Here is a 57,671-nt window from a genome sequence, read left to right as displayed (position 1 = left end):
CGACCCGGCGATGCGCGGACGCGTGATGAGCCTGTTCATGATGGTCTTCATGGGCGGTACGCCGGTGGGCGCACCCCTCGTCGGCTGGATCACCGACGTCTACGGCGCCAGGACCGGCTTCCTCACCGGTGGTCTGATCTCCGCGGTGGCCGCCGTCGCCGTCGGGCTGATACTGGCCCGCGTCGGCGGTCTGCGGCTGAAGGTGGACCTGCGGCGCGGCCACCGTCATGTGACGTTCGTGCCGCGCGGGGAGCACATGGAGCGCGCGGCCGAGCCGGGCCCGGGAAAGCGGATGGCGCCTGCCGCGTAGGAGCCGGACGGGAGCCGCGGCCGGGACGGCTCGGCCACGGCTCCCGGTGCGCGCCGGCGCTGTGGTCCGCGACCGGCCGGGCCGGTGGGCGTCAGAGGACGCGCCGTTCCAGGACCTGTCCCGGCCACTCCCCGACCGTGAAGGTCTCGGCGGGCGTGAAGCCGTTGCGCCGGTAGTACTCGACCAGGCGCCCACCCGCGCCCGCGTAGCAGTCGACGCGTACGAGACCGATGTCCTGCCGCCGCGCCTCCTCGACGGTGTGCGCGAGCAGCGTCCGCCCCACGCCGTGCCCCGCGTGGCGCCGGTCGGTGACCAGTAGGCGCACGAAGACCTCGGGCTCGGCGACGCGCGGTACGTGCTCGGACGGGTACGGGGCCAGGACAACGGCGCCCGCGGGCACTGCGTCCACCTCCGCCAGCCAGGCGACGCCCGAGCGGACGACCTCCGTGACCTTCTCCACGCCCTGGGGCCGGGCCGACCACGGTTCGGTGCCCCACTGACCCGTGCGGCCCTCCTGGACGAGCCAGGCGACGGCACCATCGAGCATCGCCACGATCGCCGGGACGTCGCCGGTCCCACCCTGCCGGATCCTCATCCGGGTGAGACTAGCCGAATGAGACTCTTCGCAGCCGTGGTCCCCCCGGATACGGTCACCGCAGAACTGGCCGACGAGGTACGGGCGTTGCGGCAGTTGCCGGGAGCCGACCGGCTGAGCTGGACGGGCGAGGCCGCCTGGCACTTCACGCTCGCGTTCTACGGCGAGGTCGAGGACGGTCTGGTGGCGGAGCTGGAGACCCGCCTCGGCCGCGCGGCCGCCCGCCGCGAACCCTTCGGACTGCGGCTCCGGCACGGCGGGCGGTTCGCGCACCGCGTGGTGTGGGTGGGCGCAGAGGGCGACCGCACGGCCATGAGCCGGCTGGCCGGTGCGTCCCTCGCGGCGGGCCGCCGCGCGGGGCTCCCTCTGGACGAGCACCGCTCGTACACCCCGCATCTGACAATCGCGCGGAACCGGACGGACGAGGATCTGAGGCCGTTCGTGGGCGCGCTGGCGGAGTTCGAGGGGACGGCATGGAGGGTGGGGGAGCTGTGCCTGATCCGTAGCAACCTGCCGGGCGGCGGCAGTCCGGGCGAGCGGCCGCGCTACGAGACGGTGGGGGCCTGGGCGCTCGGCGGCTGACGCGAAACCGTCCACGGACCGGTCCCGGACGGTTCGAGGACCTGGGCGCGGGAGCCGTTGCACGTCCCGTTAGTCTCGACGCGTGGATGCCAAGACCAGAAGCCGGATCGTGAGCGGTGCCCTCGTCGTGATACTCGTCGTGGTCATCCTGGCGGCCGCACTCGGCTGAGCGAACCGCGACCACGCGACCGCCCCTACCGACCACGGGATCCCCACCGCGTCCTCTCCTCACGGACAAGGGCCGGTGGGGAACGGGATGAGGACAGGGTCCTGCCGCTTCTCCGGAGACGGGCCGCGATCCCGGTACATGGCACCGGCTCCGGGCACAGGACCGGCCTCAGGCACGGGACCGGCCTCAGGCACGGGACCGGCCCCAGGCACGGGACCGGCCCCTGGCCACAGGGGCCGGCGGAGACAGGACGGCCCCGTGGCGCACGCTCCTACCAGGCGAACGCCTCCGGCGATGGCCCCGGGCCGGGGAAGACCTCGTCCAGCGACGCCAGCAGCTCGTCCGACAGCTCCAGTTCGACCGCCCGCAGCGCGGACTCGAGCTGTCCGGACGTGCGTGGGCCGACGATCGGGCCGGTCACACCGGGCCGGGTGAGCAGCCAGGCCAGCGCCACCTCGCCGGGCTCCAGTCCGTGCTTGTCGAGCAGATCCTCGTAAGCCTGGATCTGCTCGCGCTGCTGGGTGTTCTTCAGTGCGTCGGCCGACCGGCCCGTGCCCCTGCGGACCCCGCCGGCGCCCTCCTTGCGGATCGCCCCGCCCAGCAGCCCGCCGTGCAGGGGCGACCAGGGGATGACGCCGAGGCCGTACGCCCGCGCTGCCGGGACGACCTCCATCTCCGCGCGGCGCTCGGCGAGGTTGTACAGGCACTGCTCGCTGACCAGGCCGTACGTCGTGCCGCGGCGGCGGGCGGTCTCGTTGGCCTGGGCGATGTTCCACCCGGCGAAGTTGCTCGATCCGGCGTAGAGGATCTTGCCCTGCTGGATCAGGACGTCGATCGCCTGCCAGATCTCGTCCCAGGGCGTGTCCCGGTCGATGTGATGGAACTGGTAGAGGTCGATGTGGTCGGTGCCCAGCCGCTTGAGGCTGGCCTCGACGGCGCGGCGGATGTTGAGGGCGGAGAGCTTGTCCTCGTTGGGCCAGGGAGAGCCCGCGGTGCCCATGTTCCCGTACACCTTGGTGGCGAGCACGACCTTCTCGCGGCGCTCGCCGCCCTGTGCGAACCACGAGCCGAGGATCTCCTCGGTGCGGCCCTTGTTCTCGCCCCAGCCGTAGACGTTGGCGGTGTCGAAGAAGTTGACGCCCGCGGCGAGCGCGGCGTCCATGATCGCGTGGCTGTCGGCCTCGTCGGTGACGGGCCCGAAGTTCATCGTGCCGAGGACCAGGCGGCTGACCTTCAGTCCGGTGCGTCCGAGCTGCGTGTACTTCATGGGGGACAAGCCAACGCCTTCGAGCGCGCTCGAAGCAAGCGCCCGCGCAGGCATGATGACGGTGTGCCGGGTACTGCCACCGGCCGGGCTCAGCGGGTGCCGTGGGCGAGCAGCGCGGCGTGGGGGAGGGCGAGCGTGCCGTCGGGGTGGACGAATGCTGCGGCCAGACGCTCGTAGTGGGTCCTGACCACCGCGCGTACGTCCGGGGACAAGCGGCCGAGGACGAGTCCGATGGTCGCGATCCCCTCCGCGGCGCCCGACCACCACCTCTCCGGATCCTCCCGGTGGTCCCAGACGACGGAGACGCAGTCCACCGTGCGCAGCCCGGCTCCGGACAGCAGCGCCGCGAACCCCTCCTCGGTGCGCGGGAAGTCGGCCTCGACGCGCGGGAGTTCGGGCTTCTCGACGCCCGCCGCATCCACCGCCCGCCACAGCAGCGCCTGTCCGGCCTCGCCGGGGTGGCGCCAGATGGTGGCGGCCAGGCGCCCGCCCGGGCGCAGGACGCGCCGCATCTCCGCGAGGGCCGTCCCGGGATCGCCGACGTGGTTGACCACGAAGTTCCCGGTCACGGCGTCGAACGTCCCGTCCCCGAAGGGCAGTCGGGGCAGCGTTGCCCGCCGGACCTCGGCACCGGGGACATTGCGCCGCGCCGCCTCGACCATGTGCGCGTCAGCGTCGATCGCGGTCACCCGGGCGCCGCGGGCGGAAGCGGCGGCCGCGGCGCTGCCGGTGCCCGTACCGACGTCGAGTACGTCCAGGCCGGCCGCGACGCCCGCGGCGTCGAGCAGTGCGGGCACCAGGTGCGCACACAGCCGCGCGAACGTACGCCCGTAGGCGTCGGCCCGCCCGGCCCACATCCGGCGCTCGTACTTGTCGAATGCCGACTGCATCCGCGTCCTCCCCCGAATCCGCGTCATCCCCCGAAGTGGCCGGTGCCGCCGGAAGCGTAGCCCGGCCCGGGCGGGAGGGTCAGGCGGGCGCGGTCAGCGCCATGCTGTCCGTGCGGTAGGGCGCGCCGAGTCGCCATGCCCGGTGCATCGCGTCGGCGAAGGCGGCCGCGAGCCTGTGCTCCCCGGAGGGGCTGGGGTGCGTCCCGTCGTACGTGTCGCGCTCTATGACCCAGTCGGCGGGGCGCGAGGCGAGGAGGAGCGGTGATGCGGGGGTGGTGAGGGCGGCGAACGCCTCTGCCAGGGCTGCGTTGAAGCGTTCGCACGTCGCACCGAACGGGGGGTCGGTCCGGGCGCGGACGTTGGGGATGACGGGGAGCGCGACGATCCGGATCAGCGGGTCGGCCGCACGCGCCTCCGCCACGAAGCGGCGGACGTTGGCCACGGTTTCGTCCGCGTCGGTGTAGAAGCCGAGGTCGATCAGGCCCAGCGAGACGAGCAGCACATCGGCGCGGTGCACGGCCACCGCCTCGCGGATCAGTGGCGCCATGTGCAGCCACCCCTCGCCCCAGCCCGCGAGATGACGCCGCGCGTCCTCGGGGAAGGACGGGTCGGCGTAGGCGTTGGAGACGGGCGCGTCGGCGAGGTGGTCGTAGAGGCCCGTGCGCGGTCCGACGAAGTGGTACGGGCCGCCGGGCGCGCGCCCCAAGTGCTGCCACATCCGGTGGCGCCAGGTGTGCTCACCCGCGCTGCCGATCGTCATCGAGTCGCCGACGAGCATCATCCGCACCGCCACATCATCGCGGACCTGGCCCCGACCTGCGACGTGACACTGGCCACCCCGCCAGGTCCTTAGCCGTACGGACCACCGCTCGTGCCCCCGACCGGGGCCCGGTGGCCGCGACGGCACGGGGGCGCAAGCCGGGGCAGGGACGCGGCCCGGGTCCGCCCGTGCCGACCGGCCACCGGCACCGGATGGCAGTCTTGGGGCATGCCTTCGCTTGCTCGCGGCCTCGGCGCCGCCGTCCCGGCCGCCGTCGCCCTGGTCCTGTCCGCCGCCGTTCCGGCCGCGGCTGACGCCGGGTCACCGCAGTCCTTCACCATCGAGGACGCGCGGATAACGGAATCGAGCGGGCTGGCCGCGAGCCGGGCGCACCCCGGGGTGTTCTGGACGCACAACGACAGTGACGACGGCCCGTACGTCTACGCCGTGGACAGCGCCACCGGCCGTACGGTCGCGACCGTCACCCTGAAAGGCATCGATCCGCGCGACGTCGAGGCCGTTTCCGTCGGCTCCGACGGACAGGTCTACGTCGGCGACATCGGCGACAACCTCGGTGGCACGTGGCCCGAGGTCTGGATCTACCGCTTCCCCGAGCCGAAGAAGCTGAAGGACACCACGGTCACGCCGATCCGGTACACCGTCCGCTACGACGGAGGGCCGCGCGACGCAGAGTCCCTGATGGTCCATCCGAAGACCGGCCGGGTCTACATCGTCAGCAAGAACGAGGAGGGCGGCGGGCTGTACGAGGGCCCGGCCGAGCTGTCCCCGACCGGCGTGAACACCTTCAAGCGCATCGCCGGTATCGACCTCTGGGCGACGGACGGGACGTTCTCGCCCGACGGCACCCGGCTGGTGGTGCGCAGCTACTTCGAGGCGCGCGCCTACAGCTGGTCGCAGGACGGCAAGGTCGAGCCGGTGGGCCGGCCCAGCCTGCCCATGCAGCGCCAGGGCGAGTCGGTGGCCTTCACCCCGGACGGCACAGCGCTGATGTACGGGACCGAGGGCGCGCGGAGCCGGGTCACGCGGGTGGCCCTGCACGGGAAGATGCTGCCCGCGTCGGCGGCCGAGCGGGCAGAGCGCGATAAGGACGGCACGGACCGGAAGAACGGCGACGGGGGCGGAGCGGGCAGCGACCAGGACCGGAACCTGGTGGTCGGAGCCCTGACGTTCGCTGCGGCCGCTGTGCTCGTCCTCGGCCTGCGGCGGCTGTTCCGGCGTCGCTGACCCGCGGGGGCGGAGCGGGCCGCGGACGGGGGTGGACCGGGGAGCGGACCGCGGACGGGATGGACCGCGGACGGGGTGGACCGCCCGACCGGACGGTTCGGCTACGGAGAGGTGTCCTCGTCCGTCGCCCTCACCTCGTAGTGCAGGGTCGTGTCACGCTGCAGACGGTGCACAGCGGGGACCAGATAGCGCTGCACCACCGGGTACTTGCGCTCGATCAGTTCTGCGGCGTGCGCGTTCTCCTCGCTGCCCTGCTCCAGCAGGCGCACGCGGGCCTTGAGGGCGGGTCCGGTCGGCCTGCCGCGGCGGGTCGAGGGCGCGATCTCCACATCGGGGAAGTTCCGCATCCGCTTCGCCTTGCCCGACTTCCCGAAGGTCCGGATGTAGGCGTGATCGCCCTCGACGGCGATGTGGACGGGCGTGCCGACGGTAGTGCCGTCTCGCTTGCGCGTGGTGAGCAGGATGCAGCCCTGCCGCACCAAGGGGGTGAGTCCTGGAGTGGCCATGAGTCCATGGACGCACAGGGCGGGCGGACCGTCATCCGGAGGCCGTCCGTTGCGCCGAGGGGCGGGGGTGGTCGGGGTGGTCGCGGAGGGGTCGGACCCGGCGGACGCAGCGGAGAGGGGCCCGGGCGCGGTGTGCGCCGGGTCCCTCTCGCGCGTATGGAGCGTCGCGTACGGAGTGTCGGGTTGCGAAGTGTCAGGTGCGGCCGTCGCGTACGGCCTGGTGCGCAGGGCCGTCGCCCACCGGCTCGTGGCCGCTAGAGCTTGTCGACCACGTAGTCGATGCAGGCGGTCAGCGCCTCCACGTCGGCCGGTTCGACCGCCGGGAACATCGCGACCCGGAGTTGGTTGCGGCCCAGCTTGCGGTACGGATCGGTGTCCACGATCCCGTTGGCGCGCAGCGTCTTGGCGATGGCGGCCGCGTCGATGTCGTCGTTGAAGTCGATCGTGCCGACGACCTGCGAGCGCTGGGCCGGGTCGGCGACGAACGGGGTGGCGTACGAGACCTTCTCCGCCCATCCGTACAGCCGCGAGGAGGAGTCCGCGGTCCGCTCGGTCGCCCAGGCCAGACCACCGTGGCCGTTCAGCCAGTCGAGCTGGTCGGCGAGCAGGAAGAGCGTCGCGAGGGCGGGGGTGTTGTACGTCTGGTTCTTCCTGGAGTTGTCGATCGCGGTCGGCAGCGAGAAGAACTCCGGCACGTGGCGGCCCGAGGCGTGGACCCGCGCGGCGCGCTCAAGGGCGGCGGGCGAGAAGACGGCCAGCCACAGACCGCCGTCGGCGGCGAAGGACTTCTGCGGGGCGAAGTAGTAGACGTCCGTCTCGCGGATGTCGACGGGCAGACCGCCGGCGCCGGAGGTGGCGTCCACCAGGACGAGTGAACCCGCGTCGGCGCCGGCCACGCGCTCGACGGGCGCGGCGACGCCGGTCGAGGTCTCGTTGTGCGTGAGGGCGTAGACGTCGACGCCCGCCTCGGCCTGCGGCCGCGGGTGGGTGCCGGGGTCGGAGGAGATGACCGTCGGTTCCTCCAGCCAGGGCGCGAGCCGCGCGGCCTTGGCGAACTTGGAGGAGAACTCGCCGAAGGAGAGGTGCTGCGACTTGCGCTCGATCAGGCCGTGGGTGGCGATGTCCCAGAAGGCGGTGGATCCGCCGTTGCCGAGCACCACCTCGTAGTCGTCGGGCAGCGAGAACAGCGCGCGCACGCCGTCTCGCACCCGGCCGACCAGGTTCTTCACCGGAGCCTGGCGGTGGGAGGTGCCCAGCAGGGAGTCACCGGTGGCGGCCAGGGCGCTGAGCGCCTCCGTCCGCACCTTGGACGGGCCCGAGCCGAAGCGACCGTCGGCGGGCTTGATGTCAGTGGGAATCCGGATCTCAGCCACGGTCCGAAGCCTAATCCGTTCCGGTCGCTGCCCGGGGCCGCGGTCCATGGACCGAGACGTGGGACGAGAAGCGGACGGGACGAGGGGCGCCAACACACGCTCCCCTGGCCGTCGTTGGCGGCGAGGACGGATCACTTGCTGTTTTGATTGACCAGAGTGTTGTATAAATGCAACACTCTGCTGCATGAGGAAAGCGCGAAGGTCCGAGGATGGGGAGATCCGGATCCACAACCGGCTCGCGATGCTGCGGGCCGAGCGGGGCTGGTCGCGGCGCGACCTCGCCGAGGCCACCGGCGTGAACTACCAGACGATCGGCTATTTGGAGCGGGGCGACTACAACCCCAGCCTCGAGCTGGTCTTCCGCATCTGCGGCTGCTTCGGCCTGCCCGTCGAGGCCGTGTTCTCCCCGCGTCCCTTCCCCCGGCTCACCGGGGACGCCCTCACCTCCGGCGACTCCCCGGCCGCCGCGAGCACCCCCGACATATCCACCGCTCCGGAGGAGGAGACCCCATGAGGTTCAACACCCTGCTGCGCAACGACCGTCTGTTCCTGCTCGGGCAGACGGCTCCGGAGCCCCAGCTGCGCCGCCGCACCCGGCGCATCATGCTCGTCGTCCTGGCGCTTGCGGTGCTCGCCCTGATGTACGCCTCGCTGAGGTCCGAGGTGAATGTGGGATACCCGGTGCTCATCGGCCTGATCATCCTGCAGGGGATGTTCCGCTGGCTCGCCTGGCGCGGCACCAGGGCGCTGACTCTCGCCCCCTCCCACATGCTCGACGAGCTGCAGCTCCAGCAGGTGCACAGCGCGTACCGGCGTGCCTACGGCGTCACGACGGCTGCCATGGCGGTCCTCGTCTTCGCCGTCTTCCCCTACGTCGTCTACTCGTTCCAGGCCCACCCGCTCCGGATCGTGCTCCTGGGCGCGTTCCTGATCCTGGAAATGATGATCTGGATGCCCACGGCCGTCCTCGCCTGGCGTCTGGAGGACGAGGACGAGGAGCCGGACGATGTGGCGGCCGCCCCGGCTTGATCCGGTCCTCGGCCTGCTCCGGCCCTCCGCCTGATCCGGTCCCGGCCTGCTCCGGCCCTCGGCCTGCTCCGGCCCTCCGCCTGATCCGGCCCTCGGCCTGCTCCGGCCCTCGGCCTGCTCCGGCCCTCCGTCCGACCCGGCACCCCCGCATGACGCGGCCCCCGCCTGCCCGATCCGGCCCCCCCGTGACCCTGTCGGCCATGCCTTGCCGCCGCGTTCCCGTCTGCCACCGGCGCGGCCCCGTCCCGCCCGCGCGTGGAGTGCTGCTCCTCCCCTGCCGCGCGACGGCACGAACGCCCCCATGGCAGGTGCGCACGGCCGGGTTTCGGGCAGGCTTGATCGCATGAGCGATCCTCGGACTCTGGCAGGAGCGCTGCGGAAGGCGGTGCGCGGCGAGGTCTCCTCCGCCGTCGCGAGCCGGGCGCTGATGACCATGGACGCGTCGAACTACCGGCGGGTGCCCGACGCCGTCGTCGCCCCCCGCGACGCCGATGACGTCGCCGCGACTCTCGCCGTCTGCCGCGAGCACGGTGTGCCGGTCGTGGCGCGCGGCAGCGGCACCTCGATCGCCGGGCAGGCGACGGGCGTCGGCGTGGTGCTCGACTTCACCCGCCATATGAACCGGATCCTCTCCGTCGACCCGGACGCCCGCACCGCCGTCGTCCAGCCCGGCGTCATCTGCGACGACGTACGCCGGGCCGCCGGACCGCACGGGCTGACGTTCGGCCCCGACCCCTCCACGCACAACCGCTGCACGATCGGCGGCATGGTCGGCAACAACTCCTGCGGCTCGCACTCGGTCGCCTGGGGCACGACGGCCGACAACGTGCACGAGTTGGACGTCCTCACCTACGCCGGGGAGCGCGCCCGCCTCCGCCGCGAGGGACGGTCCGGCGCAGCGGCCGCCTCGTCCCTGTCGGTCCCCACCCGCCTCCGCGAGGGAACGGTCCGGATCGTGGACCGCCATCTCGCCCGGCTGCGCACCGGTTTCCCCGACCTGCCCCGCCGAATCTCCGGCTACGCCCTCGACGCACTGCTGCCCGAGAACGGGACGGACTGGGCACGCGCCTTCACCGGCAGCGAGGGCACGCTCGGTGTGCTGACCGAGGCGGTGGTGAAGCTCGTGCCCGCACCCCGCGCGCGCGTGCTGGCCGTGCTCGCGTACGAGGACGAGGGCGCTGCCGCCGACGCGGCGCACACCCTCCTCCCGTACGGACCGCTGACGGTCGAGGGCATGGCCTCCGACCTCGTGCCCGGCGTGGCCGGAACCGGACTGCCGAAGGGCGGTGCCTGGCTCTTCACCGAGGTCGGCGGCGATACGCCGGATGAGGCGCGGACGCGTGCCGAGGAGTTGTGCCGGATGGCGGCCGGCGCCACCACGGACCATTCCCTCGTCACCGATCCGGCCGGGCAGCGCGCGCTGTGGCGCATCCGCGAGGACGCCTCCGGCACGGCGACGCGGATGCCGGACGGCAGTGAGGCGTGGCCCGGCTGGGAGGACTGCGCCGTCCCGCCCGCGCGGCTCGGCGCGTATCTGCGGGACTTCCGGGAGCTGATGGGCCAGCACGGGCTGCGCGGCACGCCGTACGGGCACTTCGGCGACGGCTGCATCCACATCCGGATCGACTTCGACCTGCTCAGCGAGGAGGGCAAGCGGCGCTTCCGTGCCTTCTCCGTGGACCTCGCCGACCTCGTCGTCACGCACGGCGGCTCCCTGTCGGGCGAGCACGGCGACGGGCAGGCGAGAGCGGAGCTGCTGCCGCGGATGTACGGGGCCGAACTGGTCGGCGCCTTCGAGGAGTTCAAGGACCTGTGGGACCCGGCGAACGGGCTGAACCCCGGCATCCTCGCCCGCCCGCACCGGCTCGACGACAACCTGCGCTTCGAAGTGCTGCCGCGCAAGCCGGTCGACGTCGCCTTCGGATACCCGCACGACGGAGGGGACTTCTCGGCGGCGGTGCGCCGCTGCGTCGGCGTCGCCAAGTGCCGTACGACATCGGTGAGCGGGGCGGCGGTGATGTGTCCGTCCTTCAGGGCGACAGGGGAGGAGCAGCACTCCACGCGCGGGCGGGCGCGGCTGCTGCACGAGATGCTGGGGGGCGAGGTCGTCACCGACGGCTGGCGCTCGGAGGAGGTCCGCGACGCACTGGACCTGTGCCTGTCGTGCAAGGGTTGCCGGTCGGACTGCCCGGTGGGCGTCGACATGGCCACGTACAAGGCGGAGTTCCTTTACCACCACTACGCGGGAAGGCTGCGGCCCGCGGCGCACTACGCGATGGGGTGGCTGCCGGTGTGGCTGCGCGCGGTGGCAGCACTGCGGCTGAACCGGGCGGCGGCCGCGGCAGCGCGGAACGGGCCGTTGGCGAATGCCGTGAAGCGGCTCGGCGGTATCGCCCCCGAGCGGACGATCCCGGAGCCGGCCCCCGAGCCGTTCACGCGGTGGTGGCGGCCCCGCAATCCCGCGCAATTTCTCGGCCGTACGGTGGCGGGCGAGGGCGAGGGCGAGGGCGAGGGCGAGGGCGAGGGCGAGGGCGAGGAGCGGGTGCCGGGCGCCGCGTACGATGAGCCGCCCACCGTTCTGCTGTGGCCCGACACCTTCACCAACTACCTCTCGCCGTCGGTCGGCCGCGCCGCCGTAGCCGTGCTCGAAGCCGCAGGGGTACGGGTCGTCCTGCCGTCGAAGGGTGTGTGCTGCGGCCTGACCTGGGTCTCGACCGGACAGCTCGACCGTGCCCGCACGGTCATGCGCCGTACGCTCGACGCCCTCGCGCCCGCCCTCGACGCGGGGATCCCCGTCGTGGGGCTCGAACCGAGCTGCACGGCCGCGCTGCGGACCGACCTGCCGGAATTGGTCGGCGGTGACGATCCACGCGCCGCGCGGCTCGCCTCGTCGGTGGTCACCTTCGCGCAGGCGCTGGACCGGTATGCGCCCGAGTGGGACCCGCCCCGCATCGACCGCCCTGTGGCCGGCCAGACCCACTGCCACCAGCACGCCGTCCTCGGCGACGAAGCCGAGCGCACGCTTCGCCGACGCGCCGGTCTCACGGGCGAGTTGAGCGGTGGCTGCTGCGGACTCGCGGGCAACTTCGGCTTCGAGCGCGGCCACTACGACGTATCGCGCGCCTGCGCGGAGGAACAGCTCCTCCCGGCCGTGCGATCCGCCTCACCGGAGACCGAGATCCTCGCCGACGGCTTCTCCTGCCGGACGCAGCTGGCCGGGCTCGGCGCCCGTCGCGGCCGCCATCTCGCCGAGGTGCTGGCGGACGGTCTGAGAAATTCGCGGAACGAGTGAACCCGGCGGCCCGTTGCGGCGTCTGAGGAATTGGCGGGAGGAACACCCCCGCCTTTTCTTCAATCCTGCACGACCCCAACGACCGTATTTCTTTGGGGAATTCTTTGACGCGAGGACGGATAGAGTTCTAGCGTTTCCCAACGTCGCTTCTTCGCAAGCTGGTTGGGCACCTGTGCCGAGGCATGGACGCATGCGCTCGCAAGCCCCTTTCCGGCCTGCTCGAATTCATTTTCCGCAGAAGTGGAGTCAACCCCCCATGAGAATTTCCCTGTCGCGCCGCCGTGCCAAGCGCATAGCCGCCGCGGGCCTGGCATCGGCCGCCGCGGCGGCTCTGGTCGCCGCTGCCGCACCGGCGGCGCAGGCCGGCGCGTCGTCGCCGGACGGCGAGCGTTCCAAGCCCAGCGCCCGCATCATCGGCGGCGGCGACGTGTCCAACGACGCCTACCCCTTCATGACGGCCCTCCTCGAGAAGGGCCCCGGCAGCGCGCTCAAGCGTCAGTTCTGCGGCGGCAGCCTCATCAGCCAGGACATCGTGATGACCGCCGCCCACTGCGTCGAGGGCATGGAGGCCAAGGACCTGCAGGTCGCCGTCGGCCGCACCCAGCTCTCCAACTCCCAGCAGGGCCAGATCCGCAACGCCCGCCCGTCCGAGGGTCAGGGCGACCCCGGCGGCATCGTCGTCCACCCCCGATACACCAAGGGCGACGCTGCCTACGACATGGCCTTCGTCGAACTGGCCAAGCCGGTCACGGGTATCGCCCCCGTCAAGCTCCCGACGCCGGGCACCGACGCCCTGATCCGCCCCGGCGCCAAGGCCACGGTCACCGGCTGGGGCAACACCGACACCGACATGCCGCACTTCCCCGACCGGCTGCGCCAGGTGAAGGTGCCGCTGCTCTCGCACGACGAGTGCAAGGTCAGCTACGACAGCTACAACAGCAAGGTCAACATCTGCGCCGGCGTCGAGGGCAAGGACTCCTGCCAGGGTGACAGCGGCGGCCCGATGTTCCGCACCGTTCCCGGCCGCGAGCAGCAGATCCAGATCGGCATCGTCTCCTACGGTGACGGCTGCGCCGCCCAGGGCGCCCCGGGCGTCTACACCTCCGTCAGCTCGGCCAAGCTCTGGGACACGCTGGCCGAGTCCCCCGAGGGCAAGAAGCTGAAGGCGAAGCTCGGCCGCGGCCGCTGACCCCGTCACCACCCACCCCACACGTCGGCGGCATCGTGCGTGCGGCCGCATGCACGATGCCGTTCGGCGATTTCTGTCGCGCACCGCCGCACGCGGGGCCTCCCGGTGGAACCACCAACGGGCCGCGCGCTGGGGCCGCACACCCGCCGCCGGGCCTGGTCACCGCCACCTGTGACCCGCTGCCCAGGGGGTGTCACGCGGGACGCCGATGCGCGAGATCATGGCGCCTCGGTCGGACTTCTCGGGGCGCAACGCGACGACCGACTGCTCGACGGCTGAGCGCGGAGGACTGACGGAAACCGGCACTCTGTTCCGCTTAGCCGGATACGTCGGATATTGCCTGCCCGGGGTCAACCGGCCCAAATCTTCTGGCGCTTGACCTTTCAGGCCCGTCTCCGCGCCCGGGAAAAAATCATGCAAGCATGCTTGCTTGTTTCTCCTGGTGCTGCCACCCTGCTGCTCACCGAGGCCGCACCGGGGGTGCCCCCTGACGTGGCGTCACTGTGCCGGTCCCGCAGAACACCGCATACGACGAGTCTCCGAGCCCATGAGGGGAGCGCACCGTGGCCGATCCGGGAGCCGTGGTCGACGATCTGCACGCCGAAGGGGAGGATCTCGACCGGCTCGTCGCGGGGCTGGGCCCCGCGCGGTGGGCGACACCCACTCCCGCACCCGGCTGGACCGTCGCGCATCAGATCGCGCATCTCGCCTGGACCGACGAGCAGGCGGTGAAGTCCGCCACCGAGCCCGAGGCGTTCGCCCGGGAGGCGGAGGAGGCGATGGCCTCACCGGACACCTTCGTCGACGAAGCAGCCGCGCGCGGAGCCCAGGAGCCGCCCGAGCAACTGCTCGCGCGCTGGCGCGAGAGCCGCCTGGCCGTGCAGTGGGCGCTCTCCGAGCACCCGTGGGACGTTCGGATGCCCTGGTTCCTGACGACGATGAGCGCAGCCTCGATGGCGACCGGTCGGCTGATGGAGACCTGGGCCCACGGCCAGGACATCGCAGAGGCGCTGGGCGTCCGGCGTACGCCGACGGCCCGGCTGCGCCATGTCGCGCGCATCGGCGTACGGGCGCGCGACTACGGCTACTTCATGCGCGGCGAGACGCCGCCCGCCGAGGAGTTCCGGGTCGAACTCACCGCCCCCGACGGATCGTTGTGGGCCTACGGTCCGGAGGAGGCCGCGCAGCGCGTCACCGGCCCCGCCCTCGACTTCTGTCTGCTCGCCACGCAGCGGGCGCACCGTGCCGACCTCGCCCTGCGCGCCGAGGGGGCGGACGCCGACCACTGGCTCGACATCGCCCAGGCCTTCGCGGGACCGCCCGGCCAGGGGCGCGAACCCGGACAGTCCGGTACGGGTCGGCAGACCGGTGAGGGCGGAGGCGAGGCGTGATCCCCGACGGCCCCACGGCCACCGGCCCGACCGCTCCGGACCCCGACGGCCCCACTGCCACCGGCCCGACCGGTCCGGATCCCACCGGCCCCACGACCGCCGGTCCGGATCCCACCGGCCCCACGACCGCCGGCCCGGATCCCACCGGCCCCACGGCCACCGGCCCGACCGACCCGGCTCCCGCATCCACCGCCTCCGTACCCGGCCCCGGCACCGCCCCCCTCCGGATCGGCAACGCCTCCGGCTTCTATGGCGACCGCCTCGACGCCGTCCGCGAGATGCTCACCGGCGGCCCGCTCGACATCCTCACCGGCGACTACCTCGCCGAGCTGACCATGCTCATCCTCGGTCGCGACCGGATGAAGGACCCGAAGCGGGGCTACGCCAAGACCTTCCTGCGGCAGATGGAGGAGGGGCTCGGCCTTGCCGTCGACCGGGGCGTGCGCATCGTCACCAACGCGGGCGGCCTCAATCCGGCCGGACTGGCCGATGCCATACGCGAGTTGGCCGACCGCGTCGGCGTCCCCGTGCGCGTCGCCCACGTCGAGGGCGACGACCTGCGCGAGTCCCGCGACTGGGGCCCCGGTGTGCTCACGGCCAACGCCTACCTCGGCGGTGCGGGCATCGCCGCGTGCCTGCGCGCGGGAGCGGACGTCGTCGTCACCGGCCGCGTCACCGACGCCGCGCTCGTCACCGGCCCCGCCGCCGCCCACTTCGGCTGGTCGGACGGCGACTTCGACGCACTCGCCGGTGCCGTCGTCGCGGGCCATGTCCTGGAGTGCGGCACCCAGGCCACCGGCGGCAACTACGCCTTCTTCGACGAACACGACGTACGCAGTCCCGGCTTCCCGGTCGCCGAGATCCACGCGGACGGCTCGTCCGTCATCACCAAACACCCGGACACCGGGGGCGCCGTCACCGTCGGCACCGTCACCGCGCAGCTCCTCTACGAGACCGCCGGCCCCCGCTACGCCGGACCCGACGTGACCGCCCGCCTCGATTCCGTACGCCTCACCCAGGAGGGCCGCGACCGGGTCCGCATCGACGGGGTGCGCGGCGAGGCGCCGCCGCCGACGCTCAAGACCGGCCTCACCCGTATCGGCGGCTGGCGCAACGAGGTCGTCTTCGTCCTCACCGGCCTCGGTGTCGAGGCCAAGGCCGCGCTCGTGCAGGACCAGATGGAGGCCGCCCTCGCGGGTCGGCGCCCGGCCGAGGTGCGATGGACCCTCGCCCGCACGGACCGTGCGGACGCCGATGTGGAGGAGGAGGCGAGCGCGCTGCTGCGGCTGGTGGTCCGCGACCCGGACGCCGAGGCCGTCGGCAGGGTGGTGAGCGGTGCCGCCATCGAGCTGGGCCTGGGCAGCTACCCCGGCTTCCACGTCACGGCCCCGCCCGGCAAGGGTTCACCGTACGGCGTCTTCGAGGCGGTTTTCGTGGACGCGGCGGAGGTGTCCCACACGGCGGTGCTCCCGGAGGGGCAGCGCATGACCGTACTCCCGGCCCGGGAGACCCGGGAGCTCGCCGAGCCCGAACAGCCGCCGCTGCCCGAGCCGTTGCCGCCCGGACCGGTGCGCCGCGCGCCCCTCGGCCTGGTCGCGGGCGCCCGCAGCGGCGACAAGGGCGGCAGCGCCAATACGGGCGTCTGGGCGCGCTCGGAGGAGGCGTGGCGCTGGCTGGCGCACACCCTCACCGAGGAGCGGTTCCGCGAACTGCTGCCCGAAGCACGCGATCTGCCCGTCACCCGTCATGTCCTGCCCAACCTCCGTGCACTCAACTTCACCGTCGACGGGCTGCTCGGCGAAGGGGTCGCCTCCCATGCCCGCTTCGACCCGCAGGCCAAGGCCCTGGGGGAGTGGCTGCGCTCCCGCCACCTGGACATCCCGGAGGTACTGCTGTGACCGTCCTCGCGTCCGCCCTCGACCCGACGGGCGCCGACCACACCGCGAACCGCGAGGCGATGCTCGCCAAACTCGCCGAGCTGGAGGCCGAGCACGCCAAGGCGGTGGATGGCGGCGGTGAGAAGTACGTCGCCCGCCACCGGAAGCGCGGCAAGCTACTGGCTCGCGAGCGCATCGAGCTGCTGCTCGACCCGGACACGCCGTTCCTGGAGCTGTCGCCGCTCGCCGCCTGGGGCAGCGACTACAAGGTCGGCGCCTCCATGGTCACCGGCATCGGCGTCGTCGAGGGCGTGGAGTGCGTCGTGACGGCGAGCGATCCGACCGTACGCGGCGGGGCCAGCAATCCGTGGACGCTGAAGAAGGCGCTGCGCGCCCACGAGATCGCGTTCGCCAACCGGCTGCCGCTGGTCAGCCTGGTGGAGTCCGGCGGCGCCGATCTGCCGAGCCAGAAGGAGATCTTCATCCCGGGCGGGGCGATGTTCCGGGACCTGACCCGGCTCTCCGCTGCAGGGATCCCCACGATCGCGGTGGTGTTCGGCAACTCGACGGCGGGCGGCGCGTACGTCCCCGGCATGTCCGACCACGTGATCATGGTCAAGGAGCGGTCCAAGGTCTTTCTCGGCGGGCCACCGCTGGTCAAGATGGCGACCGGCGAGGAGAGTGACGACGAGTCGCTCGGGGGCGCCGAGATGCACGCCCGTACCTCCGGCCTCGCCGACTACTTCGCTGTGGACGAGCCCGACGCGCTCCGGCAGGCCCGACGCGTCGTCGCCCGTCTCAACTGGCGCAGGGCGTACGGCAGTCCGCCGGTCGCCGAGCCGCCGAAGTACGACGAGGACGAACTCCTCGGCATCGTCCCGGGCGACCTGAAGGTGCCCTTCGACCCGCGCGAGGTCATCGCCCGTATCGTCGACGGCTCCGACTTCGACGAGTTCAAGCCGCTGTACGGGCCGAGCCTGGTGACGGGCTGGGCCGCGCTCCACGGCTATCCCGTCGGCATCCTCTCCAACGCGCAGGGCGTGCTGTTCAGCGAGGAGTCCCAGAAGGCCGCCCAGTTCATCCAGCTCGCCAACCAGCGCGACATCCCGCTGGTCTTCCTGCACAACACCACCGGCTACATGGTCGGCCGGGAGTACGAGCAGGGCGGCATCATCAAGCACGGCTCGATGATGATCAACGCGGTGTCCAACTCGAAGGTCCCGCATCTGTCCGTGCTCATGGGCGCGAGCTACGGCGCAGGCCACTACGGCATGTGCGGCCGCGCCTACGACCCCCGCTTCCTCTTCGCCTGGCCCAGCGCCAAGTCGGCCGTCATGGGCCCGCAGCAGCTTGCGGGCGTGCTGTCGATCGTGGCGCGCGAGTCGGCGGCGGCGAAGGGGCAGCCGTACGACGACGAGGCGGACGCCGCGCTGCGTGCCATGGTGGAGCAGCAGATCGAGTCGGAGTCGCTGCCCATGTTCCTGTCCGGCCGGCTGTACGACGACGGGGTCATCGATCCGCGCGACACACGCACCGTCCTCGGCCTCTGCCTGTCGGCCATCCACACCGCCCCTGTCGAAGGCGCCCGCGGCTTCGGCGTCTTCCGGATGTGAGACAGCTGATGACGAGCCATGCGACGACCGCATCCAACCGAGGGGCCCAGGTGATCCAGTCCGTCCTCGTCGCCAACCGCGGCGAGATCGCCCGCCGTGTCTTCCGCACCTGCCGCGAACTGGGCATCGCCACCGTGGCCGTGTACGCCGACCCGGACGCGGACGCGCCGCATGTGCAGGAGGCGGACGCGGCGGTACGGCTGCCCGGCAGCGCGCCCACCGAGACGTATCTGCGTGGTGACCTGATCGTGAAGGCCGCCCTGGCCGCCGGCGCCGACGCCGTCCACCCGGGCTACGGATTCCTGTCGGAGAACGCCGGGTTCGCGCGCGCCGTCCTCGACGCGGGCCTGTCATGGATCGGCCCCTCACCGGACGCGATCGAGGCCATGGCCTCCAAGACCCGCGCCAAGGAGCTGATGCGCGAGGCGGGCGTGCCGCTGCTCGCGCCCGTCGACCCCGACGCCGCCACCGAGGCCGATCTGCCACTGCTGGTGAAGGCGGCGGCGGGCGGCGGCGGGCGCGGTATGCGCGCGGTTCGTGAACTGCACGCTCTGCCTGGTGAGTTGGAGGCCGCATCGGCCGAGGCCGCCTCGGCCTTTGGCGACGGCTCGGTCTTCGCGGAGCCGTACGTCGAACGCGGCCGCCACGTGGAGGTGCAGATCCTCGCCGACCGCCACGGCACGGTGTGGGTGCTCGGCACCCGCGACTGCTCCCTCCAGCGCCGCCACCAGAAGGTGATCGAGGAGGCCCCCGCCCCGGGTCTGGACGATGCACTGCGGCGCACCCTGCACGAGTCGGCCGCCGAGGCCGCGCGCGCGATCGGCTACACCGGCGCGGGCACGGTCGAGTTCCTTGTCTCCGCGGCCGGACGCCCGTACTTCCTGGAGATGAACACCCGCCTTCAGGTCGAACACCCCGTGACGGAGGAGGTGTTCGGGCTCGACCTGGTCGCCCTGCAGATCCGGGTCGCCGAGGGCGGGCGGCTGGCCGACGCGCCGCCGGAGCCCTCCGGCCATGCCATCGAGGCCCGGCTGTACGCGGAGGACCCGGCGCGCGGATGGCAGCCGCAGACCGGCGTCCTGCATCTCTTCGCGGTCGGGCAGCCCGCGGGCGGGGACGGCGGCCTGCGCGTCGACTCCGGCTACGCCGACGGTGGCGAGATCGGCGTCCACTACGACCCGATGATCGCCAAGGTCGTCGCCCGGGCCCCGAAACGGGCTGAGGCCGTGCGCACGCTCGCCCGCGCCCTTGAGCGGGCCCGCGTCCACGGGCCCGTCACCAACCGCGACCTGCTCGTACGCGCCCTGCGCCACCCGCAGTTCGGGGAGGTCCGGTTCGACACGGGCTGGCTGGAGCGGAACCTGTCCGAACTCACCGGGTACGGCTCGGACCCGTCCGCGCCGGGCCCGTCGGCAGTACGGCTCTCGGCCCTGGCCGCCGCACTCGCGGACGCCGCCACCCGGTCCCGCGGCGAGGCCCGGGACGGCGGCCCTGCGGGGACCGTCGCCTCCCGCCTCGGCGGCTGGCGCAACGTTCCCTCCCGGCCCCAGACCAAGCGCTACCGCGGCGAGCCCGACGGCAGCGAACACGAGGTCCGCTACCGCCTCACCCGCGAGGGGCTGACGGCGGACGATTGCCCCGGCGTACGGCTGCTCGCCACCGCCCCGGATCGAGTCGTCCTGGAAGTCGACGGCGTACGGCGGGAGTTCGGTGTCGCCTGCTACGGCACGCGTGTGCACGTCGACTCCGCGCTCGGCGCCTTCGCCTTCACCGCCCTGTCCCGCTTCCCCGAACCCACCGCCCGTACCGAGCCCGGCTCGCTGCTCGCGCCGATGCCCGGAACGGTGATCCGGGTGGCGGAGGTCGCGGTCGGGGGCACCGTCGCCGCCGGTCAGCCGCTGCTCTGGCTGGAGGCGATGAAGATGGAGCACAAGGTCTCCGCGCCCACCGCGGGCACGCTCACCGAACTGCACGCCGTAGCGGGCCGTCAGGTCGAGGTCGGCGCGCTCCTGGCCGTGGTCACCGAAACGGCGGACGACGCCCCAGAGGCCGACGGGACATGATCCACCACCGCCCCTGCCTGCCGTCCGCCCCTCTCACGGACCGGTCCCGTAACTCCCGCACCCCGAACTCCCTTGCACCGCACCCCCTTTGCTCCGCGCACCTCACCCCGTCAGCCCGACCGAGGAGGAGTCCCGCATGACCGCCGTCATCGAGTCCGCCGAGAACAAAGACCTCCGCGTCGCCGTCGCCGCGCTCGGCGCCCGCTACGGACACGACTACTTCGACACCGTCACCCGGGAGGGCCGGCACACCGACGAACTGTGGGCCGAGGCCGCGAAGCTGGGCTATCTCGGCGTGAACCTCCCCGAGGAGTACGGCGGCGGGGGCGGCGGCATCGTCGAGCTGTCCATCGTCCTGGAGGAGCTGGGCGCCGCGGGCTGCCCGCTGCTGATGATGGTCGTCTCACCCGCCATCTGCGGCACCGTCATCGCCCGCTTCGGCACCGAGGAACAGAAGCGGTCCTGGCTCCCGGGCCTCGCCGACGGCAGCAAGTTGATGGCGTTCGGCATCACCGAGCCCGACGCAGGCTCCAACTCCCACCGCATCGTCACCACCGCCCGCCGCGACGGGAGCGACTGGCTGCTCACCGGCCGCAAGGTCTTCATCTCCGGAGTGGACTTCGCCGACGCGACGCTGATCGTGGGCCGCACCGAGGACGCCCGCACCGGCAAGCTCAAGCCCTGCCTGTTCATCGTGGACCGCGAAACCCCGGGCTTCCAGTACAACCCCATCGACATGGAACTCTCCGCGCCGGAGAAGCAGTTCGAGCTGGTGCTGGACGACGTACGGCTGCCCGGCGATGCCCTGGTCGGCGAAGATGACGCCGGCCTCCTCCAGCTCTTCGCCGGGCTCAACCCCGAGCGCATCATGACCGCCGCGTTCGCGCTCGGCATGGGCCGCTACGCGCTCGGCCGGGCGCTCGACTATGCCCGCACCCGTACCGTGTGGAAGGACCCGATCGGCTCCCACCAGGCCATCGCCCACCCCCTCGCCCAGGCGCACATCGAGATCGAGCTGGCCCGGCTGATGACGCAGAAGGCGGCCCATCTCTACGACGCGGGCGACGACATGGGCGCGGGCGAGGCCGCCAACATGGCCAAGTACGCCGCCGCCGAAGCCGCCGCCCGCGCCGTCGACCAGGCGGTCCACACCCTCGGCGGCAACGGCCTCACCCGCGAGTACGGCCTCGCCAGGCTGATCACCGCCTCGCGCGTGGCCCGTATCGCCCCCGTCAGCCGCGAGATGATCCTCAACTTCGTCTCCCACCAGTCCCTTGGTCTCCCCAAGTCCTACTGACACGGGGGACGGTGGTGTCCTCACGCCTCCACCGCTGCTCCACCCCGGCACCACGCGCCCGGCACCCGGCCCGGTCCTCACCCGTCACGAGGCCCGGGTCCCGCCGGGTCCCGCCCGGGTCCCGCCCTGGCTCTCGTCCCGGCTCTCGTCCCGGGTAGACCTGCCCGGATGGCGTGGCGGCGATGGTTTGCCCCGTTCCCGCCCCGGCTCTCGTCCCGCACCGACGTCGAAAGGGATCGCCATGGTGTTCCGCAGTGAGTACGCCGATGTCCCGGCCCTCGACCAGCCCATCCACGACGCCGTCCTCGGCCGGGCCGCCGAGTTCGGCGACCTGCCCGCGCTGATCGACGGCGTCGACGGCACCACCCTCGGCCACGCCCGGCTCGACCGCTTCACCCGCCGCATCGCGGCCGCCCTCGCCGAGACGGGCGTGCGCAAGGGCGACGTCCTCGCCCTGCACAGTCCCAACACCATCGCCTTCCCCGCGGTCTTCTACGGCGCCACGCGAGCCGGCGCCGCCGTCACCACCGTCCACCCCCTGGCCACCGTCGAGGAGTTCGCCCGCCAGCTGCACGACAGCCGGGCGCGGTGGATCGTCACCGTCTCGCCCCTGCTCGACACCGCACGCCGGGCGGCCGAAAAGGCGGGCGGCATACGGGAGATCTTCGTCTGCGACACCGCCGACGGACACCGCTCCGTCCTCGACATGCTCGCCTCGACGGCACCCGAGCCGGACGTCACCATCGACCCGGCCGAGGACCTCGCGGCCCTGCCGTACTCGTCCGGGACGACCGGTATCCCCAAGGGCGTGATGCTCACCCACCGCAGCATCGCCACCAACCTCACGCAGCTCAGCGCCCTCGTGCCCAGCGGACCCGGCGACCGGGCCCTGGCCGTCCTGCCGTTCTTCCACATCTACGGCCTCACGGCCCTGCTGAACGCACCGCTGCGCACCGGCGCCACGGTCGTCGTGCTGCCCCGCTTCGACCTCGGCCAGTTCCTGGCCGCCATCGAGAAGCACCGCGTCAACGCCCTCTACGTGGCCCCGCCCATCGTGCTGGCGCTCGCCAAGCACCCGGCCGTCGACGACCACGACCTGTCGTCGCTCGAGTACATCGTCTGCTCGGCCGCGCCGCTCGACGCCGGACTCGCCACGGCCTGTTCGCGCCGCCTCGGGCTCCCCCCGGTCATGCAGGCGTACGGGATGACCGAACTGTCCCCGGGCACGCACGTCGTGCCACGCCACGCGCGCAACGCACCGCCCGGAACCGTCGGCAAGCTGATCCCGAGCACGCAGATGCGGCTGCTCTCCCTCGACGACCCGCAGAAGGAAGCGGAGCCCGGCGAGGAGGGCGAGATCGTCATCCGGGGCCCCCAGGTGATGAAGGGCTACCTCGGGCAGCCGGAGGCCACCGCCGCGATGATCGACGAGGACGGCTGGCTGCGCACCGGCGACGTGGGACGCGTGGACGACGACGGCTGGCTCTTCGTCGTCGACCGCGTCAAGGAACTCATCAAATACAAGGGCTACCAGGTCGCGCCCGCCGACCTGGAGGCCGTCCTGCTCACCCACGACCGGATCGCGGACGCGGCCGTGGCCGGGGTGACGGACGGCGACGGCAACGAGGTCCCCAAGGCGTACGTCGTCCCACAGCAGGGGGCGGCGATCACGGAGGAGGAGGTCATGGCGTACGTTGCCGAGCGGGTCGCGCCGTACAAGAAGGTGCGCCGGGTCGAGTTCCTCGACGCGGTGCCCCGCGCCATGAGCGGCAAGGTGCTCCGGCGCGAACTGCGGGACCGGGAAAGGAGTGCATCGCCCTCATGACACGGAACACGGAGGATGCGGCGAACGGGCCGGAGGCCGCGGACAGGCACAGCGGTGGCGCGCAGGCCGCGGATGGTGGTGGCGCGCAGGCCGCGGATGGTGCGGACCGGCCGCTCGTGCACCGCGTCCGCGAGCGCGGCATCACCACCCTGACGCTCGACTCGCCGCGCAACCGCAACGCGCTCTCCTCGCGCCTGGTGACCGAGCTGTACGCGGGACTGGAGGCGGCCGCCGCGGACGACGAGACGCGGGCCGTCGTCCTGACCCACACCGGCCGCACCTTCTGCGCGGGTGCGGACCTGAGCGAGGCGCGGGCGGGCGAGGCCGGTACGGCCGCACCGCTCGGGCTCGCCCGGCTCATGCGCACGATCGTGGAGTTGCCCAAGCCCGTCGTCGCCCGGCTGACCGGCCATGCGATGGCGGGCGGCATCGGCCTGATGGGCGCCTGCGACATCACCGTTGCGGCCGGCGGCGCCCGCTTTGCGTTCACCGAGGCACGGCTGGGGCTCGCCCCGGCCGTGATCTCGCTGCCGCTGCTGCCCCGGCTCGACGCGCGGGCAGTGAGCCGCTACTACCTCACCGGCGAGAAGTTCGACGCGGCGGAGGCAGCCCGTATCGGCCTGCTGACGCTCGCCGCCGACGACGTGGACGCGGCGCTGGAACCCGTCCTCGACGGGCTGCGCAAGGGCTCCCCGCAGGGCCTGGCCGAGTCCAAGAAGCTCGCGACCGCCGAGGTGCTGCGCGCCTTCGACCGGGACACAGGGCACCTCGCCGAGACCTCCGCCCGGCTGTTCACCTCGGACGAGGCGCGCGAGGGCATGACGGCCTTCCTGGAGCGAAGGAGCCCGGCATGGGCGCGGTGACCGGCCGGGCATCCGTACGCGACCCCAAGCAGGACCGCAGCCGGGCCACCCGGCAGCGCCTGCTGGAGGCAGCGGTGGCCTGCCTGGCCGAGCACGGCTGGAGCGGCAGCACCGTCATGGTGGTCGCCGAGCGGGCCGGGGTCTCCCGGGGCGCGGCCCAGCACCACTTCCCGACCCGTGAGGACCTGTTCACGGCTGCGGTCGGGCACGTGGCGGAGATGCGGTCCGGCGCGCTGCGGGAGTTCACCCGGGACCTGCCGGCGCCCGGGACGCCGACCCGTACCTGGATGATCGTCGAGCAGCTCGTCGACCTCTACACCGGTCCGCTGTTCCGGGCTGCGCTCCAGCTCTGGGTGGCGGCCTCGACGCTGCCGGACGACTCCCCGGCGGAGGCGGGCGGGGAACCCCTGAAGAAGCGGGTGACCGCGCTGGAGGCCCGGGTCGGCCGCGAGACGCACCGGATGGCCGTGGAACTGCTGGGCGCGGACGAGAGCAGGCCCGGCGTACGGGAGACCGTCCAGGGGCTGCTGGACATGGCGCGCGGGCTGGGGCTGGCGAACCTTCTGACGGACGACGCGGCGCGCAGGGCCCGCGTCGTCGAGCAGTGGGCGCGGATCCTCGACGAGGCGCTGGACCGCACGGCCTGAGGGGCGTGACGCGCCATCGATCGGGTGTCCGGAGTCCCGGCAATGCACACACTCGGAGTCGCGGCAATGCACACACCCGTCCCCGGTGGCGGAGGCGGGTGTGCGCAAGAGCGGTGGGCCCGGCGCGACCGGGGCCGTCATGATCCTCAGCGGGCGAGGTCCTCGTAGCCCTCGATGGCGCGCGGGTCGCGCGCCGCGGGCCCCACGTAGCGGGCCGACGGCCGCACGAGCCGCCCCGTCCGCTTCTGCTCCAGGATGTGCGCGCTCCACCCGGCCGTACGGGCGCAGGTGAACATCGAGGTGAACATGTGCGCCGGGACCTCGGCGAAGTCCAGCACGATCGCCGCCCAGAACTCGACGTTCGTGGCCAGGACGCGATCCGGCCGCCGGTTGTGCAGTTCCTCCAGTGCGGCGCGCTCCAGCGCCTCCGCGACCTCGAAGCGCGGCGCGGCCAGCTCCTTGGCCGTACGGCGCAGGACGCGCGCCCGCGGGTCCTCCGCGCGGTACACGCGGTGGCCGAAGCCCATGAGCCGCTCGCCCTTGTCCAGCGCCTGCTTCACGTACGCCTCGGCGTCGCCCGTCCGCTCGATCTCCTCGATCATGCCGAGGACCCGGGACGGTGCCCCTCCGTGCAGCGGCCCGGACATGGCACCGACGGCGCCCGACAGCGCCGCGGCGACGTCCGCGCCGGTGGAGGCGATGACGCGGGCGGTGAAGGTGGAAGCGTTCATGCCGTGCTCGGCCGCGGAGGTCCAGTACGCGTCGACCGCCTTGACGTGCCGCGGGTCGGGCTCCCCGCGCCAGCGCTTCATAAACCGCTCGACGACCGTGTCTGCCTTGTCGATCTCCCGCTGCGGCACCATCGGCAGGCCCTGGCCGCGCGCGGACTGCGCGACGTAGGACAGGGCCATCACCGCGGCCCTGGCGAGGTCGTCGCGCGCCTGGGCCTCGTCGATGTCGAGCAGCGGTTTCAGCCCCCATACGGGGGCGAGCATCGCGAGCGCCGACTGCACGTCCACGCGGATGTCGCCGGAGTGCACGGGGATCGGAAACGGCTCCGCGGGAGGCAGGCCCGGGTTGAAGCTGCCGTCGACCAGCAGACCCCAGACATTACCGAAGGAGACGTGACCCACCAGATCCTCGATGTTCACGCCTCGGTAGCGGAGCGCGCCGCCTTCCTTGTCGGGTTCGGCGATCTCCGTTTCGAACGCGACGACTCCCTCGAGTCCGGGTACGAAGTCGGACATCTGGCGGCTCCTCGTGATGTGGTCTACACGCGGCTCGTGCTGCCTGTGGCGTGCGGCTTGTGTGACCAGGCGGTCTGGGTGTTCTGGGTGTTCTGGGTGGTCTCGGTGGTCCGGGGGTGTGGGACCGGAGTGGTCCGGGCCAGGTGCGATGCGGGCTCGGAGGGGTCCGGGGTCGGATCGGGCCGGGATTCGGGGGTTTGGGCTCTGAGGGGCTGGGCTCGGGGGCTGGGTGCCGGGCGGGTACGCGGCCTCGGCGGGTGGCTCGCGGTCCGTACGGTCACCCCGGTGATGCCCCGCGAAGACGCTGCTCATCCCGGCCCGGGCGGGCGGGGTCGTTCACCGGTCGATGCAGTGTCCCTACGGGTCTCTATTAATCAGTACACGTCAGTACAGGCCGGACCCGCCATTGCTCGGGCTTCCGGTCGGCGATAGTGGTCCAGCGGAGAGTTTGACGCTTTCGGCGGGCGCGGGGAAGCGTGAGAAGCGGCACACCGTGCCGCGACGGCGCAAGAGGGTTCACGGCGCCCCGGGCGGGGCAGACTCTGCCGCTGCACGGGCGGCTGCACGGCTGGGCGCACATGCAGACGCTGGTCACGCGGCCTGTGCGGCGGCCTGTGCCTGCGGTTCGTACGGCGGTGCCTGCGGTGCGTAAGGCGGTGCCTGCGGTGCGTGAGGCGGTGCTTGCGGTCGTACGGCGTGGTTGCGGTGCGTACGGCCGTTGCTTGCGGTGCGTGAGGCAGTGCTTGCGGTCGTACGGCGTGGTTGCGGTGCGTACGGCGAAGCTTGCGTACGGCCGTGCTTGCGGAAGGTGTGGGTGCACGGAGTGCCGCGCGTGTGCCGACTCGGGAAGCCGCCAAGATCACCGGAAGCGGAGGCGCCCGGTGGCCGTCCCGGACGATGTTGCAAGATAAGTGCGTGGCACACGTCGACCCGGAACACCCGATCAAGCTGGACCCGGAACCCCCGACCAGGCGCTCGCTCGACCCGGCCGCCATGCGGGAGCACTACCGGGCCGAGGGGCTGGCGGAACCGGACGTGGCCGCGGAGCCGATGGAACAGTTCTGCCGCTGGTTCGAGGAGGCGGCGGCGAGCGGGATCTTCGAGCCGAACGCCGTGATCGTCTCGACGGCGGACCCGGCCACGCTGCGGCCCAGTTCGCGCACGGTGCTGCTGAAGCAGTACGACGAGCGCGGTTTCGTCTTCTACACCAACTACGGCTCCCGCAAGGGCCGCGAACTCACCGCAAACGCTCAGATCTCCCTGCTCTTCCCCTGGCACCCGATCGCCCGCCAGGTCATCGTCGGCGGTGTCGCGGAGCGGACCGGCCGCGACGAGACGGCCGCGTACTTCCGCACCAGGCCGCACGGATCGCAGCTCGGCGCCTGGGCCAGCACGCAGTCGTCGGTCGTCGCCTCACGCGAGCAACTCGACCGCCTCTACGGCGAACTCGCCGACCGCTACCCGGAGGGCGAGCAGGTCCCGGTCCCACCGGGGTGGGGCGGCTATCGCGTCCGGCCCGAGACCGTCGAGTTCTGGCAGGGCCGGGCCAACCGCCTCCACGACCGCCTGCGTTACTCCCGCACGGAGGACGACACCTGGCGGGTGGAGCGTCTGTGCCCGTAGGGGCGGGCCTCTCGGCCGGTAGCCGTCGTACTGGAGGACCGGTAGGACCGCGACCGCGGCCCGGGCCGACGGGGTTGTTTCGGGTGTGGTGGTCACCGCGGGAGGCCTCCGGGCCGGGGACTTTCGGGACCGCAGAGGAGTCCGGGAGCGGATGCAGATGTGTCCGCCCGGTGCGGTGCACGCACTCCGTACGTCAGGCACTCCGTACATCAGGCACTCCGTACGAGCCGAGGAAGCGGTGCGTGCGGCGTCGGGGCGTACAGCCCGTAGTGCCGGGCGTACGGTCCGTAGGATGGGGCGTACGGTCCGTACATCCGGGTGTACCGCTGAGGCCGTAGGGCGTACCGCTGTCCGCCCGAGGGCGTACCACTGCGGCCGGGGGGCGTACAGCCCGGGAGGACCCAGGACGCAGACGACCCGCGGGCTCTTTCCCCCGGCGCGAGAGGCGCCAGGAGGCCGGTCGGACGTACCGGCAGCCCGCGGGTCGGGTGACTGCGTTGGGATAAGGCCGGCATCACGCGGATCGCCCGCGTTGTCCGGCGGTGCGCTGAGCGCGACGACGGACTGCTAGCCCGCAGCCACCTCACGCGTCCGGATTTCATACATCTGCCGAACCACCTCCCTTCTCGTGTGCTCCACACGCTAGGCAGGCTCCCTGTCCCGCGACAACCCATTTCCGGCGCGCAACAATTTCCAGGAACACTGTGTGTGGTGCATCACGTTCCACTTGAATGATCCGACGTGCGGCACACGCAGCCACGTCGAGCAGGAGGTGCCAGGTGAACGCTTCCCGGCCTCCCGGCCCCACCCACCCGGGCGGCGGAGGCTCCGGCTCACCGGGCCAGGGCTCGTCCGGGTCGTCCGGCCCGGGCCCACAGGACCCTGGTTCATCGGGCCCGGGCTCATCGGGCCCTGATTCACCGGGCCCGGGCGAACCTGCAGGCACCGCCGGAGCGGAGAAGCCCGGGCCTCCTCCCGGCCCCGGCGAGGCCGCCGCGACCACGGACGCGCCCGCCGTGGACAGCTCCGCGGCCGCGCACGGCGAGGAGCCGCCCCCGGGCCCCGCAGGACCAGCGCCGGCGCCCGAGCCGCGCCCCAAGGATTCCGAGGACACCGATCTGCTCGCGGCGCTGCTGGACGGCATGGACGCGGCCCTGTGCGCGTTCGACGCGGACGGTGTCGTCACCCACTGGAACCGGGAGGCGCAGCGCATTCTCGGCTGGAGCGCCGAGGAGGCCATAGGCCGCCGCGGCCTCTCCGGCTGGGCGGTGCGGACCGCCGATGCCGACGAGGTCGAGGGCCGTCTGCTGGCCGCCATGAACGCCCCCGGCCGGCAGGTCCACGACTTCGCGCTGCTCACCAAGGACGGCGGCCGCGTCCTCGTACGCACTCAGTCCGCGGGGGTGCGCGGCGCGGACGGACGCGCTGCCGGTGTCTACTGCGCCTTCAGCGAGGTGCACGCCCAGATCGATCTCGAGCGTTCCATCGCGCTCAGTGAGGCACTGTTCGACGACGCCCCCTGGGGCGCGGTCCTCATCGACGCCGACCTGCGCCCCGCCGTCGCCAACGCCTACGCGGCGCGTGCCCTGCGCGTGGGGCGTACGGCGGTGCTCGGGCGCCCCCTGGGGGAGCTGCTGTCACAGGGCCTGGAAGAGCTCGAGAGCGCCTTCCAGCACGTGCTGGCCGAGGGGGCACCGGCAGCGCCCGCCGACGTATGGGTCACGCTCCGCGGCCCCGATGGGCAGGGGGAGGGGGAGCGCCGGTGCTGGCGCAGCGGGTTCCTGCGGCTGGCGTCCCCGCTCGCGGAGGAACCTGTTCCGTTGGGTGTGAGCTGGTTCTTCCAGGACGTCACCGAGGCCAAGCACCTCGAACAGGAGAACTCGATGGTCCGTTTCCGGACCAACCAGATGCAGCGCGCCGCCCGTACCGCCGCCGACTGCGAGGACTCCGGCGAAGCGGCAACCGTCTACATCGACTTCGCGCTCGCGGGCTTCGCCGACCACGCGCTGCTCGATCTGGCCACGCGGGAGGAGCCGGTCCGGCTCGTCCGCGCCGCGGCCACGCCCGCGGGCTCCGGCGGTCCTTGCTCCCCGATCACGTACGGCGGCATCCCCGTCCGCTACGACGAGGGCCACCCCGCCCTCCAGGCAGCGGAGCGCACCGGGGCGGTGCGGGCGAGTGCGGACCCGCTGTACGCGGGTGGCCCGGGCCGGCGACAGGGCCGTACGGGCACGGGGCGCGGCGACACGGGCGATGACGCTTCGGCTGCTGAGGAGGCCCGCCAGTGGGCGCGGGAGCGCCAGTGGCCGGACGACTCGCTGCACGCCCTGTGCGTGGTGCTGCGCAGCCGCGGCCGGACGCTGGGCGTGCTGACCTTCCTGCGCTCGGCGGGCCGGCGCTCCTTCGACCGGCCGGACGCGGCGTATGCGGAGGATGTCGCGTCACGGGTGGCCGGAGCGCTCGATCTGTCGGACCACGTGCGCAGGCGGTCCCAGCAGGGCTGACCGCGGTACCCGGCCGGCGCCCGCACCCCTCCGTACGTGCGGAGTTGGCGTGCCCGTACGGACGTGTGGCGGTAGGGACGTCTGTCCGTATGGACGCGCGCCGGTGCGGACGTGTGCCCGTACGGACGATTGCCGGTACGGAGTCGCCGGTGCGGACATGCGCCCGGGGCGAGCGTCTTCCGGTTTGGGGGTCTACCGGTTGGAGGGTCTTCCGGTTTGGGGGTCTACCAGTTCGGGGGTCTATGCGTGCCGGAAGTAGATCCGGTCCGCGTACTCGGCGAACACCCGCCGGTTCCACTCGTGCCCGCCGTCCACATTGCCCGAGCGCAGCAGTGGTGGCGTGATGCCCCTGCCGACCAGTTCGCCCGCCGCCGTGGCCATGACGGCCTGCATCACGGCGCTGGTGACAACGGTTGACGCAGGCCCGAAGGGCACGTCGATGCCCTCGGCGCTCAGCTCCGCGTCGCCGATCGCGATCTTGCTGTCGACGACGAGGTCGCAGTGGTCCTTGAGGTAGGTGCCGGACGGATGCCGGGAACCGGTGCCGTCCGCGTACGCCACCGAGGTCAGGCCGATCACCTTGATCCCCGTCTCCCGGGCCTTGAGGGCCATTTCCACGGGGAGCTGATTGCGCCCGGACAGCGAGATGATGACCAGCAGGTCCCCGGACCGGGCAGGGCCGCTCTCCAGGACGGCCGAGGCAAGGCCCTCGACACGCTCCAGCGCACTGCCCAGCGTGGCGGGCACGACGTCCACGCCGACGGTGCCCGGCACCGCGAGCAGGTTCATCAGGCCGAGGCCGCCCGCGCGGTACACGACGTCCTGGGCGGGAAGCGAGGAGTGCCCGGCGCCGAAGGCGAACAGCCGCCCGCCGCCTTCCACGGTGTCGGCGACCATCTCGCCCGCCGCGCCGATGTTCGCGGCCTCCTCGTCGCGGACCAGCCGCAACAGCTCGATGGCGGCGTCGAAGAACTGCCCGGCCAGCTTGCTCTCGCTCATCGCCGCGGTGGCCTTTCTGTCGGGTCTGTCGAGTCGGTGGGGGCCTGTGGGAGTCGGCCGAAACGTGCGCGTGGGAGTACGGACGGCACGGGACGGTCCGGATGGACCGGCCCGCGGGCATAGGTACGTACCAGCTTGGCGATCACGGTGCGGCCGTCACCGGTGCGCTGTCAATACCGCCTCCCGGCGCGCCACCGCCCCGGACGGGCCGCCGCGTCCACGTACACCACACGGGCGCCGGGCTCCGGCGCAGCGCACGCCGGGCTCGGTTGTCGGTGGCATGCGTCAGAATTGGGTTGAGGGGCCACGGCACGACATACCGAGGGGCACGCATGTCCGGACTCATCGACACCACGGAGATGTATCTCCGCACCATTCTGGAGCTCGAGGAAGAAGGTGTGGTCCCGATGCGCGCCCGGATCGCCGAACGGCTCGATCAGAGCGGTCCGACGGTCAGCCAGACCGTGGCGCGCATGGAGCGTGACGGCCTCCTCCATGTCGCAGGCGACCGGCACCTGGAGCTCACCGAGGAGGGGCGCAGGCTGGCGACCCGGGTGATGCGCAAGCACCGGCTCGCGGAGTGCCTTCTCGTCGACGTGATCGGCCTGGAGTGGGAGCAGGTGCACGCCGAGGCCTGCCGCTGGGAGCACGTGATGAGCGAGGCGGTGGAGCGCCGCGTGCTGGAGCTGCTGCGCCACCCGACCGAATCGCCGTACGGGAACCCGATTCCGGGCCTGGACGAGCTGGGGGAGAAGGCCGAGGCGGACCCGTTCCTCGACGAGGGCATGGTGAGCCTGGTGGACCTCGCCCCGGGTACGGAGGGCAAGACGGCCGTCGTGCGCCGGATCGGCGAGCCGATCCAGACGGACGCGCAGCTGATGTACACACTGCGGCGTGCCGGGGTGCAGCCGGGCGCGGTGGTGAGCGTGACGGAGTCGGCGGGCGGTGTGCTGGTAGGAAGCAGCGGCGAGGCGGCGGAGCTGGCGGCGGACATCGCGTCGCATGTGTTCGTGGCGAAGCGCTGAACGCTTCGCACCGTCCGAGGGCGTCACACCGACCACCGCCGTCTTCGTGCAGCGACTTGGACCGACCGTCCCGTCTGAGACCGCCGTCCCGCTGTAACGCCTGACCGCCAGGATCGCCTGAGACCGTCACAGGTCGCCTGACACCGCAGAGATCGCCTGCGGTCGCTTGGGGACTCGGCCGGTGTGCTGACGCGGAGGCCCCCTGTCTCCCGATGGTCCCCGCGTGCCGTGCCGGACCTCGCTCCTCCTTCGCCCACCCGTTGCTCCTGCTCCCCTCGTTGCTCTCTCCTTCGCCGAACTCCCTTGTGAGAGCGCTGAGTTGACGCACAGGCTTGCGCCCGGGGCGTGCCGGCGGGCCTGAATCCTCCGGTTTACCGGGCAAACGTGCCGGAACGGCAGCGCTCGCGCGCGGGGCGTGCGACGCTGGTGCTGCGGCATATGGCGCGCGGGCTTTCAGTGGGGGGTGCTTGTGCGGTCGGGCGGTCGGGGAGGGGGAGTCGGATGACGCGAAGCGGGTTCTTCGGTCATGTCCGTCAGGCCGATCGTTCAGCCGGGGTCGGCAGCGCCGTGGGCACTGGTGACGCACATGGCAAGGGCCCCGGCGCGATCGATGTGATCGGCATCCGGGGCCCTGCCTCCCCTGGTCCCCCCGAGGCGACCCGGAGCCCCGAGCTCTCCGGGTCGTTCCCCGCGAGCCCCCTTCCCCACACGGCCCGCCTCCCGGTCTCTGTCTCCCCTCGGCGTGGATCGTCAATCCTTGAGCGTGGTCACTCGAACGAGGGGTGTTACGCGCCAGAAGCACTCGTTCGAATAGGGGTTCGATAATGTGGCGGTGTACGACCCCGTACGCGGGCAACGGGTACGGAAGCACGTGCACGAGGACCCTGCGGCCGACGACGCGGAGCGGCCGGAAGGAATGGGGGTGCGAGGACACATGGTGCGGCGCATCGACGTGACCGGAGCCGACGGTGTGCGGCTCGCCGCCTGGGAATTCGCCGATCCGCCCAAGGGCGGAGGGGAGGAGGAGAAGGCGCCGGGAGTGCTGTTACTGCACGGGCTGATGGGCCGGGCCTCCCACTGGGCCGGCACAGCCCGCTGGCTCTCCGCCCGCCACCGCGCCGTCGCCCTCGACCAACGCGGTCACGGGCGCAGCGAGAAGCCCTCCGACGGGCCGTACTCCCGTGAGGCCTATGTCGCCGATGCCGTGGCCGCGATCGACCAACTCGACCTCGCCCCGGTCATCCTCATCGGCCACTCGATGGGCGCCCTCACCGCCTGGCAACTCGCCGCCCACCGCCCCGACCTCGTACGGGCGCTGGTCATCTGCGACATGCGGGCCTCCGCGCTGGGCGCGCAGTCGCAGCGCGAGTGGACCGAGTGGTTCAAGACCTGGCCGCTGCCCTTCGCCACGCTCGCGGACGTCCGCAAGTGGTTCGGCGAGGACGACCCCTGGCTGGAACGCCCGCGGCCCTCCCGCGGCGAGTTCTACGCAGAGATCATGGCCGAACGGGCGGACGGCTGGCGCCCGGTGTTCTCCCCGCGCCAGATGCTGATGGCCCGCGCGACCTGGGTGCACGACGCCCACTGGGAGGAACTGGCCCTGGTCCGGTGCCCGTCGCTGGTGGTTCGCGGCATCGACGGCGAACTGGGCCGCGCGGAGGCGCAGGAGATGGTCCGCGTCCTCCCACGTGGCGAGTACGCCGAAATCCCCGACGCCGGGCACCTGGTCCACTACGACCAGCCGCACACCTGGCGCGCGGCCCTGGAACCGTTTCTGCGAGCAGCACTGCGCAATTGACGCCGCTCGTCCGCTCGTCCGCTCGTCCGCTCGTCCCCGCGGCCCGCCGCCCGCGTCCTTTCGTCCTGACGCCCTGCGGCCCGGCGTCCTGTTGTCCGTGGTCCTGGAGGCCCGGCGGCCGCCCGTCCGGGCCTGGCGTCCAAGCGGTTGGTCGGCACGGCCTGGCGTCCATGCGGGCCGTTGTCCCGGGCCGTGTCCAGGCGGTCGTCGTCTCGGGGCCTGGCGTCCTGTGGCTCTCGCGCCCCGGCACTTCGGTGTCCCTGTGTCCCCGTGTCCGGTGTCCCGGTATCCCGGTATCCCGGTATCCCGGTGTCCCGGTGTCCAGGCCGGGCTCGGGGGCGACGCCGTGGCCGCCGGCCACCGCGGACTGAAGTCTTGGTGTCCAGCGTCCTGGTGGCCTGGCGTTCTCGGCATCCTGGCGCTCCGGCGCTCCGGCGCTCCGGCGCTCCGGCGCTCCGGCGCCCCGGCGTTCCGGTGCACCGGCGGACTGGGGGACTGGGGGCTTGGCGGCCTTGCGGTTTGAAGGCCGTCGGCACGGAGGCCCGGAGTCCTGGTGTGCGGCGCCTTGGAGGCCTGGCGTCGCCCGCAGCCTGGCGACCAGGTGGCCTGCGTGGTAGCCGATGGGCTGGTGCTTCCAGTTCGGGGTGAGCGGCTCGCCGGCTCGGGGGTTGTCGGCCCGAGCCGGCGCCCAGGCGGGTCATCGGTCCGGGCCCCCGCCGCCCCACAGCCCCCACAGCCGCCGAAGCCCCCGCGACCTGGTGGTCCGGCAGCCCGGGGGGCCCGGCCGACCCGACGCCGGAGCGGCACCTCCGTGGACGCGCGCAGTGGGGCGCCTGACCGTGGCATTCGTGCCGTAGCGCGCGCAATCGGTCTGCCCAGCGGGGCGCTTGCCGCGTGGCCCGCGCAGTGGGCTCGCGCAGCGGGGCACGTGGTCCGTGAACTGCCGCTGCGGGGGCCCGCCCTGCGCGCTCGCAGCCGGACGCTCCGCGCGATCCTCGGGCGCGACGTGCGCACCCGACGGTCAGCGCGCGCAGCGCTTGGCGTGCGCGGGGTGCACGAGAGGCGCGGAGCATGCCCTAGGCTCCGGTGGCATTCCGACGTCCCGGAGGCCCCGGTCGCGGGCCCGACACCGCCGCCGTTGTCTCCCCCGGAGGGGGACCTCAACCATGCCGCCGCTGCTGCTGCCCCTGTCGCTGCTGCCGCAGGCGCTCCTGTTCCCGCGGGCGCTCTTGTGCCCTCGGGGCCTCCCGTTCCCGCGGGCGCTCTTGTGCCCTCGGGGCCTCCCGTTCCCGCGGGCGCTCCTGTTCTCTCGGGACCTCCCGCTTCCGCGGGCGGTCCTGTTCCCTCGGGACCTCCCGCTTCCGCGAGGGCTGCGGCAAACCCACTCCCACCTGCACGAGTTCCCCCTCACGTACGGGTCCCCGGACGCTGCCGCGGGCCATACGGCGACCGCCTTCGCCACCACCGCGTTCGACCAGGCCGCGCACTGGTTCCTCACCGCCGTCATCGTCCTCGCCACGGTCGGCATCTTCTTCACCGGGATCTCGGTCGGCGCGCGACGCCTCCTCGGGATCCGTATCGGCGTGTTGCGCACGCTCGTTGCATGCGCGGCCGGGATGACCGCGTTCCAGATGTTCAACCAGTCCCTGCACGACACGGACAGCCGTACCGCGCTCTCCACCGTCTCGATCACCGTCTCGCTCCTCGCCGCGATGGCGCTCCTGGTGGTCGTCGAGTTCCTCGTCCCGTCCGGCAGTTGGCCGCGCCCGGTGCAGTGGACACGCGCCGTACGCCGCCGGCTCACCCACGCCCGCCGCTACTCCCAGATCAGCCGTATCTTCATGCGCCACGGCCTCGGACGGTACGTCCGTGGCCGCGCCAGCCTCGACCGGGCCGTCGGCGCCGACGCGGCCGGGCGCGAGGCGGCGCTCTCGCTGCGCTTGGCGCTCGAGGAGTGCGGTGGCACGTTCATCAAGCTGGGCCAGGTCCTCTCCACGCGCCGTGATCTCCTGCCCCCGCACTTCGTCGACGAGTTGAGCCGGCTGCAGAGCGACGTACCGCCAGCGCCCTGGGACGAGGTCGAGGCCGTGCTGCGCGAGGAGCTGTGCGCGCCCCTCGACGCGGTCTTCGCCGAGTTCGACCGCGAGCCGCTCGCCGCGGCATCCATCGCCCAGGTTCACCGAGCGACCCTGCGCGACGGATCGACGGTCGTGGTCAAGGTCCAACGCCCCGGCATCCGGGAGACGGCCGAGCGCGACCTCGACATCGTGCTGGCCATGGCGCAGGGGCTGCACGTACGGGCGCGCTCCGTCCAGGGGCTGGGGCTACGGGAGTTGGCGGACGGTTTCGCGGTCGCCGTACGGGAGGAATTGGACTTCCGTATCGAGGCCCGCAACGCGGACGCGGTCGCCGCGGCAGGCGACGGGCGTGCGTCGGATGCGCCCGTACGCGTACCGGCAGTGCACCATGAGCTGTCATCGGCGCGCGTGCTGGTCCAGGAGTGGCTGGACGGGGTGACGCTGGATCACGCCGGGGCCGATGCCGACGCGCGTGGCCTGGACCGGGAGGCGCTGGCCCGCACGGTTCTGGGCGCCATGCTCCGCCAGATCATGCGCGACGGCGTCTTCCACGCGGACCCGCATCCCGGCAACATCCTGCTGCTCGCCGCCGATGATCAACGGCACGGGCCGCGGATCGGCCTGCTGGACTTCGGTTCGGTGGGCCGGATCGACGCGACCGTGCGGGACGCGATCCAGCACCTCCTCCTGGCCGTTGACCGCGGCGACCCGGCGGGCATGTGCGACGCCTTGCTCGAACTCCTCGGCCCCCGCCCGGATGCGGCCGACCACGACGGGCCGGCGCTGGACGCGCTGCTGCTGGAACGGGAGTTGGGCCGCTTCATGGCCCGCCACCTGGGGCCGACGAGCCGGCCGGACGCGGAGACGTTCACCGCGCTGTTCCGGCTGCTGACCCGCTTCGGACTGGCCGTGCCACCCGAGGTCGCGGCGGTCTTCCGGGCGTTGGCGACCCTGGAGGGGACGCTGACCCGCATCTCGCCGCGCTTCGAACTGGTCGCGGAGGCACGGCGGGTGGCGACGGCGCTGGTGACCGAACGCCTCGCGACGGCCCCCGCGAGCCGTCTGGCCTCGCACGCGACGCGCACGTACGCGACGCTGACCGGCGCTCCGTACGCCCACGATGCCCAGGAGGAGACGCCCTGGGATGCTCAGCCGCTGGATGCCGCGGCGTTGACCCGTACGGTGGCTCAGGAGCTTCTGCCGATACTGCCGATGTTGCGCCGCCTGCCGCGGCGGGCGGAACGTATCACCGCGTCCGTCGAACAGGGCCGCCTCACCGCCCGCGTTCGGCTGCTGGCCGACGACCGCGACCGCCGCTTCATCGCGGGCCTGGTCCACCAGCTCCTGGTGACGCTTCTGGCGTCGGGCACGGGCCTGATGGCGGTCCTGCTCCTCGCCCTCGGCACGGGCCGCGGCCCGCGCGTCACGGACCACTTGGAGCTCTTCCCGCTGCTGGGCTACAACCTGCTGGCGGTGAGCGCGATCCTCACGCTGCGGGTGCTGTACGCGGCGATGCGGCGGGGGCCGTAGGGGATACGGGTATGGCTGCGACTCGCGCCCAGCTCCCGGTCACGACCCGCGTTCCCGGTCACGACCCGCGTTCCCGGTCACGACCCGCGTCGCCGGGATTGACTTCACGCGGCCGCGCCGACTCCATGACCACCAGCGGTCGGGAGTCAGGGTCGCCGCGTCATCCGTCTTCCGCCTTGAGCGTCCAGGCGGGGAATCATTCGGCGGAGCTGGCCGACTGGTCAGGGAAGAGACGTCGAAGTCTTCGTCCTCCTTGCCCGACGGGTGCCGACTCACGTATTCGGGGTAGTGGGGGGACGACTTGATGGCGATGAGACCCGATAACAGGGAGCGTTTGCTACAGTTCGTCAAAATTGATCGGCTCATACCTGTGCAGGTAGTCCTTGAGGAACTCGACGGCTTCCCGGGGAAGGGGCAGGCTGGTCTCCAGCGAATATTCGAGAATCCGCTTTGGTGCATAGTAGTCCCAGAACTCGTATTCAGCTTCCGCTTCGTCCTCCAGTCCTTTGTGCACAGCGTCCAGACGTAGATACTCGAGGAGTTCGGACAAGGACGCACTTGCGAGTTCAGGACCGGGGTCCTTGGGCAGTGCGATACGCTCGACGTCACCACCGGATCGTGCAGGGCGCCCCTCGCCGATCTCTTTGAGCTGATTCGCGTCCAGTAGAAACCACGGGCCGGCCTGCTCCAATACCAGCCAACTGTCAGTGACTTCACTGCGGTAGATCTCGCACTGGGTTCCCGTGAACAGCGACTTGGTGTATCCGAGACCGGGTTGCTCCAGCGTGTGTTCCTGCCCTGCGGATTCGAAGGTGATCTCGCGGCCATGTCCGGTCGCGATGGAATGAAATTCGCTGCGGAACTCATGGCGAACATCGGATCGTCGCAGACAGGAAAAGTGTAGCGAACCTTCGACGAAGCGGTGCTGCGGTTCCCATGCTGCACGCATGAGGCGGTAGGAAGGAATGCTACTGGTCCAGCCCGGAATTTGAAGAACGAACTGCCCGCAAAATAGGCACGAGGTCAGCTCTCTACTCATATCCATCCTTCCACTCCGCGAACGCCTTGCGAGACGACGTTCTGAGTAGTGCCGAACGTGCCGTCGGGCAGGTCGCCGTCGACGCTTCCCGACCCCTCCAAGTCACTCATTTCGTCACCGCCGTTACTCCGAATCCGTCAAGCACATGTTGGCGTGATGCACATGCATCCTTCACAAGGCCGTGCCTGGTTGCCCGGCGCACGCCGCGCGTCACGGACCACTTGGAGCTATTCCCGCTGCTGGGCTACAACCTGCTGGCGGTGAGCGCGATCCTCACGCTGCGGGTGCTGTACGCGGCGATGCGGCGGGGGCCGTAGGGCGGCCAACGAGTCGTGCAGGTTGCCCCTAGGCGTACGGGTTTGCTGAGAACTCCGAGTGGGTGCTTGGGAAGTCGCGCGGAAAGAATGGGATACGAAGCGCCTCGGTGAGCAGATCGAGCACGACCCCCGTCGAGCTTCTGGGCGCGAGAACAAAATCAAGCAGACCGGCTTGGATGACAACAGTGTGCCATCCGTCAGGATTTCCGACGGCAACCCACGTCAGCAGGTCGCCGTTGTCGGTCACACCCCACTGCACAAGGTCGTCCGGGCCGGCATTGTATTCGTTCAGTATCTCGCGCAGCCTGGGGGCGTCCTTGCCTCGAAGGATTGAACGTGTCTCGTCGGTGCAAGCGGTGATGTCGAGATGCTTGTTCTCGGCGCCATCCGCGAAAATCCACATGAATTCGTCGAAGCACCCAGTGCCGTATGCGTGGATCAGCCTGCTGTGACTGGTGGGAATTCTCAGCCCGCCCGCAACCGCTCGATCGGGTGGTGAAGATTCGAGATCCAGTGGGGGCTGGCACAGGGTGATGAGCCGATGCAGGTCGTCCCGGTCGCCCTTGTCGGTGGTGCCGCTCATGACTGTTGCGTCCTTCTCTACAAGTTGGGAATTCTGTCTCTGAACGACCAGCCGAAGTCATCCACTGCTTCAATGAGAACATGGCTGGGGATGTTGCCTCCATGTGCGTATTCGGGAGTCACACTCATGATGACCGTGTTGCCGGTGGATCTGACGTGGTCGGCGATCAGGTCTTCTGCATCGGAAATCGGTCCGTTGTTCTGTCTGGTTCCCTGCGTGACAATATTCCGCATGTCCCGTCCGTCGCCACCGAACTGTTGCCCGATCAGGTGGCCTCGTGAATGGCCGGCCGGGCCGCCCTGGAAGCCTGCGGGAGCGTAGCGGGAGCCTCGGCCTGGCGGGCTCCCGATGAGCCCGTTGGCTGCATCGTCCAGGGTCTGAGGCGTGACCTCGGCATAGGCGGGGCCTCGCTGTCCGTTCGGGGCGATTTCGCTGTAGTAGGGACTCAACCCGAGAGGATCGACTCCGGTGTGTGGATTGTGAACATAGGCGGCGGGGTTGGGAGCCGGAGCAAGACCGAGAGGATCGGGAGTGAGATAGCGCGCCGTCTCGGGGTCGTAGTGACGAAAGTAGTTGTAGTGAAGGCCTGTTTCCGGGTCGTAGTACTGACCGGGGAAGCGGAGGGGAGTGTAGGTGGTGGCATCGGTGTTCCACGCGGTGGTACCCCAGAGGGTGGCGCGTGTGCGCCATGCTATGTGCCCGTCTTCAGCCACGAGTTCGGTCGGGGTTCCGACAAGGTCGGTGACGATCGAAAAGAAGCGGGAGTTCACTTCGTCCTGAGACGCTCCCGGGACTGTGATGCGTTCCGTCTGAGCGATCGGATGGAGGTCGTCGTGGTCCCACGTCAGTGTCACGAGGTGAGGCTGGGCCTGAGTTCGTGTCGTCTGCTCACAGAGGGTGCTGCCGTCCCAGCTGAAGTCGACCTGTTCAACAACCGTCGAATTGTCCTCAGCGATGCGTTGCTTGGCAATGCGACGGCCGAGTGGGTCGTAGACATAACGCCAGAGGGTGCCGTCCGGTGTGGTGGCGGAGACCAGGCGGTCTTCGAGGTCCCATGCGTAGCGCCAAGTCTCCGGTCGGCGGGAGTGACGAACTCTTTGGCGCAGGACGGTACGGCCCAGGGCATCGTATTCGTAGCGGGTGTTGCCCGCACGGGTGATGCGCGTGCCGGTGTATGCGCGAGGTCCGGTTGCTTCCTCGCCCGGATGTCTGGTGGGCCAGGACGCGTCGGTCACATTGCCGGCATCGTCATAGGCGTAGCGCTCGGTCCAGTCGCTCGCGTGAACACCGGTGACGCGGTTCGCTGCGTCCAGGTCGAACCGTCGGCTTCCGGACAGGTGGTCGTTGATGCCGGTGAGACTTCCGTCCTCGCCATAGGCGTAGGCACGGTATTGCATGCGACTGCCGTCTGCACCCGACAGCGACTGGGTGGCGAGGCGTCCCATGCTGTCGTAGGAAGTGGCCAGTGCCGCGGCGGCGTCACCAATACGGCGGGAGGTTTCCCGACCGGCCCAGTTGCGCTCGAAATGGACGGTACGACCCGATGTGTTCAGTTGGGTGCGGTTGCCCGCAGAATCGTACGTCCATGAAGTGACGGCGCCGGATGGGGTCGTGCGACGGGTGATGCGGCCCAACTCGTCATGCTCATACGTCATGTGGCGACCGTTCACCGTCTCCCGCGTGAGGAGACCGTTGGGGTCCCGCAGCAGGGTGAGGGTCGTGTCCGGTCCGGCCGCTCGGATCAGCTGGTGGTTGAGGTCATAGACGAATTCCGTGATGAGACCGCCGCTGTCCTTCTCGACCAGGTTCCCGACGACATCATGTTTGTAGCGAGTCGTATGGCCGGCTGCGTTGGTGCGCGAGGTCAGGCGGCCGGCGTCGTCATAGGTGTAAGTGAGGGTCCGCCCGTCGAAGTCGGTCTCCGAGACCAAGCGCCCCGCCGCGTCGTGCTCATAAGTCCACTCCAGGCCCTGTGGGTTGGTGACTCGGGCCAAGCGAAGGCTGGTGTCGTGGGTGAACTCGTACCGCACCCCGTCGGGGCCCGTGCGGGCTGAAGGAAGGTCGAAATGAGTGTATTCGAAACGAGTCAGGGCGCCGGTGGGCGCGATGTGCTCAAGGCAGTTGCCTTCACCGTCGTATGTCCAGGTTTCGACTGCGCCGTCGGGAGTGGTGCGACGGGCAAGATGACCTTCGACAGTCCAGACCAGGTGGGTGCTCTGACCCACCGGGTCGGTGTAGGTGACAATCCTGCCGAAGGCGTCACGTTCCCATGCGACGGTGGCGCCCAGCGGGTCGGTGGTCGCGACGGGGAGACCTGCTGGATTGCAGCGCACAGTTCTGGCGTTGCCCAGAGTGTCGACGACTTCGGTTACATGCCCTGCCGCGTCATAGGCGAACCGCGTGGCGGACCCCGCCGGATCAATCATGACCGTGCAGTTGCCCCGCTCGTCGTACTCCCGGAGCCAACTGTTGCCGTCCGCCTTGCCGATGACGGTCGGTGAGCCCCAAGAGTCGTATGCGAAGTGGATGACCGCACCATCGGTGCGGGTCACCTTCGTGGGCCGTCCCTTCTCGTCGTGGACAAGTCTCGTGGTGTGGCCGAGCTCGTCAGTCCGAGACACGACGTGGTGATGCTCGTCGTAGGTGGTACGGACCGTTCCGCCGAGTGGGTCGATTTCAGCGATGACCTGGCTGTTGTCGTTGATGACGAAACGGGAAACGGCGCCGTCCGCAGTGGTGAGGGTAGTGATGCGGCTGTGGGGCCAGGACGCGTCGGTTCCGTCGTAGTCGAGCGTGATAGCGATGTGCCCCGCCTCACCGCTCTCGGCGATGCAACGGTCCCGGTGGTCGTAGGCGTAGTCGTAGCGGCTGTCGTTGGTGTCCGTCCAGGACGTGACGCGTAGTCGATGGTCGTAGGTGAACTTCAGCGGCAGGCCGGACGAGTTGATGACATCGGTGAGGTTGCCGTCGATGTAGCCGTACTGCTTTATCCTGAGGTCCGAGCCGTCCTCGTCCGCGCCCACGAGCGCCAGTGCAGTGACGCGCCCCTCGTCCACAGTGAGGGTGAGGTGATAGCCGCATGAGTGGCGGACAGCGAACGGGGCGCCGTCCTCGTCGTAGTCGAAGGTGATGCTGTTGCCGTTGCGGTCGACGACGCGTGTCAGCCGGGCCAGCCCGTTGACGGGTAGCGCGAAGTGGTGTGCGCGGTTCGTCAGGGGGTCGTCAATGCGGTATTCGCAGTTGTCGAGGCGGACCAGCGGTCGTCGGGGACCTGCCTCGGGCAGAACGGGGGTATCCGGCCCCTGGGGGTGGGCGTACGCGAGGAGCAATCCGTCCTCGGTGACGAAGACGACTCCGTCCTCATCGATTTCGAGACGCTGATCGATAGTGGAGGACCATGAGGGTCCGAACCACCGGCCGGCGCGGTAGTCGGAGGCGACACGGCGGGTGAAGGCCAGCGGCAGGCTGCCGGGCAGCGTGATGTCGGTCTGCGGCAGGAACATCGCGCCGGTGGCCATGTCGACGGGGTCGCTGCCCTTGGAGCGGACAACGTTCTTGAGTCGGTTGTAGGCGCCCTTGGCTCCGTCGGCGAGCATGCCGCGTCCGCTCTTGGCTAGTCCCTTGACGCCGAGGGCCATGCCCTTGAGGCCCACCTTACTCAGCGACTTCACACCCTTGGCGAGGCCGCGGAGGCTGGTGAGGCCCTTCATGCCAGGGATGCAGTCCAGGGCGGCGAAGGCGACATCCCAGAGTGTGGCTTGGCCGTTGAGATACTTGTTGAGAGTGTCGGCAAGGACGACCAGGGCGGCGATGAGGACGATCGCGCCGAGGATGGGCCCGCCGATGATCATCGCGATGATGCCGACGATGGCGACGACGACCTTGCAGACGGCGACGATGGTGTCCCAGTTGTCCGAGACCCAGTCGACCGCGTCCTCCCACCAACTCCGGTTCTCGATACCGGCGTCGGAGGCCTCCTCGAGCTTCTTCTTCGCCTTGGTCGCCGCGTCCTCACGGAGCTTCTTGGCATCCGCGGCCATCTTCTTCGCCGCATCGAGCGCGTTCTGGGCGGTCTCGACAGCCGTCTGGGCGTCGCGCTGCTCGTCCTTGGCATGGGTGGCGTTACGTGTCGCGGCGCGGACGTCCTTCTCATCCGGCGGCGGGACGTCCTTCTTCTTGCCGGAGTCCTCGTACTCCCTGGCCTTCTTCGATGCCCGGTCCACCCACCCGTTGGCTGTGTCCAGCCGCGTGTTGGCCGAGGAAAGATTCCGGCGAGCCTCGCGGCCCTTCTCCAGGGCGCGGCGGGAGTCGTCCTGCGCCTTGTCCAAGTCCGGCCAGTACGCGGCCAGCGCGTCGCCGGCCAGGTCGTAGGACTTCTTCAGCTTCCGCAGATTCTTCGGAACATCCTCGAACTCCGCGGTGAACGCATCAGCGGACTTCCCCGCCCACTTCAGGAGTGCGTCGTCCCCGGCCATGCCCTTGATCTGCCGCAGCGCATCCCCGACATCGTCGGCGAAATCGTGCAATCGCCGCGCCAGAGACTTCACCCGCTCCGGATCACCCGGAACCGGATCCTCCTCCAGATCCAGGACATGCCAATCCGTCGGCCGATTCCCCACCCCGAACAACCCCCGTGATGCCAACTGTTGTCAGTGCCCGAGCAAAGCTCGCACGCACGAACCTATCCGCCACGCGATGGGGAGGGGAAGCAGAAGCTGAGCCAAGTCGATCACAACGCCGTAGCCCTGTTGGGCACTTGAACTGCGCCCGCAGGCAAGCATGTCTCGGTCCTCATGCCGCCATCATGGCTGGCAGTGCTGAGCCCCCCGCTGCGAATAGACATCGGTCGTCTGCCAGACGCCCAGCTTGCTGCGTTGCAGGCTGGTGTCGTAGAAGACGTATGACTGCTTGTCCACCGGTGTCTTCGCGATCTTCTCTGTCTTGCGGTTCTTGCCGAACCACTTGCTTTCGTCACCGCAGTAGGCAAGCCGGGCAGTTCCGTTCTTTCGAAAGGTGACATCGTGTTTGTAGAAGCGAACAGTGCCTGTCACTGACCATCCGTCATCGACAACGGACTTGATCCACTTCGCGGCACTGATCGCGGCGTCCCCCTTCGAGTAGAAGTACACCGGTTCGTAGCCGGCGTCTCCCTTGATGATGGCGGCGTCGATCGCGCGCACGCGCTGTTCGTTGTCCGCGAGAACCGCGTCCTTCCTCGGGTCTCCCGTCTTCCGCCCTTCGAAGATCTGGATGTCATCCTTGGGGAGGGTAATCTTCGGTCGCTTCGCATCGTCCGATGCCGAAGCGGTGGGAGCCGCTGTGTCCTCTTTCCGAGCTTCTTTGACGTTGCGGTCCTTGGCCTTGGTGTCGCTGCTGCCGCAGCCGCTGAGAAGGACCGCCGCGCAGGCGGCGAGTGCCGCGGCGGCGGGGAGGTGGCGGGGTGTCACGTGGTCTCTCCTGAGCTGTAAGGACATGCGTCCGGTGTCCACCGGGGGGGTGCGTGACGTGACGGGGGTCGGCGCTGCCCCGTTCTCGGCGATCGAGTCCGCGGCGCGGGCAGCTCCTCGACGCCGGGCATGGGCCGGAGTCCGTACCTGTAGTCGAGGAGCTGCCTCAGCAGCGCGTCAGCGGTTGATGGCCTGGACCTCTTGCACGACGACGTTCTGAGTCGTGCCGAAAGTGCCGTCGGGCAGGTCGCCGCCGGCGCCGGCCGTGCCCGTCCATGCGATCTTCCAGGTCACCGTTGCCCGGAACGCGTACGGCTCACCGTGCGAGGCTCGTAGGTACGTGAGCCCGCAAGGGGGAGTCTTGTCCCCGGAGCCCTTCTGGTACGGGGCGCCGATGCTGCCGTTCTTGCCGATCTCGCACGTCCCGGAGGACGGGTGAAGGTTGGCGTCCTGCGTGCCCGGTTCGATCTTCAGCGATATGGGGGTCGCGGTCGTCGTCGCGGAGATGTCGAGTTCGGGCAGGGAGGCCGTCACGGATACGGGCTTGAAGTTCGCCTTGTCCAGCCACGTCCAGGTCGGCAGGTTCACCGTCTGCTCGGTCTTGGGGGACAGCTCGACCTCGGTGTCAGGCACGCGGATCTTCGCGTAGGCGAGTTCGGCAAGCACCTCGGGTGTGACCGCATCCTCCACCTGTGGCGGCCGGCCGTTGTCGACCCAGAAGATCGGCTTATCGCAGGCGGAGAGGTCTCCGCCTTCCTTGTAGGGCAATGCGGCGCGGTCCCACCACATGCCCTTGCCCTTCTTGGCGAGGTTGTAGTTCTTGTAGGGGTGCCCGTCCACGTAGTTGTTCTCGAAGCTTTGGATTGCTTCGCCCAATCCGCTCGCGTGCGGAAGGTTCTTGGTTTCCTCGTGTTGCTTCTTGAGCTGCTGGGGCGTGTACGTAGGCTCATACCAGCACGGTGGGGGCGTCCAGTTGGAGGACTTCACCGTCAGCGGTCCACTCGACGGACTGCTTGAATTTTTCGAGAGGTCGAAGCTGACTTTGGAGACGAGTGCGTCTCCCTGCTTCTGGCCACTCTGCTCCACGGAACCCTCTTGAGCACCCGGAATTTCCGCATGAGCCATTCCTGGGGATATGACCAAGGAGGCGCCAGCGATGGCCACGGCAACAGCGGTCCGCACACACGTCGTCACGGCTGACACTGCTGCGCACCCTCCTCCGAAATGACCGTGGTTGTCTGCCAGACACCCTGTTTGTTGCGCTTCAAGCTGGTGTCATAAAAAATGTAGGCATTCTTGGTCACGGGAGTCTTCTTGATCTTGTTCGTCTTGCGCTCCTTGGCGAACGCCTTGCTTTCATCGCTGCAATAAGTGAGCCGGGCCGATCCGTTCTCCCGGAAGGTGACGTCGCGCTTGGAGAAGCGGATGGTCCCCGTCACTGAGTAGCCTTTGTCGACAAGCCACTGGATGCGCTTGCCTGCGCTGATCGCAGCGTCGCCCTTCGAGTAGAAGTACACCGGCTCGTATCCGGCGTCCCCCTTGATGATGGCGGCGTCGATCGCGCGCAGACGCTGTTCGTTGTCCGCCAGAACAGCGTCCTTCTTCAGGTCGCCCGTCTTGCGTCCCTCGAAGATCTGAATGTCGTCGCTCGGGAGCGTGATCTTCGGCCGCTTGGCGTCGTTCGATGCCGAAGCGGTCGGTGAGGCCGCACCCTCCTTCTCCGCCCCGGCGATCTTGTCGTCCTTGGGCTTGCTGTCGTCGCTGCCGCCGCAGCCGCTGAGAAGGACCGCCGCGCAGGCGGCGAGCGCCGCGGCGGCGGGGAGATGGCGGGCTGTCACGTTGCTGCTCCTGATCGTGGGAGATGAGACCGAGTCCGTGGGGTGTCCGTGGAACTACCGTATGAGGTGGGTCTGACAACGGGCTGTGACCGTGATCGCATTGAGAGCAAGCCCTCACCCCGTGTTTCCGAACGGCACTGGGACCTCCGGTGCTTGGGGAGTGGAGGCGTTTTCCGCGGCGCCCTGCTGAGCCGTTCCAACGAGTGATCGGCGGTGCCGCGCCCGGGAGTTCACCCCAGAGGAGTCCCCTGGGGCGGCTCGGGTCGTCCGGCACGCAGCCGTGTCAGGCTCGGCAGCCGGGCCCACGCTGCCCCTTGGCGCCCGACGTCCGGGCACACACCGCCCCGTCACATCACCGTGGTCACCGTGAACGACTCCCCGCTCCCCAAGTGCAGCAGGCCCTTCCCGGGGGCCACCGGGTCGCCGACCATCTGGCGGGTGGTGCGGATGCCGATCAGATCGCCGCTGGACGAGTCCTGCGGCGACAGCAGCACGCCACGGCGGGCCTTCTTCGCCTCGACCTGCCAGCCGCGGAAGCCCGAGCAGACCTCCTCCTCGTCGCCCGCGAGAACCAGGCCGAGGCCGTTGTCGCCGCCGTGTGTGAGGATCTTCTTCAGCTCCTCGCCCGCGTCGCAGTCGTCCAGCATCTCGCCGTCGTCGATCAGCACCACGATGGGTGCCTCGCGGCCGGCCGTGCTGAGGGCCTCGGACATCTCGTCCTCTTCGATGTCCTCGCCCGTGAACACCGTCACCACACCTTCCTGGCCCGCCAGTTCGCGCAACGGCGACGGCCGCGGCGCGGCCAACACAACGCGCGTGCCCTTGGCGAGATAGGAGCGGGCCAGGTTCAGCAGTACGGTCGAGCGGCCGGACTTCGCCGGGCCCGCGACGACGAACGCCGGGATCCCCTGGGCCAAGTCCGGGCCGAACGCGGTGAGTTCGTCACCACCGACGCCCACCACACCCCACATCGGCGAGTCCGACGTCTCCGGGTCGCGCAGTTCCCACGCGTCCTGGAACGAGATCCGGCTCGGCAGGACGTCGACCCGGAACGGCCGCCGCGAGCGGGGCAGCCCCGCGTCCCGGGCCGCCGCCGCCTCGCCGATCGCCGCCACCGCCGCCGCCTGGCCCTGACCGGTCTCGTCCGCCGACAGCAGCGCGAACTGCGTCTCGGTGCCCGACTCGTTGCGGAACGCGCGACCCGGCGGGATCTCCTCGGGCACCTTCCGCGCGTTGACGCCGATCATCGAGAAGTCCGAGCGGTCCGCGAGCCGCAGCGCGTACTTGTCCTCGGTGAGGGTGGCGATACGGCCCAGCAGAAGCTGGCGGTCACCGGTGATGATGGCGTGGAGGCCGACGCTCGCGCCCTCCCGCATGATGGCCATCAGCTCGTCCGTCAGCTCGCCGTGACCGATCTCGCCGAGCGTCGGCAGCCAGCCCTCCCAGCGGTCCAGGAACAGCACGATGTGCGGCAGGCGCTGTTCCTCGGCGACAGCCGCCCGCTGCTCGCCGATGTCGGCGAAGCCGTCGGCGGCCAGCAGTTCCTGACGGCGCGTGAGTTCACCGGCCAAGCGGCTGATGAGGCGCGTGGCCCGCTCCGTCTGCGAACGTCCCACGACCGCGCCGCAGTGCGGAAGCCGGGTCAGTGCGTTGAGGGCACCGTTGCCGCAGTCGATGCCGTAGATGTGCACGTCCGCGACCGAGTGCGTACGGGCCAGCGAGCCCGCGATCGTCCGCAGCACCTGCGAGCGGCCGCTGCGCGGCGCACCGCCGATCATCAGGTGGCCGAAGTTCGCGAAGTCGATCGCGACCGGGCGGCGCGCCTGGTCGGCGGGCAGGTCCTCGATGCCGTACGGGGCCGGCGGCAGGGCGCCCGCGCCCCGTACCGTCGGGATGTCGTCCAGCAGCAGCGTGGTGTCCAGGGCCGGAAGCCACGGGCTGTGCTGTGCCGGGATGCCCAGACGGGTGTTGGCCTCGATGACGGCGTCGACGAGGACCTTGAGGTCGGTGATCTCCTCCTCCTCGCGCGCGGCGGCCTTGGGCCTCTTCAGCGATGCCCGCCCCAGGTCCTGCCACTCCAGGCGTCCGGACCACGGTGCCACGGTCTGCGGGTCGGCGGCACCGGGGCGGCGGCCACCGACGCGGCCGGACTGGAAGGGGACGAGCGAGGCGTGGCCGAGGCGTACGTAGGCCCGGCCAGGTGTGGACTTGGAGATGTGGCCGGCGTCGGGGGCGTCGATGACGTCCGTCGACTCGCTGCCGTCCGTCACGCGCAGCGCGATGCGCAGGTTGGTGTTGGCACGGATCTCGGGCGAGACCACACCGCTCGGACGCTGCGTCGCCAGCAGCAGGTGGATGCCGAGCGAACGGCCTCGCTGGGCGATGTTGACCAGGCCGGTGACGAAGTCGGGCAGGTCGCGGACCATGGATGCGAACTCGTCGATGACGATGAGGAGCCGAGGGAGCGGCTGGTTCGCCGGGTCGCGGCGCACCAGGTCCTGGTAGTCCTCGATGTCCTTGGCGCCGACGTCGGCGAGGATGTGCTCGCGCCGCTTGAGCTCGGCGCCCAGCGACTCCAGTGCCCGTTCGACGAGATGGGCGTCCAGGTCGGTCACCATGCCGACGGTGTGCGGAAGTTGGACGCAGTCCTTGAACGCCGAGCCGCCCTTGTAGTCGACGAGCACGAACGTCATGTTCTGCGGTGTGTTGGCGACGGCGAGTGCGGCGACGATCGTCTGCAGCAGCTCGGACTTACCGGAACCGGTCGTACCGGCGATGAGCCCGTGCGGGCCGTCCCGCCGGATGTCGATGCCGAACGGACCGTCGTACGATTCGCCGATCACCGCCATCGTCGACTGACCGCCCAACTGCCAGCGGGCCGCGACCGCTTCGCCGCTCGGCGGTTCCATTTCGATGACGTCCAGCAGCCGGCTGGCGGCGGGCAGGCCCGCGTCCTCGGTCTCGCCGCTGATGTCGCGCAGCGGGGACAGCGACCGGGCCAGGCGTGCGCACCAGGCGGGCGAGACGAAGTCGGGCCGTACGTTCTTGACCGTCTCCGCGCTCGTCTGCTCCACGCGCAGCCGCAGATGCGGCTCGGCGAGCGCGGGACCCGGCTGGCCGTGGGCGCCGGAGGCACCGGGGTGCCACGCCTGGAACGACGGGAAGCCGCCCGGCTGCGCCGCATGGCCGGCCTGTGCGGTCTCGGTGACGGCCATGGCCTCCGCGGTGTCGACGGGCTTGGGCTCGGCGATGACGAACGCCTGGCACTCACCGGGCAGGAAGCGCTCCTCGTCGTCGAGGCACACCGCGTACATCGCGACGGACGGGCCCTCGCGCAGCAGCCGTACGACGCCGGGCATCGAGCGCAGCCGGCGCGAGCCGTCCCAGACGACCACGATGTCGGGGTCGGAGAAGGAGGCGCTGCGGCCCCCGGACTCCTTGGCCGCCTTCTGCCGGGCGTCGAGGAGCTGGGTCAGCTCGCCGACGCGCGCGGCGACGGTCTCGGCGTCCGTACCGATCAGGGCGTTGGCGTCCTGTCCGCTGCCGGGCCGGGAGTGCGGCAGCCAGCGCATCCAGTCCCAACTGTTCCGCGCCGAACCCTCCGTGAGGACGTAGAACTGTACGTCGATGGGGCTGTGCAGGGCAGCGATCTGCGCGACGGCCCAGCGGCCGAGCGCGCGGGCGGAGTCCCCGGGGCCCGCGAGGCCGACGACGCCGAGCGTGCGCAGCGGCAGCGCGACGGGGCAGTCCTCGATCTTCCAGGTGACCTCGCGGCGGTGGTCGTCCTGCTCGGGGTCGTCGAGCACGACCTCGGACGGCAACTGGCCCGTGCCGACGCGCAGGAGCAGGTGGTCGCGGTCGGTGCGCCGCCGCTCCCACAGACGGGTACGAGGGCCGGTGCCCAGCGTCAGGACTGTCGCCGGGTCCGGCATCGCCGTCCTGCGGTCGAGCCGCTCCGCGACCAGCGCGTCCTGCGCGTCCTTCTCGATACGGGCCTTGTGCTCCTTGTACTCCGCCACCTGCTTGGCATGCGACTTGCGCCCGTGCTTCTTGTCCATGAAGTAGTTGGCGAAGAGCATGACCGGGCTCATCACGGCCATGATCAGGTAGTACCAGCGGTCCATGAGCATGGCCATGGTCACAGCCGCCACCAGGGGCATGAACGCCATCAGCCAGGGCAGCGGGCGCGCTTCGTGCTCACGGGGCGGGCCGGGCAGCCGGAAGCGGGTCGTACGGTCCGGCGGCCGCAGGCGCGGAGGCCGGTTGTAGTCGAGGCCCGCACCGTCGTCCGACCACTTGAGGGCGGCGTTGGGCGGGGCGTATCGGACGATCTCCAGCAGGGTGTTGCCGACGCCTATCTGACCGCCGAGCGGCCAGTCCGCCTTGGCCTCCTCCAGCTCCTTGCCGTCCAGGGTGAGCTTGGGGGAATCCTTGGCCCCGCGGGCGCCCCCGGCACCGGCCCTGCCGGGCAGTGCGACCTGGCAGGTGCCGTCGGCGGCCACGGACAGGACGAGCGCGCGATCGTCCAGCTCGGGGTCGTTGATGCGGATGTACGCGGAGGAGCCGCGCCCGATCTCGTACCGGCCGATGCCGAGGCGGTGCACGGAACCGGCCTCGGGGCCGCCGACGACGCGCAGTTCGACCAGGCCGCCCGGCTCGCCGGGGAGACAGCCTGCCGGATCGTTGAGGCTGACCACGGCGCCTTCGCGCAGCGGGGACCCGGCGACGGTCAGGGAGGGGTCGAGGGCGTACCCGTCGACGTACACCAGCGGCACACCGGCCGCGGCGCTCTGGCGGCCGGCAGTGTCGCGCTGGCTCTGGAGCGGGATGATCTGCGCGCCGCCACCGGCCTGGCCTGCGCCGACCTGCTGGGCGAGTTCGCGCGCGATATCGCCGATCTGCGCCTCGGGATCGGTGTCGAGCACGACATCGGCGCCGGCACCGCCGAGCGGATCGACGACCGTCAGAGTCAGGCGCACGAGCGACCTCCTCGAGTCCTACGGAGGCTCCCCCGTACGCGAACCTCACTGCCAGGCGACGATATCCGGACGACGGGGCCCATGGACAACGGGTCCTATCGGACTTGTCCCGCATGAAAGGCCCAAGCGCCCGGAACCACGGCTGCGTTGGCGGTGTCCTCACCCGTAAGCTGCCTTACCGAGCGGACCATCACACATCCGCATCATGAGAAGCACGGTGGCCACGGGGGTCTGCCCTGCGGCACGTTCGACACAAGAAGGGGAGCCATATGGGCAAGGGCGATGTGAATCTCACTTACCAGGACATGGAGGATGCTGCCGACAAAATTCGGAAGCACCGCGAGGCCATCGACAAGGACCTCAAGGCCGCCGAGAAGTACGTGAAGAAGCTCATCAACGACGGCTTCGTCACGGAAAAGGCGTCGAAGCAGTTCGACCAGTCCTACGAGGAGTTCACGAAGGGCGCCACCGACACCATCGAGGGCATGGACGGCATGGCCCAGTTCCTGGACAAGGCCGCCGAGGCCTTCCGCAACCTCGACTCGGAGCTCGAGCGCGGCCTGAAGAAGTAGGACGCGGGTCTTTCGGCCTTGCACCTTGCGCAATTGCGCGGGCCCGGCGTCGCCGCATGCCACTGCGGCGCCGGGCCCGTACGCCAAGTGCGAGCTCATGCTCCGTCTAGTGCCGCTTGCTCCGGGCGTTCCGGTAGTATCCAGTCGAAGGTGGACATGATCGCGTCGAACAACTCCACCAGTAGGTCGGCGTACTCACCTTCTGGGTTGCCGTCTGCCGGCGTGGAATAGGCAATTGTGAGCCAGCGTCCCGGGGCCTTGGGTACAGGCAGTACGTAATTCACCTGCCGTGACGCGTATGGAGCTCCGCGGCTCTCGTTGGCTGGCAGCGCGCGTTCGGTACGGGCGCCCGTCCGGCCGTCCACAGAGACCTTCTGTGACGATGCCCTTGCTGCTAGCTCCCCGGTGATGTCATCGGCGTTCAACGAGTCCCCGACTCGCAGCCGTATCTCGGAGACGATGAAGGAACCTGTGAGGCCGACGCCGCCGCGTGGGGCAGTCGGGAGATACAGATCGAGACCATCACTCTCAGCGGCCTGGGTTGCTGTGTCCCGAAGCCGTGCCTCCAACTGGACACGAAGCTTGGCCGGTTCATCCCGTGGCACGTCGCGAGGCGGCTTTGCGAACGCTCGCTTGACCACGGTGCGAATGGCTTCATCTGTGCCCCCTCGCAGGGGGATTCTGACCCAGCCGGGTGGGAGTACAAGACTGTATCCAGCGGTCGTGGGCGTGGCCGTCTCGGACGAGACGCTCTCGGATTGCATGGTCGAGAAGCCTATGAGTTGCCGGCAGGGGGCCGCGACTTGTCTCACCATCGGGCACAGAACGGTCGGCACAGCCCCCGACTTGACTGGCCGCTGACAGCCGGGAAGGCTGATCTTCGAAAGGACGAGGGGGAGAAGCAGGGGGCGGATGTGGGTGACAAGTCAGATCTGAAGGTCGACTACCGACTGCTCGAAGGTTCGGAGGAGTCGCTCAAGATTCTTCGTCGCGAGTTCGGGCGCTGCACGCAGCGTCAGGATGCTCTTGCGGAAGCAGTAGGAGCCAAAAGTCTTCGTGACGCCATGCGTGAATTCGCCGACAACTGGTCGGACAACCGCAAGCAGACCTTGTCGAACATCAGTGAAGTACTCGAGATGACAGCCAAGGTGAAGGATTCCTTCAAGAAAACCGACAAGGATCTCGCGGACAAGGCCAAGGGCGAGAAGTAGATCACGGGGGGTCTTACAACATGGGGTTTGGCAAAGCGCGGCCCAAGGACTGGCATCCACTGGCCACGGAGGACCGCTACTCGGACCCTACGCCGGGTGATGTCGAGGATCTGCGGTCCGGACAAAAAAACGATGCACCACACGGCAGGCGAGATCCGTGACCAGATCAAACGGCTCAAAAGTATCGGTGAAGGCGAGGGTCTTAAGGGCAAGTACGCCGACGAAATGAAGGACGCGGCGGACAAACTCAAGGCCAAGCTGGAGAAGACCGCCGGCCGTTACGAGCGCGTTTCAGCAAAGCTCAAGAGCTGGGTGGATCAGCTCGGGCACGCTCAGGAGGAAACTGCCGCTGCCTTGACCTCAGCGCAGTCAGCCGAGGAGACAATCAAGGGCCTTGTCGGAAGCGCGGACCCGGGCTCCGACACTACCAAGAAGGCCGAAGAGGAGCTCAACGCCCATCAGAAGGGTCAGCTGAAGGAAGCGCGGGAGAAGCTAGACGCCGCACGATGCCGATACAACACGGCTGTCGGCGATTACGGGTCCGGAGCCGATGACTTGGCTCGGCAAATTCGTGACATCATCGACGACGATATCGAAGACGGCTTCTGGAGCTGGACATCGAACTGGATCGAGAGAAATCTCGATACCATCAAAGCGGTGCTTGAAGTGCTCGGCTGGCTGGTGACCATAGCAGCCATCGCCGCACTGGTCATCATGATGTTCGCTACTGCGCCCTGGCTGGTGGCCCTGGCCCCAATGCTCCTCACCTTTGGAACAGCGGTCACGGCCGTTACGACTGCTTCCCATGTCCTCATGGCCCTGACCGGCAACGGAGGCTGGGGCGACGTGGCACTCGACATACTCAGCATTGCCACTATGAGGGTGGGTTCTCTCGCGGTCAGGGGCATTGAGGTTGGTGCGTCGGCTGCCAAGGCGGCCTCGGTGAAGGCGGATCGCCAGGAGGCCAAGTCCGGCAAGGCCTCAATTCAAGGCAAGCTCGACGAGCTGACAAAGAAGTATGAGCAGGCCAAGAGCAATGAGGCGAGAAAAGCCATCATGGCTCAGAAGAAAAGGTTGCTCGACGGTGTCAAGCCCAGGCGGGTGGCTACCGACATGCCGAAGCCCACTCCCGGGGAGATCCTGAAAGCGGGCGGCGACCCTGAACTCGCAGCCGCTCAGAAGCTTGCTCAGCATGAGGCTGCAAAACGAGGCGGGGATGCGGCCACCCAGGAAGCCGCACAGAAGGCGGCCAGAAGCGGCAACTGGAATATTGGCGCCTTCGGAGCGGGCACTGGTATCGACGTGACCGACAAGGCAATCGGCAGTAGCGACTTCATCATGCCGGACAAACCGAGTGTAGAACCGTACAACGATGCGAAGGACTGGAATCTCAGCAAAGCCGGCTGGTACGACAACGCCCCATAGATGAGAGTGAGCGCATGAGCTGGGTTGATATAGACTACGATCTTCAACGGTGGGTTGAAATTCCTGCCACGGATGAGTGGAATGAGACTCCGTGGGACGATGAGAAGGACTGGAGCAGGAGTGCGGCTCACGTTCTGTTGGCCATGAACGAGATCGCCGAGAGTCGCCGAGAAGTGCGCCGTGTCGCCAAGGTTCTCGTCGGTTGCCGCGAGGTCTACAGGAACTCAGCCCTGGGCGAGAGTCACTATCTTTACTTCGATAGTGTTGCGCAGAGTCCGATTGCCATCCATCTTTGGTTCGGCCCGGCCGAAGGGGAACGTACTGCGACCTTGCGCCAGCACGTAAGGGCTGATAATTCGGACACCATGCGAATTCCGCAGGTCACGGACTTCCCGACAGAACACTATGGTGTCGGACTCCGGTCGCTCAATCATGTACTCCTCGAAGACCAGTCGATCGCGGCGAATCTTTGGTACGCACTACGTGACGACGAGAAGGGGGTCGACATCATCGCCTTCGCTTCGACCGGAGAATTGGGCCGTCTGGTTGCTGCGGAACCCGATTTCGATGAGTTTGTCAGAGGTATCCGGGTCTTTGCCGACGACGAGGGAGGCTGGGCCGAAGCGCAGGGAGTCGGCAGCGACAGCGCGGACTGAGCGCTGCTTCGAGCCCATACCAGGGGTGTTGTTGATCGAGTCAGCCCCGGCGTTGGGCGCGGGTCTTCTTGCGGACGACACGTTGCTGACGGGTGGTGACAATCGGACCGGTCGACTGTGCCGCCGTCCCGAAGAGCCTGTCGCCCCCGGCGGGCGCGCCAGGCAGTCGGAAAACGCCAGACCAGCAGGACGACGGGCGGCAACCAAGCGATCGGCAAGGCCGTCCACGTCCCCAGCTCGGAAGCGCCGGTGAGGAGGAAGATCCCAGCCATGGCGCCGTACCCGCAGCCCATGTAGAAACCCCACGGAGCGCTGCGTCCGAACGGCAAGGCCGGCTCTTTGCGTTTCCTTCTTGATGTCGAGACGAGAGCAAGCGTGTCACGGCCGAATCCGAAGGCCAGGCGCAGAGCCACGGCGCCCACACACACGACGACCGTGGAGGCGAGAAAGCGGTCCCGGAAACCATCCAAGCCGGTTTCAGACTCGGGCCCGAGGGCGCTGAGGCCGCCTCCGACAACCAGAGCTCCGATGCCGGCTGCCGTCAGTACGACGGTGAGTACCGAGTGCAGAAGAATCCGATACCAACGTGGGCCGAGGAGCAAGGGGTCCATGCTCATTGCCTGCTGCGCCGTTCCATCCTGAACGCACTCCGGTGGCTACGCTGAGCTCTCGGGGAGCGGCGGGTACTAACGCTACTTGTCGACAGCAGTGGGGTGCTTCTTGTCCTTGCCGATGTCGTCGCCGACCTTGACGGTGCCGCCGCCCTTGCCGCTGCCGATCTGCTTCTCGCCCTTCTTGGTGTTCTTCTTGAGTTCCTTCTCGAGGTCGTGATCGACCTTGCGCACCTCGCGGACGACCGCGTCGGCCATGTCGGCGAGACCGCTCAACTGCTGGTCGATGTCCTCGCGCCCGTCCTCCCAGCCGGACTCGAATTCCTCGAGCTTGTCGACGACTCCGCCGTCACCGATGTCCTCGCGGTAGTCCTCGAACATCTTCTTCGTCCCGTTCATCCGGGACTTGATCGACCTCAGCCGTCCGCCGAACCCCTCCAGCTCACTCAGCGGAATCGCGAAATCGGGCTTCTTCCCACCCATGTGAATGCCTCCCCCGGCGGTCGTGATCCACGAACGGCCCAACCCCAAGACGCTACGCGAGGAGTTACTGCCCCGCAGTGATGTCCGTTACGCGAAGCGGAAAGTCGACGTGATGGCGTCGAAGATGTCGAAGAACGAGTCGGCGAGGTCGAGCACCTGACTGCTTCCGGCCACGAGAGCGACCTTGCCCTCCTGGCCGGGCACAGGGATGAACGTCTGCATGAGAACGGCGCGTACGGTGCGGTTGTCCGGCGGAATCTCGATGTCCTCGATCCCATGCGTACGCGCGGCGATGCCGACCTCGGGGATGTCGACCGTCGTGACCTTCCGCCACGCGTCGCCCTCCCGCTTGGCGATCCGCGGCTTCAACTGCCCCACGATGGCGGAGGGATCGGTCGGCAGGATGGTCCCGTCGGCCGTACGCGCACCCACCAGCGACACGGTGACCGACGCCGTGATCGGCACCTCTCCGCCGAAACTCTCCGCCATGCAGCCGCAGTAGACGGCGCCGGACTCCCACGCCTCGCGCGCGGACCGCTGCAGGAAGGAGACGAGCACATCGCGGTGTTCGGCCATCTCGGGCACGGCGCGGATGCGCTCGTTGACCATCTGCCGGATGCTGTCGTCGCGCGACTCGGGCCGTACGTCGAACTCCCACCACGAGTCGGGCACGCTGATGCGGAAACCCCCGCGCTCAACGGTCTTCGGCTCGAGATACCGGCTCATGCTCACGCCCCGTCATTCGTCGTCTGCACTGGTTGTCCGCCGGACGGGTCCAACCCTACGGGGCGCCGGGGGCCGATACCGATCGTCGGCACCTCCCGGGGTTAGCCTCGCCGTTTCATTTGCGTACGGCTGGCTGGGTCGGAAAACGCGAAAGTGCCTTCCTGACCTGGAACGATGAACCTTGCTGAGGGGTTCTG

At 70.0% G+C, this 57,671-nt stretch carries 42 protein-coding genes (1 of these 42 running past the window's edge); 24 read left to right on the top strand and 18 right to left on the bottom strand.

Features of this window, described 5'->3' with window-relative positions; all coding sequences use genetic code 11:
• Positions 1-310: the 3' end of an MFS transporter gene (locus AB0M26_RS19975; protein ID WP_365262914.1), read on the top strand. The gene continues 983 nt to the left of window position 1, outside the view; the window shows 310 of its 1,293 coding nt (coding positions 984-1,293); its start codon lies beyond the left edge, outside the window; the stop codon is at positions 308-310.
• A gap of 91 nt (positions 311-401) precedes the next feature.
• Here AB0M26_RS19975 and AB0M26_RS19970 read toward each other — a convergent pair whose 3' ends face one another.
• Positions 402-905 (bottom strand): GNAT family N-acetyltransferase, encoded by a 504-nt coding sequence (locus AB0M26_RS19970; protein WP_365262799.1) that lies wholly within the window; start codon positions 903-905, stop codon positions 402-404.
• 18 nt (positions 906-923) lie between these two features.
• On the opposite strand from AB0M26_RS19970, the gene thpR reads away from it, so the two are divergent.
• Positions 924-1,487: an RNA 2',3'-cyclic phosphodiesterase gene (thpR, locus tag AB0M26_RS19965; RefSeq protein ID WP_365262796.1), complete on the top strand. Its 564-nt coding sequence runs from the start codon at positions 924-926 to the stop codon at positions 1,485-1,487.
• A gap of 440 nt (positions 1,488-1,927) precedes the next feature.
• Here thpR and AB0M26_RS19960 read toward each other — a convergent pair whose 3' ends face one another.
• From AB0M26_RS19960 to AB0M26_RS19950, 3 genes are all read right to left on the bottom strand, one after another.
• Entirely contained in the window at positions 1,928-2,923 is a 996-nt protein-coding gene (locus tag AB0M26_RS19960; RefSeq protein ID WP_365262793.1) for an aldo/keto reductase, read from the bottom strand.
• Positions 2,924-3,012: 89 nt separating this feature from the next.
• Positions 3,013-3,813, bottom strand: coding sequence for a methyltransferase domain-containing protein (locus AB0M26_RS19955; protein ID WP_365262790.1), 801 nt, complete (start codon positions 3,811-3,813; stop codon positions 3,013-3,015).
• A gap of 79 nt (positions 3,814-3,892) precedes the next feature.
• Positions 3,893-4,600, bottom strand: coding sequence for a GDSL-type esterase/lipase family protein (locus AB0M26_RS19950; protein WP_365262787.1), 708 nt, complete (start codon positions 4,598-4,600; stop codon positions 3,893-3,895).
• Positions 4,601-4,801: 201 nt separating this feature from the next.
• Between AB0M26_RS19950 and AB0M26_RS19945 the strand changes: the two genes are divergently transcribed.
• A complete protein-coding gene (locus tag AB0M26_RS19945) occupies positions 4,802-5,818 on the top strand; it encodes a hypothetical protein (protein ID WP_365262784.1) in 1,017 nt (338 codons plus the stop codon).
• Positions 5,819-5,919: 101 nt separating this feature from the next.
• Here the strand turns inward: AB0M26_RS19945 and AB0M26_RS19940 are convergent, their stop codons facing one another.
• Both AB0M26_RS19940 and serC read right to left on the bottom strand, forming a co-directional pair.
• Complete coding sequence (locus AB0M26_RS19940) at positions 5,920-6,324, bottom strand: PPOX class F420-dependent oxidoreductase (RefSeq protein ID WP_365262781.1); 405 nt, start codon at positions 6,322-6,324, stop codon at positions 5,920-5,922.
• Between the two features lie 254 nt (positions 6,325-6,578).
• Positions 6,579-7,697, bottom strand: a complete 1,119-nt coding sequence (gene serC / locus AB0M26_RS19935) for a phosphoserine transaminase (protein WP_365262778.1) — start codon at positions 7,695-7,697, stop codon at positions 6,579-6,581.
• A gap of 184 nt (positions 7,698-7,881) precedes the next feature.
• On the opposite strand from serC, the gene AB0M26_RS19930 reads away from it, so the two are divergent.
• The 12 genes from AB0M26_RS19930 (at position 7,882) to AB0M26_RS19875 (ending at position 24,783) form a co-directional block, all read left to right on the top strand.
• Positions 7,882-8,211: a helix-turn-helix transcriptional regulator gene (locus tag AB0M26_RS19930; protein WP_365262775.1), complete on the top strand. Its 330-nt coding sequence runs from the start codon at positions 7,882-7,884 to the stop codon at positions 8,209-8,211.
• Positions 8,208-8,726, top strand: coding sequence for a hypothetical protein (locus AB0M26_RS19925; RefSeq protein ID WP_365262772.1), 519 nt, complete (start codon positions 8,208-8,210; stop codon positions 8,724-8,726). Before AB0M26_RS19930 ends, AB0M26_RS19925 begins: the two co-directional genes overlap by 4 nt.
• Positions 8,727-9,069: 343 nt before the next feature.
• Complete coding sequence (locus AB0M26_RS19920) at positions 9,070-12,018, top strand: FAD-binding and (Fe-S)-binding domain-containing protein (RefSeq protein ID WP_365262769.1); 2,949 nt, start codon at positions 9,070-9,072, stop codon at positions 12,016-12,018.
• Between the two features lie 256 nt (positions 12,019-12,274).
• Positions 12,275-13,207 carry a serine protease gene (locus tag AB0M26_RS19915; RefSeq protein WP_365262766.1) on the top strand — a complete coding sequence of 311 codons (933 nt, stop codon included), beginning with the start codon at positions 12,275-12,277 and terminating at the stop codon, positions 13,205-13,207.
• 563 nt (positions 13,208-13,770) lie between these two features.
• Complete coding sequence (locus AB0M26_RS19910; RefSeq protein ID WP_365262763.1) at positions 13,771-14,598, top strand: TIGR03084 family metal-binding protein; 828 nt, start codon at positions 13,771-13,773, stop codon at positions 14,596-14,598.
• A gap of 227 nt (positions 14,599-14,825) precedes the next feature.
• The gene (locus AB0M26_RS19905; RefSeq protein ID WP_365262911.1) at positions 14,826-16,496 is read left to right on the top strand and encodes an acyclic terpene utilization AtuA family protein; all 1,671 of its coding nucleotides are present in this window, start codon (positions 14,826-14,828) and stop codon (positions 16,494-16,496) included.
• Positions 16,493-18,088, top strand: a complete 1,596-nt coding sequence (locus AB0M26_RS19900; RefSeq protein WP_365262760.1) for a carboxyl transferase domain-containing protein — start codon at positions 16,493-16,495, stop codon at positions 18,086-18,088. Before AB0M26_RS19905 ends, AB0M26_RS19900 begins: the two co-directional genes overlap by 4 nt.
• Before the next feature lie 50 nt (positions 18,089-18,138).
• On the top strand, positions 18,139-20,151 hold the full coding sequence (locus AB0M26_RS19895) for a biotin carboxylase N-terminal domain-containing protein (protein ID WP_365262757.1): 2,013 nt from the start codon (positions 18,139-18,141) through the stop codon (positions 20,149-20,151).
• Positions 20,152-20,287: 136 nt separating this feature from the next.
• Positions 20,288-21,448 carry an acyl-CoA dehydrogenase family protein gene (locus AB0M26_RS19890; RefSeq protein ID WP_365262754.1) on the top strand — a complete coding sequence of 387 codons (1,161 nt, stop codon included), beginning with the start codon at positions 20,288-20,290 and terminating at the stop codon, positions 21,446-21,448.
• Positions 21,449-21,689: 241 nt separating this feature from the next.
• Positions 21,690-23,273, top strand: a complete 1,584-nt coding sequence (locus tag AB0M26_RS19885; protein ID WP_365262751.1) for a 4-coumarate--CoA ligase family protein — start codon at positions 21,690-21,692, stop codon at positions 23,271-23,273.
• Complete coding sequence (locus AB0M26_RS19880) at positions 23,270-24,136, top strand: enoyl-CoA hydratase family protein (RefSeq protein WP_365262748.1); 867 nt, start codon at positions 23,270-23,272, stop codon at positions 24,134-24,136. The genes AB0M26_RS19885 and AB0M26_RS19880 overlap by 4 nt, the downstream gene beginning before the upstream one ends.
• Entirely contained in the window at positions 24,124-24,783 is a 660-nt protein-coding gene (locus AB0M26_RS19875) for a TetR/AcrR family transcriptional regulator (RefSeq protein ID WP_365262745.1), read from the top strand. Before AB0M26_RS19880 ends, AB0M26_RS19875 begins: the two co-directional genes overlap by 13 nt.
• A gap of 146 nt (positions 24,784-24,929) precedes the next feature.
• Here AB0M26_RS19875 and AB0M26_RS19870 read toward each other — a convergent pair whose 3' ends face one another.
• Positions 24,930-26,030 (bottom strand): citrate synthase 2, encoded by a 1,101-nt coding sequence (locus tag AB0M26_RS19870; RefSeq protein WP_365262742.1) that lies wholly within the window; start codon positions 26,028-26,030, stop codon positions 24,930-24,932.
• 993 nt (positions 26,031-27,023) lie between these two features.
• On the opposite strand from AB0M26_RS19870, the gene pdxH reads away from it, so the two are divergent.
• Both pdxH and AB0M26_RS19860 read left to right on the top strand, forming a co-directional pair.
• Entirely contained in the window at positions 27,024-27,653 is a 630-nt protein-coding gene (pdxH, locus tag AB0M26_RS19865; protein ID WP_365262908.1) for a pyridoxamine 5'-phosphate oxidase, read from the top strand.
• A 1,016-nt stretch (positions 27,654-28,669) separates the two neighbouring features.
• Positions 28,670-30,157 carry a PAS domain-containing protein gene (locus AB0M26_RS19860; protein ID WP_365262739.1) on the top strand — a complete coding sequence of 496 codons (1,488 nt, stop codon included), beginning with the start codon at positions 28,670-28,672 and terminating at the stop codon, positions 30,155-30,157.
• A 240-nt stretch (positions 30,158-30,397) separates the two neighbouring features.
• On the opposite strand, the gene AB0M26_RS19855 is transcribed toward AB0M26_RS19860, so the two are convergent.
• Positions 30,398-31,156, bottom strand: a complete 759-nt coding sequence (locus tag AB0M26_RS19855) for an SIS domain-containing protein (protein ID WP_365262736.1) — start codon at positions 31,154-31,156, stop codon at positions 30,398-30,400.
• A 332-nt stretch (positions 31,157-31,488) separates the two neighbouring features.
• On the opposite strand from AB0M26_RS19855, the gene AB0M26_RS19850 reads away from it, so the two are divergent.
• From AB0M26_RS19850 to AB0M26_RS19840, 3 genes are all read left to right on the top strand, one after another.
• Positions 31,489-32,181: a metal-dependent transcriptional regulator gene (locus tag AB0M26_RS19850; protein WP_365262733.1), complete on the top strand. Its 693-nt coding sequence runs from the start codon at positions 31,489-31,491 to the stop codon at positions 32,179-32,181.
• 934 nt (positions 32,182-33,115) lie between these two features.
• Positions 33,116-33,979, top strand: coding sequence for an alpha/beta hydrolase (locus tag AB0M26_RS19845; RefSeq protein ID WP_365262905.1), 864 nt, complete (start codon positions 33,116-33,118; stop codon positions 33,977-33,979).
• A gap of 1,166 nt (positions 33,980-35,145) precedes the next feature.
• The gene (locus AB0M26_RS19840) at positions 35,146-37,587 is read left to right on the top strand and encodes an AarF/UbiB family protein (protein ID WP_365262730.1); all 2,442 of its coding nucleotides are present in this window, start codon (positions 35,146-35,148) and stop codon (positions 37,585-37,587) included.
• Positions 37,588-37,924: 337 nt separating this feature from the next.
• Here AB0M26_RS19840 and AB0M26_RS19835 read toward each other — a convergent pair whose 3' ends face one another.
• The 7 genes from AB0M26_RS19835 to AB0M26_RS19805 form a co-directional block, all read right to left on the bottom strand.
• Entirely contained in the window at positions 37,925-38,626 is a 702-nt protein-coding gene (locus tag AB0M26_RS19835; protein WP_365262727.1) for a hypothetical protein, read from the bottom strand.
• Between the two features lie 345 nt (positions 38,627-38,971).
• Positions 38,972-39,526, bottom strand: coding sequence for a hypothetical protein (locus AB0M26_RS19830; protein WP_365262724.1), 555 nt, complete (start codon positions 39,524-39,526; stop codon positions 38,972-38,974).
• Between the two features lie 17 nt (positions 39,527-39,543).
• Positions 39,544-44,145, bottom strand: a complete 4,602-nt coding sequence (locus AB0M26_RS19825; RefSeq protein WP_365262721.1) for a DUF6531 domain-containing protein — start codon at positions 44,143-44,145, stop codon at positions 39,544-39,546.
• 183 nt (positions 44,146-44,328) lie between these two features.
• The gene (locus AB0M26_RS19820) at positions 44,329-44,973 is read right to left on the bottom strand and encodes a hypothetical protein (RefSeq protein ID WP_365262718.1); all 645 of its coding nucleotides are present in this window, start codon (positions 44,971-44,973) and stop codon (positions 44,329-44,331) included.
• Positions 44,974-45,150: 177 nt separating this feature from the next.
• A complete protein-coding gene (locus AB0M26_RS19815) occupies positions 45,151-46,059 on the bottom strand; it encodes a hypothetical protein (protein ID WP_365262715.1) in 909 nt (302 codons plus the stop codon).
• A 104-nt stretch (positions 46,060-46,163) separates the two neighbouring features.
• Complete coding sequence (locus tag AB0M26_RS19810; protein WP_365262712.1) at positions 46,164-46,811, bottom strand: hypothetical protein; 648 nt, start codon at positions 46,809-46,811, stop codon at positions 46,164-46,166.
• Positions 46,812-47,158: 347 nt separating this feature from the next.
• Positions 47,159-51,790, bottom strand: coding sequence for an FtsK/SpoIIIE domain-containing protein (locus tag AB0M26_RS19805; RefSeq protein ID WP_365262709.1), 4,632 nt, complete (start codon positions 51,788-51,790; stop codon positions 47,159-47,161).
• A gap of 269 nt (positions 51,791-52,059) precedes the next feature.
• On the opposite strand from AB0M26_RS19805, the gene AB0M26_RS19800 reads away from it, so the two are divergent.
• On the top strand, positions 52,060-52,362 hold the full coding sequence (locus AB0M26_RS19800) for a WXG100 family type VII secretion target (RefSeq protein ID WP_360845747.1): 303 nt from the start codon (positions 52,060-52,062) through the stop codon (positions 52,360-52,362).
• 95 nt (positions 52,363-52,457) lie between these two features.
• On the opposite strand, the gene AB0M26_RS19795 is transcribed toward AB0M26_RS19800, so the two are convergent.
• The gene (locus AB0M26_RS19795; RefSeq protein ID WP_365262706.1) at positions 52,458-53,126 is read right to left on the bottom strand and encodes a hypothetical protein; all 669 of its coding nucleotides are present in this window, start codon (positions 53,124-53,126) and stop codon (positions 52,458-52,460) included.
• A gap of 150 nt (positions 53,127-53,276) precedes the next feature.
• Between AB0M26_RS19795 and AB0M26_RS19790 the strand changes: the two genes are divergently transcribed.
• The 3 genes from AB0M26_RS19790 (at position 53,277) to AB0M26_RS19780 (ending at position 55,654) form a co-directional block, all read left to right on the top strand.
• Complete coding sequence (locus AB0M26_RS19790) at positions 53,277-53,573, top strand: hypothetical protein (RefSeq protein ID WP_365262703.1); 297 nt, start codon at positions 53,277-53,279, stop codon at positions 53,571-53,573.
• 96 nt (positions 53,574-53,669) lie between these two features.
• Positions 53,670-54,998: a hypothetical protein gene (locus AB0M26_RS19785; protein WP_365262700.1), complete on the top strand. Its 1,329-nt coding sequence runs from the start codon at positions 53,670-53,672 to the stop codon at positions 54,996-54,998.
• A 14-nt stretch (positions 54,999-55,012) separates the two neighbouring features.
• Complete coding sequence (locus tag AB0M26_RS19780) at positions 55,013-55,654, top strand: hypothetical protein (RefSeq protein ID WP_365262697.1); 642 nt, start codon at positions 55,013-55,015, stop codon at positions 55,652-55,654.
• A 692-nt stretch (positions 55,655-56,346) separates the two neighbouring features.
• Here the strand turns inward: AB0M26_RS19780 and AB0M26_RS19775 are convergent.
• Entirely contained in the window at positions 56,347-56,748 is a 402-nt protein-coding gene (locus AB0M26_RS19775) for a hypothetical protein (protein WP_365262694.1), read from the bottom strand.
• 87 nt (positions 56,749-56,835) lie between these two features.
• Entirely contained in the window at positions 56,836-57,474 is a 639-nt protein-coding gene (locus AB0M26_RS19770) for a hypothetical protein (protein WP_365262691.1), read from the bottom strand.
• Positions 57,475-57,671: the final 197 nt, after the last annotated feature.

Source organism: Streptomyces sp. NPDC051776 (genome assembly GCF_040681345.1).
In the GTDB taxonomy this organism is placed as follows: domain Bacteria; phylum Actinomycetota; class Actinomycetes; order Streptomycetales; family Streptomycetaceae; genus Streptomyces.
This window is presented reverse-complemented; position numbering and strand designations above follow the sequence as displayed.

What these genes read in the sequence shown, in the direction of transcription:
- AB0M26_RS19795 (WP_365262706.1), bottom strand. Translation starts at nt 53,126, where the DNA reads ATGCAATCCGAGAGCGTCTCGTCCGAGACGGCCACGCCCACGACCGCT.
- AB0M26_RS19800 (WP_360845747.1), top strand. Translation starts at nt 52,060, where the DNA reads ATGGGCAAGGGCGATGTGAATCTCACTTACCAGGACATGGAGGATGCT.
- AB0M26_RS19775 (WP_365262694.1), bottom strand. Translation starts at nt 56,748, where the DNA reads ATGGGTGGGAAGAAGCCCGATTTCGCGATTCCGCTGAGTGAGCTGGAG.
- AB0M26_RS19970 (WP_365262799.1), bottom strand. Translation starts at nt 905, where the DNA reads ATGAGGATCCGGCAGGGTGGGACCGGCGACGTCCCGGCGATCGTGGCG.
- AB0M26_RS19840 (WP_365262730.1), top strand. Translation starts at nt 35,146, where the DNA reads ATGCCGCCGCTGCTGCTGCCCCTGTCGCTGCTGCCGCAGGCGCTCCTG.
- AB0M26_RS19845 (WP_365262905.1), top strand. Translation starts at nt 33,116, where the DNA reads ATGGTGCGGCGCATCGACGTGACCGGAGCCGACGGTGTGCGGCTCGCC.
- AB0M26_RS19835 (WP_365262727.1), bottom strand. Translation starts at nt 38,626, where the DNA reads ATGAGTAGAGAGCTGACCTCGTGCCTATTTTGCGGGCAGTTCGTTCTT.
- AB0M26_RS19880 (WP_365262748.1), top strand. Translation starts at nt 23,270, where the DNA reads ATGACACGGAACACGGAGGATGCGGCGAACGGGCCGGAGGCCGCGGAC.
- AB0M26_RS19830 (WP_365262724.1), bottom strand. Translation starts at nt 39,526, where the DNA reads ATGAGCGGCACCACCGACAAGGGCGACCGGGACGACCTGCATCGGCTC.
- AB0M26_RS19945 (WP_365262784.1), top strand. Translation starts at nt 4,802, where the DNA reads ATGCCTTCGCTTGCTCGCGGCCTCGGCGCCGCCGTCCCGGCCGCCGTC.
- AB0M26_RS19930 (WP_365262775.1), top strand. Translation starts at nt 7,882, where the DNA reads ATGAGGAAAGCGCGAAGGTCCGAGGATGGGGAGATCCGGATCCACAAC.
- thpR (WP_365262796.1), top strand. Translation starts at nt 924, where the DNA reads ATGAGACTCTTCGCAGCCGTGGTCCCCCCGGATACGGTCACCGCAGAA.
- AB0M26_RS19925 (WP_365262772.1), top strand. Translation starts at nt 8,208, where the DNA reads ATGAGGTTCAACACCCTGCTGCGCAACGACCGTCTGTTCCTGCTCGGG.
- AB0M26_RS19855 (WP_365262736.1), bottom strand. Translation starts at nt 31,156, where the DNA reads ATGAGCGAGAGCAAGCTGGCCGGGCAGTTCTTCGACGCCGCCATCGAG.
- AB0M26_RS19940 (WP_365262781.1), bottom strand. Translation starts at nt 6,324, where the DNA reads ATGGCCACTCCAGGACTCACCCCCTTGGTGCGGCAGGGCTGCATCCTG.
- AB0M26_RS19780 (WP_365262697.1), top strand. Translation starts at nt 55,013, where the DNA reads ATGAGCTGGGTTGATATAGACTACGATCTTCAACGGTGGGTTGAAATT.
- AB0M26_RS19955 (WP_365262790.1), bottom strand. Translation starts at nt 3,813, where the DNA reads ATGCAGTCGGCATTCGACAAGTACGAGCGCCGGATGTGGGCCGGGCGG.
- AB0M26_RS19915 (WP_365262766.1), top strand. Translation starts at nt 12,275, where the DNA reads ATGAGAATTTCCCTGTCGCGCCGCCGTGCCAAGCGCATAGCCGCCGCG.
- AB0M26_RS19850 (WP_365262733.1), top strand. Translation starts at nt 31,489, where the DNA reads ATGTCCGGACTCATCGACACCACGGAGATGTATCTCCGCACCATTCTG.
- AB0M26_RS19960 (WP_365262793.1), bottom strand. Translation starts at nt 2,923, where the DNA reads ATGAAGTACACGCAGCTCGGACGCACCGGACTGAAGGTCAGCCGCCTG.
- AB0M26_RS19870 (WP_365262742.1), bottom strand. Translation starts at nt 26,030, where the DNA reads ATGTCCGACTTCGTACCCGGACTCGAGGGAGTCGTCGCGTTCGAAACG.
- AB0M26_RS19885 (WP_365262751.1), top strand. Translation starts at nt 21,690, where the DNA reads ATGGTGTTCCGCAGTGAGTACGCCGATGTCCCGGCCCTCGACCAGCCC.
- AB0M26_RS19890 (WP_365262754.1), top strand. Translation starts at nt 20,288, where the DNA reads ATGACCGCCGTCATCGAGTCCGCCGAGAACAAAGACCTCCGCGTCGCC.
- AB0M26_RS19770 (WP_365262691.1), bottom strand. Translation starts at nt 57,474, where the DNA reads ATGAGCCGGTATCTCGAGCCGAAGACCGTTGAGCGCGGGGGTTTCCGC.
- pdxH (WP_365262908.1), top strand. Translation starts at nt 27,024, where the DNA reads ATGCGGGAGCACTACCGGGCCGAGGGGCTGGCGGAACCGGACGTGGCC.
- AB0M26_RS19920 (WP_365262769.1), top strand. Translation starts at nt 9,070, where the DNA reads ATGAGCGATCCTCGGACTCTGGCAGGAGCGCTGCGGAAGGCGGTGCGC.
- AB0M26_RS19875 (WP_365262745.1), top strand. Translation starts at nt 24,124, where the DNA reads ATGGGCGCGGTGACCGGCCGGGCATCCGTACGCGACCCCAAGCAGGAC.